Annotated in this window: 52 protein-coding genes, 1 tRNA gene and 1 pseudogene (1 of these 54 running past the window's edge); 23 read left to right on the top strand and 31 right to left on the bottom strand. The window is 72.3% G+C overall.

The window, feature by feature from the left end; all coding sequences use genetic code 11:
* Positions 1-165: the end of a carbohydrate-binding protein gene (locus ACZ6TD_RS44150; protein WP_471347345.1), read on the top strand. 2,517 nt of this gene lie to the left of the window's left edge; 165 of the gene's 2,682 nt are visible here — the last part of the coding sequence; its start codon lies beyond the left edge, outside the window; it ends in the stop codon at positions 163-165.
* Here the strand turns inward: ACZ6TD_RS44150 and ACZ6TD_RS44145 are convergent.
* From ACZ6TD_RS44145 to ACZ6TD_RS44120, 6 genes are read right to left on the bottom strand one after another with little or no spacing between them, the layout of a single operon-like run.
* The gene (locus ACZ6TD_RS44145; RefSeq protein WP_471347343.1) at positions 162-938 is read right to left on the bottom strand and encodes an ABC transporter ATP-binding protein; all 777 of its coding nucleotides are present in this window, start codon (positions 936-938) and stop codon (positions 162-164) included. The genes ACZ6TD_RS44150 and ACZ6TD_RS44145 overlap by 4 nt on opposite strands.
* A 7-nt stretch (positions 939-945) precedes the next feature.
* Complete coding sequence (mdlC, locus tag ACZ6TD_RS44140; RefSeq protein WP_471347341.1) at positions 946-2,580, bottom strand: benzoylformate decarboxylase; 1,635 nt, start codon at positions 2,578-2,580, stop codon at positions 946-948.
* A 49-nt stretch (positions 2,581-2,629) separates the two neighbouring features.
* On the bottom strand, positions 2,630-3,454 hold the full coding sequence (locus ACZ6TD_RS44135) for an ABC transporter permease (protein WP_471347339.1): 825 nt from the start codon (positions 3,452-3,454) through the stop codon (positions 2,630-2,632).
* Positions 3,451-4,260 (bottom strand): ABC transporter permease, encoded by an 810-nt coding sequence (locus ACZ6TD_RS44130; protein WP_471347337.1) that lies wholly within the window; start codon positions 4,258-4,260, stop codon positions 3,451-3,453. The genes ACZ6TD_RS44135 and ACZ6TD_RS44130 overlap by 4 nt, the downstream gene beginning before the upstream one ends.
* Positions 4,257-5,240: an ABC transporter substrate-binding protein gene (locus tag ACZ6TD_RS44125; RefSeq protein WP_471347335.1), complete on the bottom strand. Its 984-nt coding sequence runs from the start codon at positions 5,238-5,240 to the stop codon at positions 4,257-4,259. Before ACZ6TD_RS44125 ends, ACZ6TD_RS44130 begins: the two co-directional genes overlap by 4 nt.
* A gap of 29 nt (positions 5,241-5,269) precedes the next feature.
* Complete coding sequence (locus tag ACZ6TD_RS44120; RefSeq protein WP_471347333.1) at positions 5,270-6,001, bottom strand: dienelactone hydrolase family protein; 732 nt, start codon at positions 5,999-6,001, stop codon at positions 5,270-5,272.
* A 240-nt stretch (positions 6,002-6,241) separates the two neighbouring features.
* Here ACZ6TD_RS44120 and ACZ6TD_RS44115 point away from each other — a divergent pair, with 240 nt between their 5' ends.
* The 3 genes from ACZ6TD_RS44115 to ACZ6TD_RS44105 all read left to right on the top strand — a co-directional run bounded on the left by ACZ6TD_RS44115 (position 6,242) and on the right by ACZ6TD_RS44105 (position 8,505).
* A complete protein-coding gene (locus ACZ6TD_RS44115; RefSeq protein ID WP_471347331.1) occupies positions 6,242-7,063 on the top strand; it encodes a maleylpyruvate isomerase family mycothiol-dependent enzyme in 822 nt (273 codons plus the stop codon).
* A gap of 86 nt (positions 7,064-7,149) precedes the next feature.
* Positions 7,150-7,656: a mycothiol transferase gene (locus ACZ6TD_RS44110; RefSeq protein ID WP_471347330.1), complete on the top strand. Its 507-nt coding sequence runs from the start codon at positions 7,150-7,152 to the stop codon at positions 7,654-7,656.
* A gap of 87 nt (positions 7,657-7,743) precedes the next feature.
* Positions 7,744-8,505: an ArsR/SmtB family transcription factor gene (locus ACZ6TD_RS44105; RefSeq protein WP_471358599.1), complete on the top strand. Its 762-nt coding sequence runs from the start codon at positions 7,744-7,746 to the stop codon at positions 8,503-8,505.
* 28 nt (positions 8,506-8,533) lie between these two features.
* Here the strand turns inward: ACZ6TD_RS44105 and ACZ6TD_RS44100 are convergent, their stop codons facing one another.
* Positions 8,534-9,202, bottom strand: a complete 669-nt coding sequence (locus ACZ6TD_RS44100) for a pentapeptide repeat-containing protein (RefSeq protein ID WP_471347327.1) — start codon at positions 9,200-9,202, stop codon at positions 8,534-8,536.
* Positions 9,203-9,609: 407 nt separating this feature from the next.
* Here ACZ6TD_RS44100 and ACZ6TD_RS44095 point away from each other — a divergent pair, with 407 nt between their 5' ends.
* The 3 genes from ACZ6TD_RS44095 to ACZ6TD_RS44085 all read left to right on the top strand — a co-directional run bounded on the left by ACZ6TD_RS44095 (position 9,610) and on the right by ACZ6TD_RS44085 (position 11,423).
* The gene (locus ACZ6TD_RS44095) at positions 9,610-10,575 is read left to right on the top strand and encodes a hypothetical protein (RefSeq protein WP_471347326.1); all 966 of its coding nucleotides are present in this window, start codon (positions 9,610-9,612) and stop codon (positions 10,573-10,575) included.
* 125 nt (positions 10,576-10,700) lie between these two features.
* Positions 10,701-10,964: a hypothetical protein gene (locus ACZ6TD_RS44090; protein WP_471347324.1), complete on the top strand. Its 264-nt coding sequence runs from the start codon at positions 10,701-10,703 to the stop codon at positions 10,962-10,964.
* Positions 10,965-11,171: 207 nt separating this feature from the next.
* Positions 11,172-11,423 (top strand): hypothetical protein, encoded by a 252-nt coding sequence (locus ACZ6TD_RS44085; protein WP_471347322.1) that lies wholly within the window; start codon positions 11,172-11,174, stop codon positions 11,421-11,423.
* A 78-nt stretch (positions 11,424-11,501) separates the two neighbouring features.
* On the opposite strand, the gene ACZ6TD_RS44080 is transcribed toward ACZ6TD_RS44085, so the two are convergent.
* The 6 genes from ACZ6TD_RS44080 to ACZ6TD_RS44055 all read right to left on the bottom strand — a co-directional run bounded on the left by ACZ6TD_RS44080 (position 11,502) and on the right by ACZ6TD_RS44055 (position 16,913).
* Positions 11,502-12,677: a damage-control phosphatase ARMT1 family protein gene (locus ACZ6TD_RS44080; RefSeq protein WP_471347320.1), complete on the bottom strand. Its 1,176-nt coding sequence runs from the start codon at positions 12,675-12,677 to the stop codon at positions 11,502-11,504.
* 87 nt (positions 12,678-12,764) lie between these two features.
* Entirely contained in the window at positions 12,765-13,604 is an 840-nt protein-coding gene (locus ACZ6TD_RS44075; protein ID WP_471347318.1) for a pentapeptide repeat-containing protein, read from the bottom strand.
* A gap of 97 nt (positions 13,605-13,701) precedes the next feature.
* A complete protein-coding gene (locus ACZ6TD_RS44070; protein ID WP_471347316.1) occupies positions 13,702-13,941 on the bottom strand; it encodes a hypothetical protein in 240 nt (79 codons plus the stop codon).
* A 34-nt stretch (positions 13,942-13,975) separates the two neighbouring features.
* A complete protein-coding gene (locus tag ACZ6TD_RS44065) occupies positions 13,976-15,118 on the bottom strand; it encodes an inorganic phosphate transporter (protein WP_471347314.1) in 1,143 nt (380 codons plus the stop codon).
* 203 nt (positions 15,119-15,321) lie between these two features.
* On the bottom strand, positions 15,322-16,512 hold the full coding sequence (locus ACZ6TD_RS44060; RefSeq protein WP_471347312.1) for a flavin-dependent oxidoreductase: 1,191 nt from the start codon (positions 16,510-16,512) through the stop codon (positions 15,322-15,324).
* Entirely contained in the window at positions 16,512-16,913 is a 402-nt protein-coding gene (locus tag ACZ6TD_RS44055) for a YybH family protein (RefSeq protein ID WP_471347311.1), read from the bottom strand. The genes ACZ6TD_RS44060 and ACZ6TD_RS44055 overlap by 1 nt, the downstream gene beginning before the upstream one ends.
* A gap of 88 nt (positions 16,914-17,001) precedes the next feature.
* Here ACZ6TD_RS44055 and ACZ6TD_RS44050 point away from each other — a divergent pair, with 88 nt between their 5' ends.
* From ACZ6TD_RS44050 to ACZ6TD_RS44040, 3 genes are all read left to right on the top strand, one after another.
* Positions 17,002-17,910 (top strand): LysR family transcriptional regulator, encoded by a 909-nt coding sequence (locus ACZ6TD_RS44050; RefSeq protein WP_471347309.1) that lies wholly within the window; start codon positions 17,002-17,004, stop codon positions 17,908-17,910.
* 350 nt (positions 17,911-18,260) lie between these two features.
* Positions 18,261-19,196: a TauD/TfdA dioxygenase family protein gene (locus tag ACZ6TD_RS44045; RefSeq protein ID WP_471347308.1), complete on the top strand. Its 936-nt coding sequence runs from the start codon at positions 18,261-18,263 to the stop codon at positions 19,194-19,196.
* A 168-nt stretch (positions 19,197-19,364) separates the two neighbouring features.
* Positions 19,365-22,142, top strand: a complete 2,778-nt coding sequence (locus ACZ6TD_RS44040) for an AfsR/SARP family transcriptional regulator (protein WP_471347306.1) — start codon at positions 19,365-19,367, stop codon at positions 22,140-22,142.
* Between the two features lie 39 nt (positions 22,143-22,181).
* Here ACZ6TD_RS44040 and ACZ6TD_RS44035 read toward each other — a convergent pair whose 3' ends face one another.
* The 3 genes from ACZ6TD_RS44035 to ACZ6TD_RS44025 form a co-directional block, all read right to left on the bottom strand.
* Positions 22,182-23,015 (bottom strand): SAM-dependent methyltransferase, encoded by an 834-nt coding sequence (locus ACZ6TD_RS44035; RefSeq protein ID WP_471347304.1) that lies wholly within the window; start codon positions 23,013-23,015, stop codon positions 22,182-22,184.
* A gap of 53 nt (positions 23,016-23,068) precedes the next feature.
* The gene (locus tag ACZ6TD_RS44030) at positions 23,069-23,392 is read right to left on the bottom strand and encodes a hypothetical protein (RefSeq protein ID WP_086881829.1); all 324 of its coding nucleotides are present in this window, start codon (positions 23,390-23,392) and stop codon (positions 23,069-23,071) included.
* 221 nt (positions 23,393-23,613) lie between these two features.
* A complete protein-coding gene (locus ACZ6TD_RS44025) occupies positions 23,614-24,495 on the bottom strand; it encodes an alpha/beta fold hydrolase (protein WP_471347301.1) in 882 nt (293 codons plus the stop codon).
* A gap of 152 nt (positions 24,496-24,647) precedes the next feature.
* Here ACZ6TD_RS44025 and ACZ6TD_RS44020 point away from each other — a divergent pair, with 152 nt between their 5' ends.
* Complete coding sequence (locus ACZ6TD_RS44020) at positions 24,648-25,598, top strand: anti-sigma factor RsbA family regulatory protein (RefSeq protein WP_471347300.1); 951 nt, start codon at positions 24,648-24,650, stop codon at positions 25,596-25,598.
* Between the two features lie 95 nt (positions 25,599-25,693).
* Here the strand turns inward: ACZ6TD_RS44020 and ACZ6TD_RS44015 are convergent, their stop codons facing one another.
* Complete coding sequence (locus ACZ6TD_RS44015) at positions 25,694-26,428, bottom strand: SDR family NAD(P)-dependent oxidoreductase (RefSeq protein WP_471347298.1); 735 nt, start codon at positions 26,426-26,428, stop codon at positions 25,694-25,696.
* An 87-nt stretch (positions 26,429-26,515) separates the two neighbouring features.
* Here ACZ6TD_RS44015 and ACZ6TD_RS44010 point away from each other — a divergent pair, with 87 nt between their 5' ends.
* Together ACZ6TD_RS44010 and ACZ6TD_RS44005 are read left to right on the top strand one after the other, a co-directional pair.
* Complete coding sequence (locus ACZ6TD_RS44010; RefSeq protein WP_471347296.1) at positions 26,516-27,112, top strand: TetR/AcrR family transcriptional regulator; 597 nt, start codon at positions 26,516-26,518, stop codon at positions 27,110-27,112.
* 26 nt (positions 27,113-27,138) lie between these two features.
* Positions 27,139-27,438, top strand: a pseudogene (locus ACZ6TD_RS44005) (AAA family ATPase); the annotation flags it as partial.
* Between the two features lie 170 nt (positions 27,439-27,608).
* On the opposite strand, the gene ACZ6TD_RS44000 reads toward ACZ6TD_RS44005, so the two are convergent.
* Positions 27,609-27,692 (bottom strand) — tRNA-Ile (locus ACZ6TD_RS44000).
* 168 nt (positions 27,693-27,860) lie between these two features.
* Here ACZ6TD_RS44000 and ACZ6TD_RS43995 point away from each other — a divergent pair.
* Positions 27,861-29,330, top strand: coding sequence for a class II fumarate hydratase (locus tag ACZ6TD_RS43995; RefSeq protein WP_471347294.1), 1,470 nt, complete (start codon positions 27,861-27,863; stop codon positions 29,328-29,330).
* A gap of 2 nt (positions 29,331-29,332) precedes the next feature.
* On the opposite strand, the gene ACZ6TD_RS43990 is transcribed toward ACZ6TD_RS43995, so the two are convergent.
* The 3 genes from ACZ6TD_RS43990 to ACZ6TD_RS43980 are packed head-to-tail and all read right to left on the bottom strand — an operon-like array spanning position 29,333 to position 31,842.
* Positions 29,333-30,064, bottom strand: coding sequence for a polysaccharide deacetylase family protein (locus tag ACZ6TD_RS43990; protein WP_471347293.1), 732 nt, complete (start codon positions 30,062-30,064; stop codon positions 29,333-29,335).
* Positions 30,061-31,017: a DMT family transporter gene (locus tag ACZ6TD_RS43985; protein ID WP_471347292.1), complete on the bottom strand. Its 957-nt coding sequence runs from the start codon at positions 31,015-31,017 to the stop codon at positions 30,061-30,063. Before ACZ6TD_RS43985 ends, ACZ6TD_RS43990 begins: the two co-directional genes overlap by 4 nt.
* Positions 31,018-31,023: 6 nt before the next feature.
* Positions 31,024-31,842, bottom strand: coding sequence for an SDR family NAD(P)-dependent oxidoreductase (locus ACZ6TD_RS43980; protein ID WP_471347290.1), 819 nt, complete (start codon positions 31,840-31,842; stop codon positions 31,024-31,026).
* Between the two features lie 135 nt (positions 31,843-31,977).
* Here ACZ6TD_RS43980 and ACZ6TD_RS43975 point away from each other — a divergent pair, with 135 nt between their 5' ends.
* On the top strand, positions 31,978-33,087 hold the full coding sequence (locus ACZ6TD_RS43975; protein WP_471347288.1) for an MGDG synthase family glycosyltransferase: 1,110 nt from the start codon (positions 31,978-31,980) through the stop codon (positions 33,085-33,087).
* A gap of 424 nt (positions 33,088-33,511) precedes the next feature.
* Positions 33,512-34,465 (top strand): PucR family transcriptional regulator, encoded by a 954-nt coding sequence (locus tag ACZ6TD_RS43970; RefSeq protein WP_471347285.1) that lies wholly within the window; start codon positions 33,512-33,514, stop codon positions 34,463-34,465.
* A 73-nt stretch (positions 34,466-34,538) separates the two neighbouring features.
* Here ACZ6TD_RS43970 and ACZ6TD_RS43965 read toward each other — a convergent pair whose 3' ends face one another.
* The 4 genes from ACZ6TD_RS43965 to ACZ6TD_RS43950 all read right to left on the bottom strand — a co-directional run bounded on the left by ACZ6TD_RS43965 (position 34,539) and on the right by ACZ6TD_RS43950 (position 38,217).
* Positions 34,539-35,084, bottom strand: coding sequence for a hypothetical protein (locus ACZ6TD_RS43965; protein ID WP_471347284.1), 546 nt, complete (start codon positions 35,082-35,084; stop codon positions 34,539-34,541).
* Positions 35,085-35,422: 338 nt separating this feature from the next.
* Positions 35,423-36,454 carry an ABC transporter substrate-binding protein gene (locus ACZ6TD_RS43960; protein WP_471347282.1) on the bottom strand — a complete coding sequence of 344 codons (1,032 nt, stop codon included), beginning with the start codon at positions 36,452-36,454 and terminating at the stop codon, positions 35,423-35,425.
* A gap of 82 nt (positions 36,455-36,536) precedes the next feature.
* A complete protein-coding gene (locus ACZ6TD_RS43955; RefSeq protein WP_471347281.1) occupies positions 36,537-37,412 on the bottom strand; it encodes an ABC transporter permease in 876 nt (291 codons plus the stop codon).
* Complete coding sequence (locus ACZ6TD_RS43950; protein ID WP_471347279.1) at positions 37,405-38,217, bottom strand: ABC transporter ATP-binding protein; 813 nt, start codon at positions 38,215-38,217, stop codon at positions 37,405-37,407. The genes ACZ6TD_RS43955 and ACZ6TD_RS43950 overlap by 8 nt, the downstream gene beginning before the upstream one ends.
* Positions 38,218-38,457: 240 nt before the next feature.
* Here ACZ6TD_RS43950 and ACZ6TD_RS43945 point away from each other — a divergent pair, with 240 nt between their 5' ends.
* Complete coding sequence (locus tag ACZ6TD_RS43945; RefSeq protein ID WP_471347277.1) at positions 38,458-40,143, top strand: sensor histidine kinase; 1,686 nt, start codon at positions 38,458-38,460, stop codon at positions 40,141-40,143.
* A complete protein-coding gene (locus ACZ6TD_RS43940) occupies positions 40,140-40,832 on the top strand; it encodes a response regulator (RefSeq protein ID WP_471347276.1) in 693 nt (230 codons plus the stop codon). The genes ACZ6TD_RS43945 and ACZ6TD_RS43940 overlap by 4 nt, the downstream gene beginning before the upstream one ends.
* A gap of 8 nt (positions 40,833-40,840) precedes the next feature.
* Here the strand turns inward: ACZ6TD_RS43940 and ACZ6TD_RS43935 are convergent, their stop codons facing one another.
* On the bottom strand, positions 40,841-41,638 hold the full coding sequence (locus tag ACZ6TD_RS43935) for a prephenate dehydrogenase (protein WP_471347274.1): 798 nt from the start codon (positions 41,636-41,638) through the stop codon (positions 40,841-40,843).
* A 306-nt stretch (positions 41,639-41,944) separates the two neighbouring features.
* Here ACZ6TD_RS43935 and ACZ6TD_RS43930 point away from each other — a divergent pair, with 306 nt between their 5' ends.
* Positions 41,945-42,922 (top strand): D-2-hydroxyacid dehydrogenase family protein, encoded by a 978-nt coding sequence (locus tag ACZ6TD_RS43930; protein ID WP_471347272.1) that lies wholly within the window; start codon positions 41,945-41,947, stop codon positions 42,920-42,922.
* Between the two features lie 409 nt (positions 42,923-43,331).
* Entirely contained in the window at positions 43,332-44,288 is a 957-nt protein-coding gene (locus tag ACZ6TD_RS43925) for a hypothetical protein (RefSeq protein WP_471347270.1), read from the top strand.
* A 94-nt stretch (positions 44,289-44,382) separates the two neighbouring features.
* Here ACZ6TD_RS43925 and ACZ6TD_RS43920 read toward each other — a convergent pair whose 3' ends face one another.
* The gene (locus ACZ6TD_RS43920; RefSeq protein ID WP_471347269.1) at positions 44,383-46,401 is read right to left on the bottom strand and encodes a spermine/spermidine synthase domain-containing protein; all 2,019 of its coding nucleotides are present in this window, start codon (positions 46,399-46,401) and stop codon (positions 44,383-44,385) included.
* A 321-nt stretch (positions 46,402-46,722) separates the two neighbouring features.
* On the bottom strand, positions 46,723-48,273 hold the full coding sequence (locus tag ACZ6TD_RS43915) for a nitrilase-related carbon-nitrogen hydrolase (RefSeq protein WP_471347267.1): 1,551 nt from the start codon (positions 48,271-48,273) through the stop codon (positions 46,723-46,725).
* Positions 48,274-48,352: 79 nt separating this feature from the next.
* Between ACZ6TD_RS43915 and ACZ6TD_RS43910 the strand changes: the two genes are divergently transcribed.
* On the top strand, positions 48,353-48,970 hold the full coding sequence (locus ACZ6TD_RS43910; RefSeq protein WP_471347266.1) for a TetR/AcrR family transcriptional regulator: 618 nt from the start codon (positions 48,353-48,355) through the stop codon (positions 48,968-48,970).
* A gap of 32 nt (positions 48,971-49,002) precedes the next feature.
* Here the strand turns inward: ACZ6TD_RS43910 and ACZ6TD_RS43905 are convergent, their stop codons facing one another.
* The 3 genes from ACZ6TD_RS43905 to ACZ6TD_RS43895 form a co-directional block, all read right to left on the bottom strand.
* Positions 49,003-50,175 (bottom strand): sialidase family protein, encoded by a 1,173-nt coding sequence (locus tag ACZ6TD_RS43905; protein WP_471347264.1) that lies wholly within the window; start codon positions 50,173-50,175, stop codon positions 49,003-49,005.
* 254 nt (positions 50,176-50,429) lie between these two features.
* Positions 50,430-51,227 (bottom strand): SDR family oxidoreductase, encoded by a 798-nt coding sequence (locus ACZ6TD_RS43900; RefSeq protein ID WP_471358596.1) that lies wholly within the window; start codon positions 51,225-51,227, stop codon positions 50,430-50,432.
* Between the two features lie 172 nt (positions 51,228-51,399).
* Positions 51,400-52,407 carry a 1-aminocyclopropane-1-carboxylate deaminase gene (locus ACZ6TD_RS43895; RefSeq protein WP_471347262.1) on the bottom strand — a complete coding sequence of 336 codons (1,008 nt, stop codon included), beginning with the start codon at positions 52,405-52,407 and terminating at the stop codon, positions 51,400-51,402.
* Positions 52,408-52,732: 325 nt separating this feature from the next.
* Here ACZ6TD_RS43895 and ACZ6TD_RS43890 point away from each other — a divergent pair, with 325 nt between their 5' ends.
* Together ACZ6TD_RS43890 and ACZ6TD_RS43885 are read left to right on the top strand one after the other, a co-directional pair.
* Complete coding sequence (locus ACZ6TD_RS43890) at positions 52,733-53,731, top strand: dihydroxyacetone kinase subunit DhaK (protein ID WP_471347260.1); 999 nt, start codon at positions 52,733-52,735, stop codon at positions 53,729-53,731.
* 81 nt (positions 53,732-53,812) lie between these two features.
* Positions 53,813-54,514: a DAK2 domain-containing protein gene (locus tag ACZ6TD_RS43885; RefSeq protein WP_471347258.1), complete on the top strand. Its 702-nt coding sequence runs from the start codon at positions 53,813-53,815 to the stop codon at positions 54,512-54,514.
* Positions 54,515-54,709 lie beyond the last annotated feature (195 nt).

Below are 54,709 nucleotides of genomic sequence, written 5' to 3'. Positions count from 1 at the left end.
GGTCCGGTGGCGGCCACGCTTCCGGTGCGCGGGACCGGTGGCACGGACGAGTGGCGGGAGCGTTCGGTGCGTCTCCCCCGTACGGTGACCGGCTCCCATGACGTCTATCTCGTCGCCACGGGCGGCCATCGGGTGGCCGCCGTGGACTGGCTGACGCTGCGCTAGGGGCGAGGAGGTGGGGGCGCGGCCGCCCCCTGGCGTACCGCGCGCCCCACCTCCGTCCGCAGCGCGATGAACTCCGGCAGCCCCCGGGTGGTGATCTGGTCGCGTTCGGCGGGCAGCACCACCGGCAGGTCCGCCCGCACCCGGCCCGGCCCCGGAGCCAGCACCACCACCCGGTCCGCCACATAGACGCTCTCGTCGATGTCATGGGTGACCAGCAGAATCGTCATCCCCTCGGCCCGGTGCAGCCGCAGCAGCAGATCCTCCAGGTCCTCCCGGGTCTGGGCGTCCAGCGCGCCGAACGGCTCGTCCATCAGCAGCAGCGCGGGCCGGGCGGCCAGGGCGCGGGCGAGCGCGACGCGCTGCTGCATGCCACCCGACAGTTGCCAGGGGTGGCGGCGTGCGGCGTCGGCCAGGCCCACCTGCTCCAGCATGGCCACCGCCGCCGCATGGCGTTCCGCGCGGGGCAGTCCGCGCCGCCGCAGCGGAAGGGCGACGTTCTCCCGCACCGAGAGCCAGGGGAAGAGCGAGCGGCTGTAGTCCTGGAAGACCACTCCGAGCCGGTCCGGAACGCCGTCCACCACCTCCCCGTCCAGGGTGATCCGCCCGGCGGAGGGGCGGAGAAGGCCCGCGACACAGCGCAGCAGGGTGGACTTGCCACAGCCGGAGGGGCCGACGAGAGTGAGCAACTGACCGTCGGGGACGGTGAGTTCGATGTCCTGGAGCACATCGGGGCCGTCGCCGTAGCGATGGCTGAGACGGTCGATCCGCAGCATGTCCGCCTCACCGGGCCCAGGGCTCGTACGCCGGGGAGTCGTCGGCGGGGACCCGGACCTGGAGCAGCAGCGGGCCGTCGTCGCGACCGAGGGCGAGGGCCCGGTCGAGGGCCTTGGGGAGGTGGTCGGGGTGCTCCACCCGTTCGGCCGGGCAGCCGAAGGACCCGGCGAGCGCGGCGAAGTCGATGCCCCCGATGTCGGTGCCCGGCACGGGTGCGATGCCGATGCGGTGGCCCAGTGCCTTGACCGCGCCGTAGCCGCCGTTGTCGAGCAGGACGTAGCTCACCGGGGCACGGTGCCGGGCCGCGGTCCACAGGGCCTGCACCGAGTAGAGCGCCGAGCCGTCGCCGACGACGCACACCACCCGTTCGCCGTCCGCGAGGGCGCGGCCGACCGCGAGCGGCAGCCCCCAGCCCAGCGCGCCGCTGCCGGTGGTGAGGAAGCGGCCCTCGCCGCTGATGGGGAGGCGGGCGTGGAGGGCGTCGCGGTGGCTGGGGGTCTCCTCCACCAGCACGGTGTTCCGGGGCAGCCGCTCGCGCAGCAGGTCCATCACCAGCTCGGGGGAGATCTCCTCCGCCGAAGTGGCCGGCAGCGGCCCGGGGGCGGGCCGCGGCGGTGGCGCGGGCCGGTCGGCGGGCCGGACGAGATCGGTGAGGGTGCGCAGGGCGGTCCTGAGGGTGGTGACGATGCTGGTGCCCACCGGGAGCCACGCGGCCTGCGCGGGGTCGCAGTCGAGGTGGTACAGCTCGGTGCCGTCGGCGAGCGGTGGGGCCTCGGTGTGCACGTGATAGGTGAACAGCGGGGCACCGAGCGCGACCACCACGTCATGGGCGGCCAGCCGCTCCGCCAGCTGGTCGGCGACGGGCGGCAGAAAGCCCTGGAAGAACGGGTGGCGTTCGTCGAAGCCGGAGCGCCCGGAGAGCGGGCTGATCCACACCGCGGCCCGCAGCCGCTCGGCCAGTTCGGCCACTTCCCGTACGGCGCCCTCGTCGTCCACGCCCGGCCCGACGACCAGCGCGGGGCGCGCCGAGACCTCGAGTGCTCGGGCGAGGCCGGTGAGCGCGGCGGGGTCGGCGGTGTAGCCGCCGTGGACGGTGCGCGGGGCGACCGGCTCGGCGGGGCGGTCCCAGTCGTCCTCCGGTACGGAGAGGAAGACCGGGCCCCGGGGGTGGCTCATGGCCACGCGGTGGGCCTCGGCGAGCGCGGCGGGCACATCGGCGGCCCGCTCCGGCTGCCTGCTGAACTTCACGTACGGGCGCGGGAACCGGACCGGTTCGTCGGCGCCGAGGAAGGGCCGCAGCGGGAGCAGCGCACGGGACTGCTGCCCCGCGATGATCACCACCGGCACCCGGTCCCGGTAGGCGTTGAACACCGCCCCCAGGGAGTGGCCCACTCCCCCGGCGGAGTGCAGGCTGACCAGCGCCGCCCGCCCGGTGCCCAGGGCGTGGCCCGCGGCCATGGCGACGGCGGTGGACTCCTGCAGTCCGAGCACATAGCGGAAGTCCTCGGGCCAGTCGCGGAACATCCGCAGTTCGGTGGAGCCGGGGTTGCCGAAGACGGTCGTCATCCCGGTGGCGCGGCACAGTGCCAGCACCGCCTCGCGGACCGTGCCGGCCGGGGGGTGGGCGGTGGGCTCGGCCATGGGGCCACCTCCTGTGCTGGGTGTGGGGGCGTGTCCTGCGTACGGGTGGTCAGGTACGGTGCGCGGCGCGGTGTCTGCCGAGAGCCAGGCGCTCGACGGCGAGCAGCCCGCTGTTGAGCAGGTGCCCGAGCGCGCCGAGCAGCACCATCACCGACCACACCGTGAGCAGATCGGAGCGGGTCTGCGCGTCGGTGAGCGAGAAGCCTATGCCGTCGGCGGTGCCGGGCAGCAGCTCCGAGAACACCATCAGGATGAGCGAGAGCGACAGGCTCAGCCGCAGCCCGGCGAAGATACGCGGGAGCGCGGCGGGCAGATACAGCAGCACGATCCGCTCGGCCGGCCGCATCCGCACGGTGGCGGCGACGTCCAGCCGCAGCGGGTCGATACCGCGGACCCCCTCGGCCGTATTGATCAGTACGGGCCAGATGGCGCCGAAGACGATGGAGGCGAGCTGCATCGGCGTGCCGAGGTCGAAGACCACGACGAAGACGGGCACCAGCGCGGGCGGAGGCACGGCGCGGGCGAACTGCAGCACCGGATCGCACAGCGCGTACACGGTGCGCGAGCGGCCCAGGGCGAGCCCCAGCACGATGCCACCGGCCGCGGCGAGGGCGAATCCGGCGAGCACCCGGCCGAGGCTGGGCAGCAGATCGCGGACCGCCGCGTCGGTGAGGAACGCCCGTTCGGCGGGGCCGGAGAACCACAGGTGATAACCGTGGTCGACGATCCGGGCGGGGGTCGGGAAGAAGACGCTGCCGTGGGCCCGCGCGGCGAGCTGCCACAGCACCACCGCCACCACCGGGACGCCGAGCCGCAGCGCGAGGGTCCGGGGCAGCCGCCGCGCGGCTCCGAGCGGGGTGGCCGGCGCGGTCATGCACGGCTCCCGCGGTGCTCGGGCGCCCAGGGGAACAGCCGCCGTTCGACCGCGGTGAGCGCCAGATTGATGACGAGGCCGAGCGCTCCCGCCCACACCACTCCGGCCAGCACATCGCGGGTGCCGTCGGTGGCCATGCCCGCCTGGGCGATGAAGGTGCCAAGACCCTCGCCGAATCCGGCGAGGATCTCGCTGGCCACGGCGAGGATCAGGGCGGTGGCCGCCGCGATGCGCACCCCGGCGGCGATGAACGGGGCGGCCGAGGGCAGACCGGCCATCAAGAGGACGGCGAGCCGCCCGAAACCGAAGGCGCGCAGCGTGTCCTTGGCCAGCGGATCGGTCTCGCCGAGCCCGTAGACGGTGTTGAACAGAACGGGCCAGACACACGCGTAGGTGACGAGGGCGACCGTGGTCTCGCCGCCGGCCCCGAGCAGCAGCGACACCAGGGGGATGAGGGCCACCGACGGCACCGGGCGCAGGAATTCGATCAGTACCCGCGCGGCCTGCGCGGCCGTCGGCACACTGCCCAGCAGCAGCCCGAGGGGGATCGCGAGGGCGCAGGCGAGGGCGAGCCCGGTGGCCCATGCCTCGAGGGTGGCGCCGACGCCGTTCAGGAAGGCGGTGTCGCCGCCGAGTTCGACGGCCCGTACCAGCACCTCGGAGGCGGGTGGCAGAAAGGCGCGCCGCACCATCCCGGAGCGGCCCAGGGCCTCGCAGGCGGCGCAGGCCACGAGCACGCCGACGGCGCCGAGCAGCGCGCTCCTGGCCCGCCCGGTGCGCTTCCGCCTGGCCGTCGCCGGGCTCACCGGGCGGGCTGGTAGAGGACGGCGGCGGGGTCGAGGTCCTTGGTGAGCAGCTTCTGCGCCCGCATCAGCGAGATGAGCCGCTTGAGCTGGGCGGCGCTGGAGGTGGCCGGGTAGTCGGGCAGGCCGATGGCGGCGGCCTCCTCCGGCTTGATCTTCGTATAGCCGGGCAGCGCCTTCTCCACGGCGCCGCGGTCCTTGGCGGCCACGGCCTGGGCGGCGGAGATGGCGCGCTGGAAGGCGGCGGCCGTCTTGGGGTACTTGTCGATGAAGGTGTCGGTGGTGACATAGCCGCTGAGCGGCAGTCCGGCGACGGGCGCCACGTTACCGTCGACCACCGTACGGGCCTTCAGCTCGCGCTTGAGCGCGGTGACGAACGGCTCGGCGGCGTGCACGGCGTCCACCTGGCCCCGCTCCAGCACCGAGCCCATCTGCGGGAACGGCACCTGCCGGTACTCGGGCCGGCCGGCTCCGGCCTTGCCGAGGGTGGCGTTGAGGGTGAGCGACTGGATGTTGTTGAGGATGTTGACCGCGACCTTCTTGCCCTCGAGGTCCCGCGGCCCCTTGATCTTCGAGTCGGGGGGCACCAGCACATCCATCATGTGCGGGGCGTTGCGCGCGCCCTCGGCCAGCACCCGGGTGGCCAGGGTGCCCTTCTCACGGGCCTGGAGGAACGTCACGAAGTTGGCGCCGCCGATGACGTCCACCTGGCCGTGGGCGAGCGCGGGCAGCGCCTGGACGCTCTGCTGGACCGGCTGGACGCGGACGTTCAGCCCTTCCTTCTCGAAGAGCTCGCGGTCGATGGCGATGTGCAGGGCGGCCACATCGGCGAGCGGCAGCCCGGCCACCGTGATCGTCTTCTTCTCCGGCCCTCCCGGGGCGCCGGAGTCCTCGTCGGAGCCGCCGCATCCGGCGAGGAGCACGGCGGTGACCGTGGCGGCCGCGGCCAACTTTGCCGGGGGTAAGCGCAGTTGGTCTCTCATGGCATTTCACGATAGGGGCCGTGCGCTGTTCACACCATGGTCGGGAACACCTCGTCGAACAGGTCGAGCATGGCCCGCCAGGCGCGTTCGGCGGAGGGCCGGTGGTAGCCGATCCCCGGGCGGGCCGCGGGATCGGGTTCGAGGTCGGGATGGGTGAAGCTGTGCAGGGCGCCGCCGTGGAGGTGCATGCGCCAGTCCACCCCGGCGGCCCGCATCTCCTCCTCGAAGGCCAGACGCTGCTCGACCGGGATGAACGGGTCCTCGGACCCCACACAGACCAGGACCTTGCCGGTGATGTTGGCGGCGTCCTCGGGCCGGGTGCTCGTCAGACCGGGGTGGAAGCCGACCACGGCCTTGAGATCCGCGCCGCTCCGGGCGAGTTCGAGGGCCATGGTGCCGCCCAGGCAGTAGCCGATGGCGGCGAGCCGCGAGGTGTCGGCCCGGGGTTCCGCGGTCAGCACCGCGAGCCCGGCTCCGGTGAGGGCGCGCATGCGGTCGGGGTCGGCGAGCAGTTCGTCGACCCGGGCGAACATCTCCTCGCGGTCCTCGATGAACCGTCCGCCGCCGTGGTAGTCGAGGGCGAAGGCCACATAGCCGAGTTCGGCGAGCCGGTCGGCGCGCTCGCGCTGGTGGTCGGTGATGCCGGGGCCCTCGTGGGCGATCAGCACGGCAGGGCGCCGGTCCGTGCCCCCGGGCAGCGCCAGATGGCCCACCATGGTCGTGCCGTTCACGGGGTATTCGATGCGTCTGGTCGTCACCATCGCCGCGCCTCCTTGTCCTTGGTCTTGGTCTTGGGCTGGCTTGGGCTTGGGCTTGGGCGTCGAAGCGTGTGTTCTCGGGCGTTCCCGGGCTTCGAGCCGGATGAGGGGAAGCTAACAGCGGCGGTGCGCCGGGCCCGTGCTGCTTCGCCGGGGGCCGATTCGGTCTGCCGACAGCGAAGGCGTACCGAGTGGCCGGGCGGTGTATGGCAGCGGCGGTCGGCGCCTGGCAGAGTGCGGCCCATGGACTATTCAGCCCATTTCCATCGTGAGATCGTGGCGTTCGAGCAGACGGCTCGTGGCGCCGCCGACGGGGCGGACGCCCCGCTGATCCCCTCCTGCCCCGGCTGGACGATGTCGGATCTGGTGCTCCACCTGGGCGGGGTGCATCGCCTGGTCGCCCGCGTCATCCGGGAGCGGCTCGACAGGCAGCCGGACATCACGGACGCCACCCTCTTCGAGCTTCCCGAGGACCGCGAGGGCTGGCCGGCGCCCACGGGCGGGCCGCATCACGGCCCGGTGCCGGTGAGCCTCGTCGACTGGTTCGCCGAGGGGGCCGCCCGGCTCGAGGCGCTGTTCCGGAGCGAGGATCCGGGGCTGGCGGTGTGGACGTGGTCGGCGGAGCACACCGCGGGGTTCTGGCTGCGGATGCAGACCATCGAGGCGGCCCTGCACCGCTGGGACGCCGAGCAGGCGGCCGGTGGGCGGGCCCGGCCGGTGCAGCCCGACCTCGCGGTCGACGCCGTGGCCCAGACCTTCGAGGTGATGGCCCCGGCCCGGCGGGCGTGGCGGGAGGCCCCGCCCGGGGCGGGCGAGTCGTTCCGGTTCCGCCGGACCGACGGTCCGGAGGCGTGGACCGTCCGCTTCGACCGCGACGACGTACGGCTCACCACCGGCGCCGCGGACGAGGACACCGATGAGACGTCCCGCGATGTCGAGCTGGCCGGGACCGCGTCGGACCTGATGCTGTTCCTGTGGCAGCGGCTCCCCGCGGACCGACTCGACAAGGTGACCGGCGACCAGGCGGTGCTCGACCGCTACTTCACCCTCGTCCCGCCCGTGTGAACGGCGTCCGGCGAGTCGGCGCCCCGCGGCCCAGGCCGCGGGGTGCGACCATGGCCGGGAGCCGACCACGAACGAGGGAGCCGCGAATGAACAGCGCCGATCTGCTGGCCGACGCCTTCGAGCGGGTGCGCGAGGAGGTGCAGTCGGCCGTGGACGGGCTCTCGGAGGACGAGCTGGCCGTACGACTCGACAGCGGGGCCAATTCGATCGCCTGGCTGGTGTGGCATCTGACCCGGGTCCAGGACGACCACATCGCCGACGCCGCGGGCACCGAACAGCTGTGGACGTCCGAGGGCTGGGCCGAGCGGTTCGACCTGCCGTTCCCGCCCGAGGCCACCGGCTACGGCCACCGGAGCAAGGACGTGGCGGCGGTGCGGGCGGACGCCGAGCTGCTCGCCGGGTACTACGACGCCGTCCACGAGAACACCCTGGCGTTCGTGCGCGGCCTGCGCGACTCCGATCTCGACCGGATCGTGGACGAGCGGTGGACCCCGGCGGTGACCCTCGGTGTCCGGCTGGTCAGTGTGATCGCGGACGATCTGCAGCACGCCGGGCAGGCGGCGTTCATCCGCGGCGCCATCCGCAGGCGATAGCGCGAAAACACCGGGAACGGGGGCCGTCGCACCGCCCGCATTGACATGCAGGCAATCACCTGCCTAACGTTCGGTGTGAGCTCAGAGATGGACAAGGTCTTCAAGGCGCTGGCCGACCAGACCCGGCGGTATCTGCTGGACCGGCTGCATGAGCACAACGGCCAGACGCTGGGTGAGCTGTGCCGGAGGCTGGAGATGACCCGCCAGTCGGCGACCCAGCATCTGGCCGTTCTCGAGGCCGCCAATCTGGTCAGCACGGTGCGGCGGGGCCGCGAAAAGCTCCACTACCTCAACCCCGTCCCCCTCAATGAGATCCAGGAGCGCTGGATCGACAAGTTCGAGCGCCCGCGGCTGCGCGCGCTGAGCCTGGTGAAGCGACAAGCGGAGGAAACGATGGCCGACAAGCCGGCGTTCGTGTACGTCATCTATATCGAAAGCACACCGGAGAAGGTCTGGCACGCGCTGACCGACGCCGACCTCACGGCCGAGTACTGGGGCCACCGCAATGTGTCGGACTGGCAGGTCGGCTCCCCGTGGGAGCATCAGCGGACGGACGGCTCCGGCACCGCCGATGTCGTCGGCACGGTCGTGGAGAGCTCACCGCCCACCCGGCTGGTGACCACCTGGGCCGCGCCCGACGCCGATGTCACCGCCGAGCCCTCCCGCGTCACCTTCGACATCCAGCCGCACGACGACATCGTCCGGCTGACCGTGACCCATGAGAACCTGGCCGACGAGGCCGAGCGGACCGCGGCGGCCGGTGGCTGGGCCGCGGTGCTGTCCAACCTGAAGTCGCTGATCGAGACGGGGAGCCCGCTGCCGCAGCAGCCCTGGCTGATCCCTCAGTGAACCTCGGCCACCGTGGGACGGTGGGGGCTCACCGCGCGGCCCCACCGTCCCGTACCGCGATCCCCAGCGCGTCGGCGAGCATCGGCGCGAGCTCCATCAACTGCCCGCTGCCGATGGTGGCGCCGCCCAGCGCGTCATAACCGTCCGCGATCTCCAGCCGGGTGGCCCCCCGCAGATCGACCTTCGCCATCCGAGCCTTGTCGAACCGCACACCCTCCAGCGCCGTCCCCGGAAACGCGACCTCCGTCAGCCCGGCGCCGCCAAGGTCCACATCGCGCAGCAGACAGTCCACGAAGGTGACGTTCCGCAGCGTGGCGGTGCGGAGATTCACCGATTCCAGCTTGCATCGGTGAAAGGCCACCCGGTGCAGCCGCGCGGAGAACATCTCAAGCCCGGCCAGCACACAGCCGCCAAGCTCGCCGTCCAGCCAGTCGGTGTCCGCCAGGTCGGTGCCCACCCATCGCACCCCGTCCAGCCACACCTCATTGAACCGGGCCCCGCGGCCACGGCCCCCGGTGAAGGTCACCGAGGAGAACGCGGACTCGAGGAACCGGGCGTTGTCACACACGGCCCCGTCGAAGGAGTCGCCGTTCAGATGAACGGTGTCGTAGTCGCCTCCTTCCGCCAAGTCCCCGTCGAACGGCCGCAGATGGTCCGCGAAGGGCAGATCGGCGAGTTCACGGGGGGACGGCACCATGCGGGGGCTCACTTTCCTGGGGGGCGGACCGCGTACGAGGCCGATACTGCCATCCGCGACCGACATCCCCCGGTGGGCGTCGGGAGCGAGGACCCCGGACCGCCGTGAAGCCAAGATTGGCCGAGTGGCATGTCGTTCAACCGCACGAACAGGACAATCTGCCGCCCTCTCCGCCTTCACGACCTCGCCGGAAGCGATCTCGGGACCTGGGCCGACCGCCCCCGCCGGAGGGACTTCCTCCAGGTAGCGGCCGGGCCGGGAGCCGACCACGAATCTCTAGCTCACAACGCATTGCACTGTCCATCCGTCATTTCGGGGAATATCCCTGTGTTCGGCGACCTGGATAGCTTTCTGCGCACCCTGACGCCCGGTCAGGCGGTGGACGAACGGAAGGCGGGTCGACGCGGATGACGCGTAGCCGTAGGGACATGCTGAGGGCGGCGACAGCCGTGGCGGGCGCGGCGGCCGTGGGAGCGGTGGGCGGCGTCACGACCGCCGCCGCGGCCACGCCGACGGCACGGCGGCCAAGAGGGGTGCTGAGCTCGGTGGGAACGCGGCTCAACACCTTCAAGGACGCTTCGGGCCTGGTGACCGTCTCGGTCTTCTCGCACCGGGGCAATCCCCCTCAGCAGCACTGGGTCGATGAGACGGTCCTCGTCGGCGACGGCGACATGATCGCCATCGGCGGCGGGGCCACCGCGGCGGAATACCCCAACGGGGCGTTGCTGACCGCGTCGTATCCCACGGACGACCTGTCGGGCTGGACCGTCAGTTCGAAGGACCATATCGACGCGCAGGCACATGAGTTGGTCTCGTACGTCATCGGCCTGAAGATCGCCGGGATGAGCCGGGACCAACTGCTGCGGTCGGTGTACGTGGCACGCGCGGACAGCGGGGTGGCCCCGCATCCGGAGGCCGAGGCCGGCCTTCCGTCGTCGGACGAGTACGTCCTCGTCGGCGGCGGGTTCCGGGTGGACTGGCACGGCGGCGGCAATCTCGCCACCGCCTCCTTCCCCTCGACCGAGAGCTCCTGGAAGGCCCGGTCGAAGGACCATCTGGTCTCCGATCCCGCCAACATCCGGGTGTTCGCCATCGGGCTCCGGCGTTTTCTCCCGGTGGGGTTCGTGTCCAACAGCTTCACCCGGGCCGACTCCGGCCAGTCCCCGCACCCGGCCGCCGTGGCGTCCGTGGAGCCCGGTTTCGCGCTGACCGGCGGCGGCGCGGAGGTGCATTACCGGGGCGGTGGCAATCTGCTCTGGAAGCTCGAACCGGCCACCACCCAGACGCCGAGCTACAGCGCGGCCGCCAAGGACCACCATGTGTCCGACCCGAGCACGATCACGGCCTACTCCGTGGGCATCCGCCTCAACTGACACAGAAGAGCGATATCGTGCGCCGGATGGCCCACTCTCCGGTGTGCTGAGCGCAATTCCCCGGGACTCCTCCGTTAAATCGGGTCGTCAGATTATTCGCTCTGCGACCCGACACGGAGGAATCCATGCAGATCGCGAAGAAGGCCGCCCTGCTTGCCGCCACCGCCGGCACCCTGGTGCTCCTCGGCACCGGCACCGCGGCCGCCAACGGCTACGGTGGCAGCTCCGACAGAAGCACCGGTGTTCCCACCAGCTTCGACATCGACAGCTTCATCTTCCAGAGCAACGACTGCGACACCGCCACCGGCACCACCGTCTCCAGCGCCGTCGGCGCTCCGACGGGCGAGATCAACATCGGCAGCACCTGCGCCAACATCATCGGCGGCTGACGCCGCGACAGAGGCCGACGACCACGGTCACCGGCCCACCGCGCTCCTCCCGCCCCTCCGGGGCGGGAGGAGCGCACCCGTTTCGACTCGATGGTCTGGTACGCCGAACGGGCTACTCTCCGGTGTGCTTACCCGACTTCCCCCGGGCTTCCTTCGTTAAATCTGATCGTCAGATATCTCGCTCCGCGACCCGACACGGAGGAAACGATGCAGATCGCGAAGAAGGCCGCCCTGCTTGCCGCCACCGCCGGCACCCTGGTGCTCCTCGGCACCGGCACCGCAGCCGCCAACGGCTACGGTGGCAGCTCCGACATTCCCACCACCGTCAACCTGTCCAGCCTCATCTTCCAGACCAACGACTGCGACACCGCCACCGGTGTGACGACGTCCGTGGCCGGGACCGGCCCGACCGGTGACATCAACATCGGCAGCACCTGCATCAACGCCATCGGCGGCTGACGCAGGGGCAGGGGCCGACGACCACGGTCACCGGCCCACCGCGCTCCCCTCGCCCCTCCGGGTCGAGGGGAGCGCGCCTTACCGCCGTACCTGGATCAGCGCATGGGCGCCGCTGGTGCGCCAGTGGTCCTCGTGGGCGTCCAGCGCGGCCACGGTCCGCTCGTCGAGGCCGACGATGACATCCGACTTCAGGGTCCGCAGCGCGGCCACCGGACCGGGAAAGTACCCGGTGCGGTCGGCGAAGGAGGTGGTCGGGGGCCACAGCCGGTCGCCGACGAGGCGGCGGTAGTTCAGATCGCCCTTCATGACGGTGAGCGTGGCCCCGGCGAACTCGCTCCGCAGATCGCCGGGCATCTCCTCGTACGGCAGCGGGGCGCGGAAGAAGTCGTGCGCCCGCACCGTGAGCCGCCCGTCGCCCATGGCGGCCCACAGCCGTCCGCCGGCCCCGGCCGCGGCGCCCTCCGCCCGTACCAGACGGCGCAGACAGTCGACGACATCCTCGGTGGTGGCGTCGGAGACGTAGTACGGATACGGCTTCACCTGGAGCACCACCCGCTCGGCGCGCCCGTGGTGGAGCACATGGTCGATGAGGACGAGGTCGGGGAGCAGCTCCCGCCCGGCGTTGTCCGCCACCACGCACAGCGTGGCCGGGGAGCCGACGGGCAGCAGCGACCACAGCGCCTCCGAGTCGTCCGCGACCAGTGGCGGGGTCTCGGCGCCGTGCGGGTCCGCTGCCGATGAGGAGATGCGGAAGCCCAGGTCCGCGCGGTTGCCCCAGAGTGAGCCGTGCACCAGCGCGGCCGCCTGTTCCCCGGCGGGTTTGCGCAGGATGTCGTCGAGCGTGGCCAGTTCGGCCTCGGTCTCGGGGGTGTCCAGCTCGGCCTGTTTGAAGGGGCGGAACGGGTCGACGCCCCGCCAGGGGCCGTCCGCGAAGTAGCCCACCGCCTCCAGGAGCCGGCGGTAGAAGTAGCTCTCCGCCCACAGGAACGGGACGTCGAACCAGGACCGGCCGAAGTGCTCCCGGCCCCATGCCGCCCACCGGTCGTGGTCGTACGCGGTGGGCGGGAGCGGGGCGATGGTGCCCTCGGCGGCGTTGTCGCGCAGCGCGTCGAGGGCGCGGTGCTGTCCGGGGCCGTACGGGAAGGCGTAGCGCACCTTCTCGATCAGTGCGGGATGGCGCTCGGCCAGCACACTCCGGGCGAACGATCCGGGCTCATCGCTGCGGATCACGGGCGCGTCGACGGTGTCGGACATGGCAGCCAGGGTCGCACACCGCGCGGTGGCGCGGCGGGGTCACCACCAGTGCGCGCGGCGGGGTCACCACCAGTGCGCGCGGCGAGGTCACCAGTGCGCGGGGCGGGTGAGGGACGGGGGCAGCCGGGTGGCGGCGTCGCCCTTGGCCGCGTTCAGCTGGGCCTGGGTGAGGAAGACGGCTCCCCGCAGGTCGGCCCCGCTCAGGTCGGCGTCGCGGACGTCGGCCCCGATCAGATCGGCCGCCGTCAGATCGGCCCGGGTGAGGTTCGCCGCGATGAGACGGGCGCCGCGGAGGTTGGCGCCCCGCAGATCGGCTCCCCTCAGGTCGGCGCCGATGAGATCGGCTCCCCTGCGGTTCTTCTTGCCCGGGATCCGGGCCCGTACCAGCTCGCTCGTGCGCAGCAGCAGCTGATTGACCCGGTCGCGGTGGGCCGCCACATCGAGCTCCCTCAGCTCCGGGGCGCTGCCGAGGGTGAGGCGCTCGGTCTCCCGCAGCGCCTCGCGCAGTGCGCCGTGGACGGGCCGGGCGGCCGGCAGGGCCAGCGCCTCGGTGAGGTACCAGAGCAGCTCGTGCAGATGGCGCATGACGGGGAAGACGGCGAACATCTCGGAGGCCGTCCCGGGGTGCCGCCGCCAGTCGCGGCCCTCGAAGGTGAGCTGGGAGACCTTCTGCCCGGCGCCGAAGCAATCGTAGACCGTGCAGCCCGGGAAGCCCTCCTCGCGCAGCCGGGAGTGGATTCCGCAGCGGAAGTCGGACCGGAGGTTGCGACAGGGCTCCCCCGCGTCCTTGCCGATCGCGAAGTCCGTGGAGGCCGCGAAGGGCAGGGCGACACAGCACAGCCCGAAGCAGTCGGCGCAGTCGGCCCGCAGGGCGGGGCGGTCCGCGGCGGCCGGGCCGGCGGAGGGGGTTTCGGTCGTATCTGACACCGTGCGTGGTCTCCCGCGTGGACAAGAGCACCGCGGTACGGGCGATGCTCGACGACGTTGCATTGTCGCAAGCGGGCTCAGCCGGGCTCAGCCGGGCTCAGCCGGGAATGATCAGGTCGATTCCATAGGCGGCGATCGCCAGGCAGGCGGCGAAGCACACCACCGCCGTGGCCGCCGCCACCGTGTCGAGACGGCCGCGGCGCGCCCCGTGGCGCGGTGTGCCGCCACCGGCGCGGGCCCAGGCGGCGACGCCGAGGGAGAACATCACCACCACCAGGACGGTGACCCCGAGGCTGACCCCGAAGACCCCGCCGATCGTGCCCCAGGTGGTGCCCATCCGGATCAGCTCCTTGACGAGGGTCGTGGCCGGGTCAGACGGTCGTGTCCAGGGTGGGCTCGGCGGACTCGGGGACGCGCGGCTCGTTCACGTTGTCCGGGTTCACCGGGCGCCGGCGCGAGAGCACGTAGAAGCCGACCGCCGCCGCGACGGCGACGCCCGCCACCAGGGCCACCCCCGCGCTGCCCCGGCCCGCCACCCAGGCCGCGACCCCTCCCACGGCCGCCGCCGCGGGCAGGGTCAGCAGCCAGGACACCGCGATCCGCCCGGCGATCCCCCAGCGCACCTGGGCCAGTCTGCGGCCGAGCCCGGCGCCCAGGATGCCGCCCGTGCACACCTGGGTGGTGGACAGCGGGAAGCCCAGGTGGGAGGAGGCCAGGATCACCGAGGTGGCGCTCGTCTCGGCGGCGAAGCCCTGAGGGGGCTGGATGTCGGTCAGCCCCTTGCCCATGGTCCGGATGATCCGCCACCCGCCGACATAGGTGCCCAGCGAGATCGCCAGACCGGCGCTGAGCACCACCCACCACGGGGGTCCGGAGCCGTGGCCGAGCACGCCACCGGCGATGAGGGTGAGGGTGATGACCCCCATCGTCTTCTGCGCGTCGTTGGTGCCGTGGGCGAGGGCCACCAGGGACGCGGATCCCACCTGGCCCGCGCGGAAGCCCTTCCGCGCCACGGGGGCGGGCGCGCGGTGGGTGATCACATACGCGAGGTAGGTCGCCAGCACGGCCACCACACAGGCCACCACCGGTGAGGCGACCGCCGGAACCACGACCTTCTCGACGATCGCGGTGAAGCGCACCGCGGATTCCCCGGCGCCCACCCACACCGCGCCGATCAGCCCGCCGAACAGGGCGTGCGAGGAGCTCGACGGCAGCCCGGCGAGCCAAGTGATCATGTTCCAGAGGATGGCTCCGATCAGCCCCGCGAAGATCATGACCGGGGAGACCTTGGCGTCGTCGACGATGCCGCCTGAGATCGTCTTGGCCACTTCCGTGGAGAGGAAGGCCCCGGCCAGATTGAGCACCGCGGCGACGAGGACGGCGAACCGGGGTGACAGCGCCCCCGTGGCGATGGACGTGGCCATCGAATTGGCCGTGTCGTGGAAGCCGTTGGTGAAGTCGAAGGCCAGTGCCGTGAGGATGACGGCCACCAGAAGGAAGGAGACGGAATCCATTCCCGACCTCCCGCACCAGGAGTGGTCCGGCATATCGATCGCGTCGGACCGTCTCGTGACGACCGCTGTCTGATGTCCACGCTAAGCGCGGTGTCAGACGGGCGCCAACGCTGGCGCCCGTCCCAACGGCCGGGCCGGGTCGGCGCCGTGGGATACGGCCCCCGCCCGGCTCCGGTGCCGTACCGCCCCGCCGGTCGGACAGCTCACCGGCAGCTCAGGGAGGGGCGGGCGTTGAGCGTGCGCACATCGCCGCCCGTGGTGTCCCGGTAGGTGTCGGTGACGCGGGCGAGCTCCTCGGGGGTCCGCGCACCGGCCCGGTTCATGGCCCGATTCGCCCGTACGACGGCCGCCGTCGCCTCGCGGCGCTCGGTCTCGTAGCGGGCCAGCGCGGTGGGCACATCGTCCGCCCGCGCGAGTTCGCGGGCCAGGACGCGGGCGTCCACGACGGCCTGGGACGCGCCGTTGGCCCCCACCGGATACATCGGATGCGCGGCGTCGCCGAGCAGGGTCACCCGGCCGCTCCCCCACCACGGCAGCGGCTCCCGGTCGACCATCGGGTATTCCAGGATCTCGTCCCCGCCGGTCAGCAGACCGGGCACATCGAGCCAGCCCAGCCGCCAGTCCTCGAAGTACGGCAGCACATCGGCGAGCCGCCCGGCCTGGTTCCAGGCCGCCTCCCCGGTGAGCGGCCCGGGCTCGGACATCCGCACCTGGCAGACCCAATTGACCCGGCCGCCGCCGATCGGATACGCGACCAGTTCGGCATCCCCGTCGCGCACGATCACCATCGAGCGCCCGGTCAGAAACGGCTCGGCCGGTGTCGTGCCCCGCCACATCCGGATACCCGACCACAGCAGCGGACCGTCCTGCGGGTGCAGCGCGGCGCGGACCGCCGAGTGCAGCCCGTCGGCGCCGATCAGCGCCCGCGCGGCCGTCTCCTCGACCGTCCCCGTCGCCCGGTCGAGGACGCGCACGCGTACGCCCTCCCGCTGCCCCGAGTCGTCGAATCCCACCACCCGCGCCCCGGTGCGGACGGCGTCCGCGCCCAGGCGCTCGCGGACCGCCGCGAGGAGCAGCCGCTGGAGCTCCCCGCGGTGGACCGAGTACTGCGGCCAGCGGTAGCCCTGGGCCAGGCCCCGCGGCTCGGTGAAGATCCGCGTGCCGAACCGGTCGCAGTACACGTTCTCGGCGGTGGCCACGCCGATGGCGGCGAGCTCGTCGCCGAGGCCGAGTTCGATGAGCTCGCGCACGGCGTGCGGCAGCAGATTGATCCCGACGCCGAGCGGCCGGATCTCACGGGCGCTCTCGACGACCACCGTCTCGACCCCGGCCGCGTGGAGGCTCAGGGCGGTGGCCAGCCCGCCGATCCCGCCCCCGGCGATGAGCACACGCATCACTCGGCTCCGGCCTCGGAGCGGACCTCGGGGCAGTCCTCGGGGCGGATCTCTGGGCGGTCGATGATGCGCAGCCAGGTGCCGTCCGGCTGGCGGCGGGCCACCTGCACCCGGCCGCCGGTGTTGTCGGCGGGGCGGGTCGAGGTGAGGGCCAGATCGCCGTAGCGGACGGTCGGCAGCGCCTCCTCCACCCGGAAGGGGCGCGGGGCGTGCGCCAGCATCCGCTCGCAGACGGCGCGGATCGCCTCGCGGCCAACGGTCGTGGCACCCGGCGGGTAGGCGAGCACCGCGTCGGGCTCGTACAGCTCGGCCAGCCCCTCGGCGTCCCCGGCGTTGGCGCGCTCCACGAACAGCCGGGCCAGATCCTCAGGGGTGGTGGCGCGGGCACGGGTCTCGGTCATGATCGACTCCTTTCGTCCACCTCCACCCTCCGGCAGGCGCGACCAGAAGTCCAAGAGATGGTTGGTCTGGTTGCTAGAATCATTGGTTATGGAGCTGCGGCAGCTTGAGTACTTCGTGGCGGTGGCCGAGGAGCGGAACTTCACCCGGGCCGCGGAGAAGGTGCGTGTGGCCCAGCCGGGGGTCAGCGCACAGATCCGCCGGCTGGAGCGCGAGCTGGGCGAGCAGCTACTGGACCGCTCGGGCCGCTCGGTGCGGCTGACCGAGGCGGGCGCGGCGGTGCTCCCGTACGCGCGGGCCGCGCTCGCGGCGGTGGCGGGCGCCCGGCTCGCGGTGGACGAGCTGACCGGGCTGCTGCGCGGGCATGTGGCGGTCGGGACGGTCACCTCGCACAGCCTGGATCTGCCGGGGCTGCTGGCGGAGTTCCACGACGCCCATCCGGCGGTGGAGATCACCCTCACCGAGGCCACATCGGATGAGCTGCTGGAGGGTCTGCGCACGGGACGGCTCGACGCGGCGATCGTCAGCGTGGGCGCCACGACCCCGGCCGGTGTCGAGCTGGAGGTGATCACGGATCAGCCGATCGTGGCCGCGGTCGGCCCCGACCATGAGCTCGCCGTGCACTCGGCCATCTCGCTGGACACCCTGCGGGGCCGTGCGCTGATCAGCCTGCCGCGCGGCACGGGGCTGCGCACCCGGATCGACGAGGCGTGCGCGGCCGCCGGTTTCACCCCGCACATCGCCTTCGAGGCCAGCGATCCGGAGGTGCTGGCGCAGCTCGCCGAGCGAGGGCTGGGCGCGGCGATCCTGCCCGGAGCGTTCGCCGAGGCGCGGTCGGACCGGCTGCGGTCGGTCCGCATCGACCGGCCGGCCCTGCGGGGGCGGCTGGCCTTCGCCTGGCGGGCGGACGGCCCGAGCGGCCCGGCCGGCCGGGCCCTGGTCGAGCGCGCCCGCACCGCCTTGGCATCCACCTCGGCCGCTGAGCGCGCCGCCGGGTGAGCACTCGCCTTCCGTGCGCACACCGCACTCCCCGTTGACAGCTCACCAGTGCGGATTCCACAATTGCGCCCATGATCAGGCACCGGTTCGACGCGACGGGACTTCTACGCGCCCCGGACCGGACCGGGTGTGAGCGCTCGGGCCTCTAACCGGGACTCTCCGCATCCCGCGGCCACCGCCCCCGCGCCCCCGAAGCCACGCCGGTCATTCCTCTCGCGATCGCCGGTCGTCCCCTGACGATCCGGACATCGCGACGCTCCGGAGGACAATCCCGTGGTCTCCCCCGCGGCACGAGGGCACCTCCCCACCCCGCCTGCCCCCCTGTCCGCTGTCACGCACGAGGAGACGCCATGACCGTCGTCGACACTCCACCCACGACTCTGCGCGAAGCCACCATCCCGCCGGACGGCATGTACGAGGGCCCGCGCATCCTGCGGCGGCTGCCCGAGGGATGGGAGGAGCGTCCGTACGAACGGTTCGAGATCGTGCCCCTCGGACGCGTCATCGGCGCCGAGATCCGCGGCCTCGACCTCTCCCGGCCGCTGGAGCCCGCGCTGCGCGAGGAGCTGAACCGCGCCCTGCTGGAGTGGAAGGTGCTCTTCTTCCGCGGCCAGCACCTCACCTCCGAGCAGCAGCGCGGATTCGCCCGCCACTGGGGCGAGTTGGAGACCAATCCACTGCTCGCCGCCGGTTCCAGCGAGGACGTGGTCCGCTTCGACAAGGCGTCCGGCACCACGCCGACCTTCGAGAACATCTGGCACACCGACGTCACCTTCCGCACCCGGCCCGCGCTCGGCGCCGTGCTCCAGTTGCGCGAGGTGCCGCCGGTGGGCGGGGACACCATGTGGGCCGACATGGCGGCGGCGTACGACAACCTCCCGGCGGAGGTGAAGGAGCGCGTCGACGGCGCCACCGCCGTTCACGACGTCATCCCCGGCTTCATCCGCTTCTACGGACCGGAGCGGCTGGCCCCGTTCCAGGAGATGTTCCCGCCGGTGGAACACCCGGTGGTGCGCACCCACCCGGAGACCGGCCGGCGGATGCTGTTCGTCAACACCTCCTTCACCACCCGGATCACCGGGATGGAGCGGGAGGAGAGCGACCGGCTGCTGAGCTTCCTGTGCCGGCAGGCGCATGTCCCGGAGTACCAGGTGCGCTTCCACTGGCAGCCGGGCGACATCGCGTTCTGGGACAACCGCGCCACACAGCACTACGCGGTCAACGACTACGCCCCGCACCGCAGGGTCGCCGAACGCGTCGCCATCGAGGGCGACCGGCCGTTCTGACCTCGGCCGCTCCGCCACGGCCCCTGATCCGGCGATTTTCGGCCATCCGCGCGAGCCCGTACCCGGCGCGGGCTTGTTCCCGGCGGATGAAACGATGCACGGCAGCGGCCACATCGGAGGTATAACCATTGCGGAGTGGTCAGTTGACGAGCCGATGGAAGGGGACGGGTGCGATACCGGGTCCTGGGGGCGCTTGAGCTGCGCGACGGCGAGGGGTGGGCATCCCTGGGGCCGGCCAAGTGGCGGACGCTGCTCGCGGTGCTGCTGTGCCACGCCAACCAGACCGTCTCCACCGAACGGCTCCTGGACGAGCTCTGGGGCGAGGACCGGGCGCCCCAGAGCGCCACCAAGCTGCTGCAGACCTATGTCTCCCGGCTCCGCCAGACCCTGGGCGACGAGGCCGGGAAGACCCTGATCACCGAGAAGCAGGGCTACAAGGCGCAGGGCTACCGACTGGCGGTGGAGGCCGCCGAGTTCGACGCCCACCGCTTCGAGCAGCTCGTCGAGGAGGGGCGGCGGGCCCTCGACCGGGAGGCGCCCGAGACCGCGGCGGAGCGGCTGCGCGAGGCGCTGGCGATGTGGCGCGGCACCCCGTTCGCCGATGTGCCCCCGGCCCCGGCGGTGACGGCGGAGGCCACCCGGCTCGAGGAGTGCCGGCTGCAGGCCGTGGACGCCCGGATCGACGCGGACCTGCGGTGCGGGCGCCATACGGCCGTCCTGGGCGAGCTGGAGGCGCTCACCGCCGAGCATCCCTTCCGCGAGGAGCTGCGCGGCCGGCTGATGCTGGCGCTGTACCGGTCCGGGCGGCAGGCCGACGCCCTGGCCGCCTACCGCGATCTGCACCGGCTGCTGAGCGAGGAGCTGGGGGTCGAGCCGACCCCGCCGCTGCGCGACCTCCACGAGCGGATCCTGAACGCCGACGCCTCCCTAATGGCCGCGCCCGCCCCGGATGCGGACCGGCCCGACCCCGCCGCCGCTGCCCGCAAGGCCCACCGGGGCCCACGCCAACTGCCGCCCGCCAGCCCCGCGTTCACCGGCCGCCACGGCGAGGTCGCGGTGATCCGGGCGCTGATGGACGCGGCCGGGGACCCGGAGGCGGGCGAGGGCGGACGGTCCATGGTGCTCGCGGCCATCGACGGCACCGGCGGGGTCGGCAAGTCGACCCTGGCCATTCACGCCGCGCACCAGCTCGCCGACCGCTTCCCCGACGGCCAGCTCTATGTGGATCTGTACGGGGCGACCGCCGGACAGTCGGCCCTGGACCCCGGCGAGGTGCTCGGCCGGTTCCTGCGCGCCCTCGGCGTGGACGGCTCCAGCGTGCCGACCGACACCGACGAGGCGTCCGCGCAGTTCCGTTCGCTGGCGGCGGGCCGGAGGCTGCTGGTGATCCTCGACAACGCCGCGAGTGTGGACCAGGTGCGGCCGCTGATCCCCGCCGGGCCGGGCTGCGCCGCGCTGGTCACCAGCCGCGAGATGCTGACCACCCTGGAGGGCGCCACCCATCTGCACCTGGATGTGCTCCCGCAGGACCAGGCGGTGGCGCTGCTGGAGCGGGTCGTGGGGGCGGAGCGGGTGCGGGCCGAGCCCGCCGAGGCGGCGGAGATCACCCGGCTGTGCGGCTGGCTGCCGCTGGCGCTGCGGATCGCCGGTGCCCGGCTGGCCGCCCGTCCCGCGTGGCCGCTGCGCACCCTCGTGACCAAGCTGACCGACGCCCGCGGCCGGCTGGACGAGCTGCGCTTCGGCGATCTGGCCGTCCGCGTCAGCTTCCAGGTGAGCTACGAGGGCTTCCGGCTCGGCCGGCGCTCCGACGACCTGGACGCGTTCCGCGCCTTCCGGCTGCTCAGCCTGGTGCACGGGCACGATGTGAGCCTGCCGGTGGCCGCCGCGCTGCTGGACCTGCCCGCCGACCGCACCGAGAACGCGCTGGAGCGGCTGGTCGACGCCCAGCTCCTGGAGAGCCGGGACTCCGTCCGCTACCACATGCACGATCTGCTGCGGCTGTTCGCGTCGGAGCAGGCGGAGCAGGAGGAGCCCGCGGCGGAGCGCTCGGCGGCGCTGGAGCGGGCGCTGTCCTGCTACGCGGCCACCGCCCAGCAGGCGGTCACCCTGCTCGACCCGCTCCGCCCCTGGCCCCGGCACCCGGTCGAGGGCCCGGCGGTGCCGCTGACCGGCCAGGACGAGGCGGAGAGCTGGCTGAAGGACGAGCTGCCCAATCTGCTGGCCGCCGTCGCGCACGCGGCCGAGCCCGCCCAGCCCGAGCCGATCGCGCGCCTGGGGCTGCGGCTGGCGCGGGCGCTCCAGTGGTTCCTCTTCCCCCGGGCCCACGCCCAGGATCTCCAGACGGTCAACGAGCTGGCCCTCGAGACCGCCCGCCGCCTGGGCGACCCGGAGAGCGAGGCATGGGCGCTGGACGGCCTCTCCGCCGCGTACTGGCTGCAGCACAGCTATGACGAGGTACGCACCGCCCTGGAGTCGGCGCTGGAGATCTGGCGCGAACTGGGCCACCGGGAGGGCGAGTTGCGCACCGCGTGCAATCTCGCGGACGCGCTGTGCGAACTGGGCCTGTACGAGGAGGCCATCACGGTGCAGGAGCGGCAGTTGGCCCTCGCCCGGGAGGCCGGGGATCTACCGGCCGAGGTGATCGGCCTGGGCAACCTCGGCCGGGCCCACCGGGGCCTGGGCCGTCCCGAGGACGCCCTGACCTGTTTCAAGGAGAGCCTGGAGTACGCCCGCCGCACGGGCAACATCCACCATGAGGGCTTCGCCCTCTACGAGATCGGGATCACCTACATGGAACAGGGCAGGTTCCCCGAGGGCCGGGCCCATATGGACCAGGCCCTGCCCGTGTGGAAGCGCCCCGGTACGTACGAGAGTTGGCGCGGGCACACCTGGAGCGGGCTCTTCCCCGCCTGTATGACCCTGCAGATCGGCCCCGGCCCGCGCTGAGGCGGGATCCGGGGCGGACGTCGGGCGAAGCGGCCGGGGCTACGGCTTGCGGGCCACCCCGCCGTAGGCCCAGACCCGGCTCGGGTCGGACTCGGCGCCGATGCCGGGGCGCCAGGAGGGCAGTTGCACCAGCCCCGGGGCGAGCAGGTCGAGCCCGGTGAAGAACTCCATGATCCCGGCCCGGTCGCGGGCGACCAGGGACACCGGGCCCTCGAAGCTGATGACCTCCCAGTCCCGGTCGGTGTCGAGGGTGAAGTCACCGGTGGCGTGGGAGAGGACCAGACAGCTGCCGGGCGCGGCCCAGTCCATGAGCCGGCGGACGATGCCGACGGGGTTCGCCAGGTCCTCGATGTAGTCGAGGACGAGCGTCAGCAGGATCGCGACCGGCTGTGCGGGGTCGAGCAGCCGGCGCAGCTCCTCATGGCCCAGGAGGTCCTCGGGCGAGCGGATGTCGGCCTTGACCATCGTGGTGCCGGAGACGGAGAGCCGGGCCTGGCCGTGGCTCGCCACGATGGGGTCGTTGTCGGCGTAGACCACCCGGGCCCGGGGATTCACGGCCTGGGCGATTTCATGCACATTAGGGGTCGCCGGCAATCCCGCGCCGATATCCAGGAATTGGCTGATCCCATTGGCGGCGAGATGACGGACGGCACGGTGCAGAAATCTCCGATTGGAGAGCGCGGTGTCGCGGACTTCCGGTGCGACACCGAGAAATCGCTGAGCCTGCTCGTAATCGGCGAGGTAATTGTCCTTGCCGCCGACGAGATAGTTGTAGACCCTGGCCGGGTTCGCCTCGCTGACCGCAAGACGTCCGTGGTCGGCCGGCCGCCACTCCCTCGTCCTGAGCCCGATGCCGGGTCCGCTGCTCTTCATCGTGATTCCCTTACCACTAGCACTGCCTCGCCTCACCGCCGACGGCTTGCGGATCACTGCGGGTGCGGAGCCGCGCCCGGACGCCACGTGACCGTCTTCCTCGGCCCCGGTTCGGCCCAGGCGACCGGATCCCGCGCCCACAGATGGAAGGGCAGGTCGACATCCGCGGACACCCGGCTGAGCTGGCCCCAGGAGTACGCGCCGGAGTGGGCCGCGGTGGCCTGGAGTGCCGCTTCGAGACAGGCACGGGCGGTGCGTTCGGCCCGGCAGGTGCCGCTCGGGCCGGACCCCTCCACCCCGCCGCAGAGCTGGAAGGTGCTCCAGGCGTAGAGGGGTTCGTCCTCGACATGAGGCTGATGCTGCTGGTCGACGTTCACAGGTCCTCTCCAGACGCGTCCCTACCGGGCGGCTGTAGCGATGCGTCCAGCATGGAAGAGGGCGGATCAGCGGCGGTATACCGGCGGTAAAGCGGCGGCCGCGGCGGCTCGACCGGGTCCGCCCCGGTCGGGGTACCGCCGCGGCCGCATCGCGTTCCGCGTGAGAAAAGGCCCTGGTCACACACCATATGGCGGCATGGCGTGGGCCCGGGGCCGCCCGGTCACTCGGCGAGCCAGGCCAGGACCTCGCGGTTGATCCGCTCGGGCCGCTCCAGGTGGAGGAAGTGCCCGGTGCCGTCGACCAGTTCCATCCGCGAGCCCGCGGGCAGGTGGTCCCCGGCCCCCTGGACCACATCGGCGCCGATGCAGCCGTCGTCGGTGCCGTGCAGATAGAGGATGGGGACCTCTCCGGTCCGGGTGACGGCCTCCTGCTCGGCCGCGTACGCCGCCACATGGCGCGACGGGTCGAACAGCGCCCGGTAGTAGCCGATCGCGGCGGCGAGGTGGGCCGGGTCCCGCAGGCTCTCCTTGACGTGCGCGATGTCCTCGGCGGCGTCCTTGTACCCGGGCGACCAGTCGCGCCACAGGCCGTCGATCAGGGCCATGTCGTGCGCCGCCGCGCCGGCCTCGGCCAGCGGCGTCTGGAACAGGAAGATGTAGAAGGAGCGCTTGAACTGGCCGTAGTCATAGTTGAAGAAGTCGGCCAGCACCCCGCCCAGCGGGGGCACCGACATCGTGACCGCGCGCCGCCAGCGCTCGGGGGCGCTGCCGGTGGCGCCGTACGCGGCGATGGCGCCCCAGTCGTGGCCGATGAGCACGGCGTCGCCGTCGCCGCCGAACGCCTCGTGGAGCGCGTTGGCGTCCGCGGCGATCGCCCCCGCCTGGTAGGCGCCGTCGGCGGGGATGCCGCTGGGCGCGTAGCCCCTCATGAAGGGCGCTACGGCGTGGTAGCCCGCGTCCGCCAGCTCGGGAAGCAGATGACGCCAGGAGTGCGCGGAGTCCGGGAAGCCGTGCAAGCAGAGCGCCAATGGGGCGTCGGCCGGGCCCGCTTCGAAATACCCGAAATCAAGTCCATTTGCGTTGATGTTCTTCAGCTCTGTCACGCCCGAGGATGCTAATGCACCGTCAGGACGCCGTCCATGTATGGCCGGAACGGGCTGCGCGCCGGGCCCGGGAAGTGGCAGACTGCGCGATACCGTCCGGAAATTCGATGACGCACCGCGTGTTTTCGCCGGCCGAGCCCCAGGGAGGCCCGATGACCAGCCCGAGCAGCCCCGTCGCGGACCACCGCGATGCGATGATGCACCGCGGATTCCTCTACCGCGACGAGGAGGAAGTGGTCGACGTCTGCGTCCCGTTCCTCCGCGAGGGCCTGGAGGCGGACGACGCCGTGGCCGTCGTCGCGGCCACCTCCAACATCGACGCGCTGCGGGACGCGCTCGGGCAGGACGCCAAGGCGGTGCAGTTCGAGGAGGCGCTCAGCTGGTACCAGCACCCGGTCAAGACCATCGCCGCCTATGACTCCTTCGTGAAGGCCGAGAAGCCGCGCCGGGTCCGGGTGATCGCCGAACCGGTGTGGCAGGGCCGCACCCCGCTCGAGGTGGTGGAGTGGGCGCGCTACGAGTCGATCGTCAACGCGGCCTTCGCCCACTCCGGCGCCCGCGCCATCTGCTGCTACGACCGGCGTCTGCTGCACCCCGAGATCCTCGCCTACGCGCGCCAGACCCACCCCGAGATCATCGACGGCCACGGGCCGGAGAAGAGCGACGCCTACACCGACCCCGGCCCGTTCAGCGCCACCTGCGACCGGCGCCCCCTGCCGTCCGCCCCGCGGACGGCCGAGTCCGTGTCGATCGTCTCGACCGATCTGGACGCCGTGCGCACCTTCGTGGCCGAGCGGGCGAGCCGGCACGGCATGGGGCATGACGCGCTGCGCAACATGATCGCGGCCGTGAGCGAGGTGTCCATCACCGCGATCCGGCACGGCGATGCCCCGGCGCGACTGAGCACCTGGGTCCACGACGGCGATCTGGTCTGCGAGATCTCCGGGCCCGGCCACTGGTACCCGGACGCGCTGTGGGGCTTCACCCCGCCGGCCGACTCCGAGCCCGGGTTCGGACTGTGGGGTGTCCGCATGCTGTGCGACGTGGTGCAGATGCAGGCCGACGCGGACGGCACCCTGATCCGGCTGCGCACCCGGATCTGACGCCGCGTCGGCCCGCCCGCACACGCACGACCCGGGTGGAAGATCCGCCAGGACTTGAGGCGGGCGACGCCACGCCCGGCCGGGGAGGGGCGCGGTCAGACCTGCGCCTGGCCTCCGTCGACGAACCATTCGGCGCCGTTGACGAAGCTGGAAGCGTCCGAGGCCAGGAACGTCGCCACGGCGGCGATCTCATCCGGGCGGCCGATCCTGCCGAGCGGCACCTCCGAGGCGAACTGGTGGAGGTCCGGGCCTACGGCGCCGACCAGGCCCGGGGTCTCGGTCGGGCCGGGGCTCAGCACGTTCACCCGGAACTTCCGTTCCTGCGCGCTGAGCGCCCAGCTGCGCACCAGGTTGCGCACCGCTGCCTTCGATGCGCCGTAGATCTCCAGGCTCGGTCCGGGGCGGAGGACGGTGGTCGATCCTGTCACGACGATCGAGGCGCCGTCCGACAGCAGGGGCAGCGCCTTCTGCACGGTGAAGATCGTGCCCTTCACGTTCGTACCGAAGGTGGCGTCGATGGCTTCCTCTGTGATCTCACCGAGACGCTGAGGGACAGCGCTGCCGGCGTTGGCGACAAGCACGTCGATGCGGCCCGCCTCCTCGCGCACGACCGAGTAAAGGTCATCGAGGTCCGTCTGTACCGAAACGTCGGTCCGCACACCGGTGGCCGCCGGCCCGATCTCAGCGACGGCCGCGTCGAGCGGCTCCTGACGGCGACCGGCCAGGAACACCCGTGCCCCCTCCGCGGCGAACCGCCTGGCGATGGCAAGCCCAATGCCGCTGTTGGCTCCGGTGACCACCGCCACCTTGCCTGCGAGTACTTCCGTCATAACGCGCCCACTCCTCAATTCTTGACTGGTTCGTCCATAACGCTAACCGTTATGGACGAACCAGTCAAGAATGGCTAAGCTGTCCCCATGGCACGACCTAGGAAGTTCGACGAGCAGCAGGTACTGGACACTGCCCGGGAGCGGTTCTGGTCGGGTGGGTACGCCGCCACGCGTATGGAAGACATCGCCGAGGCAACCGGGCTCGGCAAAGGCAGCCTGTACGGCGCCTTCGGCGGAAAGCAGGAACTGTTCCACCGCGTGTTCGACGATTACTGCGGCTCCGTCGTCGATGCTGTGAGCCGGCAGCTGCGCGGCAACGACGCGGACGCCTACGCGCGGCTGTCCGCCCACGTGTACGCGGTGGCGGCGGCGACTGCCGCGGACACCGCCCGCCGCGGATGTCTGTTGGCCAAGGGCGCCGCCGAGCTGGCCGAACACGACGAGACGGTGGCCAAGCGGGCGCGCGCGGCCATCGAGGCGCTGCGGGCGCTACTGGAGGACGACATCGCAGCCTGTCAGCGCAATGGCGATCTTGCCGCGGACGCGGATCCGGGAAAGCTGGCCGCGCTGGTGCTCGCCGTACTGCGCGGCATTGAAGCGCTGGGCAAGGCCGGAGCGAGCGAGGAGACGCTGACCGATATAGCCCGGACAGCCCTTGCCGTACTGCCCCGCCCCGCTCACTGAGCTTCTTCACACCCACCGGATCATCCGTATCCGCGAACGCCCGGCAGCGCGCCCTCATCGCCCAAGGGCTCGCCCAGGAGTCGGACCTCCTGTTGCTGGACGAGCCCACCACGGGACTCGACCCCGAGGCACGAGAGCGGATCGCGACGCTGCTGACGGAGCTGGTCACCGACGGAGTGACCGTCGTCCAGGCCACCCACGACCTGGAAGCCGCACGCTCGGCCGACGCCTGCCTCCTGCTCCACGACGGTCACCTGGTCGGACAGGGGGACCCCGAGCAGCTTCTCACCGCCTCGACGCTCGCCCGGATCTGGCAACCGGCGTGAGACGGCGGTGACCACGCCTACCGTGACCATCACCGCCACACCTGTCGTGGCCACTTCACCAGCCCTGGAGACCGGCCTGCTGGCCGCCGTGGACCGGAGCTGCGACGTGACGCGATGACGACGGTCGCTCGTAGCGGACCACGGGCTTGCCATAGCGCGTAGTGGGGCGGTGAGGCGGGTGGGACTCGAACCCACGGCCGACGGATTATGAGTCCGCCGTGTCCGGCTTCCCGCTCGCTGCCCGATGCCGCCTCCGCGCCGGGGTGGGGCCCGGGCCGTGCCGGTCATGGCTGCCGGCCTGGCGGGCAGCGTCGGTGCCGGATGCGGCCGGGCCGGTGCGGAGCGACACTGGCGGGGAGGGCAACAGCCGTGATGCGGAGTGTGCGTATGGATGGGCTGCCATCCGTCTGGGAGAGCGCGCGATGAACACGCCCCACCGGCGCCGGGACGCCCAGGGCACCCCGAGGGTGCGGGACCTGCCCACCCGCATCGACGCCACCGGCACCCGACGGGAGACGGACGCGCTGGGGAGCGTCGAGGTCCCGGCCGACCGGTACTGGGGCGCCCAGACCCAGCGGGCCCTGGTCCACTTCGCGATCGGTGACGACCGCGTGCCCAAGGCGGTCTACCACGCGTACGGCTATGTGAAGAAGGCCGCCGCGCTGGTCAACGGCCGGGAGGGGCGGCTGGCCGGGTGGCAGGCGGATCTGATCGCGCATGTGGCCGACGAGGTGGTCTCCGGCGCGCTGGACGACCACTTCCCGCTGTATGTGTGGCAGGCCGGCTCCGGCACCCAGACCCATATGAACGTCAACGAGGTCATCAGCAATCGGGCGATCCAGCTGGTCGGCGGCGTCCTGGGCAGCAAGGAGCCGGTGCACCCCAACGACCACGTCAATCTGGGCCAGTCCTCCAACGACACCTTCCCCACGGCCATGCACATCGCCGCGGTGCGCGTCCTGCACGACCCGCTGCTGCCACAGGTCAGCCTGCTCCAGGAGGCCATCGCCGCCAAGTCCCGCGCCTGGTACGACATCGTCAAGACCGGCCGCACCCATCTGCGGGACGCGGTCCCCCTCTCCGTGGGGCAGGAGTGGTCCGGCTACGCCGCCCAGCTCTCCGACGCCCTGGAGCGGCTGCGGGCCACCCTGCCGGATCTGTACCAGCTCGCCATCGGTGGCACGGCGGTCGGCACCGGTCTGGGCGCCCCCGAGGGCTTCGGCCCGGCGGTGGCGCGGGAGATCGCCGGGGCCACCGGCCATCCGTTCAAGGTGGCGTCCAACTCCTTCGCGGCGCAGAGCGGTGTGGACACCATGGTGGCCGCCTCCGCGGGGTTGCGGGGCCTCGCCGTCCCCTTGATGAAGATCGCCGACGATATCCGCTGGCTCGCCTCCGGCCCGCACGGCGGGATCGGGGAGCTGACGCTGCCCGCGAACGAGCCCGGCAGCTCCAGCATGCCCGGCAAGGTCAATCCGACCCAGTGCGAGGCCATGATGATGGTGTGCACCCAGGTGCTCTCCGACGACGGCGCCGTGGCACACGCGGGCACCCGGGGGAACTTCCAGCTCAACGCGGCACGGCCGCTGGTCATCAGCGACTTCCTGCACTCCGCGCGCATCCTCGCCGACGCCTGCGAGAAGCTGCGCGCGTACTGCGTCGAGGGCATCGAGCTGAACCGCGAGCGGATCGACGAGTATCTGGCCCGCTCGCTAATGCTGGTCACCGCGCTGTCCCCGCGGATCGGCCACGACAGGGCCGCCGAGATCGCCCGTAAGGCCGCGGCCGAGGGAACGACCCTGCGCGAGGCGGCCATCGCCAGCGGCCACATCGGCGCCGAGGACTTCGACCGGATCGTGGACCCCCGGAAGATGGCCCGCCTGCGCGACGGCTGAGCTCATCGGCGTATCCCGTGCTCGGCCAGCGGCCCCACCTCCAGACCCGCGGCCCGGCACTCCGCCACCACCGCGGGCAGCGCGGCCAGCGTGGCGCGCCAGCAGCCCGTGGCCGCGGCGCGGTCGGTGTCGTGCAGCAGAACGGTGGCCCCGCCGCGCAGATCGCGCCGTACGGCGGCGGCCACCGACCCCGCAGTGGCGTCCTCGGTCCAGTCGCGCCCCCAGGCCGACCAGAGGACGGGGGTGAGCCCGGCCCGTGCCGCCGCCAGCCACCGGCCGCCGGTGAGGATGCCGTACGGCGGCCGGTACCACCGCGGCACCGCGCCGGTGGCCAGCCGGATCGCACGGGCGGCCCCGGCCACCTCGTGGGCGTCCCTGGACACCGTGGGCAGCCAGGGGCGGCTGTGGGTCCAGCCGTGGACGGCGAGTTCATGGCCACGGCGGACGATCTCCAGCGTGGTGCGCGGGAAGCGCGTCACGCCGTCCCCCAGGACGAAGAAGGTGGCACGGACACCGAGCTCGTCGAGCACCTGGAGGAAGCGCGGGGTGGTGCGCGGATCGGGTCCGTCGTCGAAGGTGAGGGCCACGTGGTCGCGCCGTCCGCGGCCCGCCAGGGCGGGAAAGAGGGCGCGCCGGGGCCCGGGCAGCCAGGTACCGGCGGGGGCGATATGCGCGGCCGCCGCGAGCAGCGCGGCGTTGCGCACCAGGACACCGGAGCGGTGGCGCACGCTCATGGTGTTCCCTCGCCGCCGCCGGGGCTGCTCCGCCCGCCGGGCAGCGGTGTCCCGGTGTTCCGCGGCGGTCCGGGGACGGCCTGGTCCCAGCCGCCGCACATGGCGGGCGAGCGGGTCAGGCCCACGATGCCGGCCGCCATCAGCAGGATTCCGGCCACTTCGGGCACGATGCGCAGCCCCAGCTCGGTGCGCTCGCCGAACAGCACCCAGCCCAGCGCGATGCTGACCAGGGCGTCGCCGAGGGTGAGCGCGGGCTGTGAGGCGGCCAGGGTGCCCGCGCGCAGGGTGCTCTGCAGCAGCAGGAAGCTCAACAGTCCCACGGCGCACACCGCGTACAGCGGCCAGTCGGTGAGGACCGCGACCACCCCACCGGCGAACCGCCCGGTCAGCTCCTTGATCAGCGCCGCCGTGCAGGCGAAGCAGGCGGCAGTGGCGCTGCCGAGGGCGGCGGCGCGTGCGGCCCCGCGCAGCACCCGGGCCACCGCGATCAGGGCGCCCGCGGCGATGGCCACCACCACGCCCACGGGCATCCAGCGGCCGCCCAGCGCCGTGGGCGAGCCGCTGGAGGGGGCGGCCGCCACCAGGAAGAGCGCGAGCCCGGCGGCGAGCATCACGAACGACAGCCAGGTCCGGCCGTCCGGGCGGTGGCGGAACACCAGACTGCCGACCACCAGGGTGAACAGCAGCTCGCTGACCAGCAGCGGCTGGACCACCGAGAGCCGCCCGACCGCCAGCGCGCCCACCTGCGCCACCGCCGATGCCACCATCGCGGCGAGGCCGGCCAGCCAGAACGGGCGGCGCAGCAGCCGCGCCAGCCGCAGCAGGTTCCGCATCGGCCCGCCGTCGCCCCGCTCCTCCCGGGCCTGGTCCATCGCGGCCCGCCGCTGCAGTACCGAGGCCGCGCCGTTGCCCAGGGCGGACAGCAGGGCCAGCACGACGGTCAGGGCGCTCACCGGGGGTCACCCGAAGCGGGTGGCCAACCGGTGGTACAGCCGGGGGGCCAGGGCCCGGACCACCGCGGGCAGCCGCAACCAGGCCGGTACGTACACCTCGTCCCGCCCGCGCTCGACGGCGTCCCAGACCGCGTCGGCGATCCGCTCGGGCGGCAGCGGGCGGGGCAGTCGGCGGGTGTACGGGGCGCCGCGCCGGGCGAAGAACGGAGTGTCCACCACGCCGGGGACCACATGGGTGACACGCACACCGGCCCGGCTCAGCTCGTGGCGCAGGGCGTCGGCGAAGACGCCGAGCGCCGCCTTGGCCGCGGAGTACACCGCCTCGCCCCGCACCCCGACGGTCCCGGCCACCGAGCCGATCAGCACGATGTGTCCGCGCCGCTCGGCCTCCATCCGGGGGACGACCATGCGCACCAGGCGCATCGCGGCGAGCAGATCCACGCGGACCACCTGGTCGATGGCGGCGGGCGGCATGGTGGCGAAGGGGCCCGCCCAGCCCACACCCGCCCCCGCGACCAGCAGATCCACCCGTCCGGCGGCACGGAGGGCGTCCTGGACAAGCGCCTCCGGGCCCTCCGGCGCGGCCAGGTCGACGGGGAGGGCGAGGGCCGATGTCCTGGCGGCCACTCGGTCGAGCCGTTCCCGGTGGCGGCCGCTGACCAGCAGCCGCCACCCGCCCTCGGCCGCGATCCGGTCGGCGATGGCGGCCCCGATGCCCGAGGAGGCCCCGGTCACCAGCGCGACCCTCGTCCCGGTGGCTGCCGGATGCCCGGTGTCCCGCACATGGCCGCGATCCAGGGGGGTGTCCGGGAGGGGGCGGATCATGGCATCTCCCTGTCTCGCCGCCGACCGGCCGCTGGTCCTGGGTCACCGGCCGTCGAGCGCGCGGTTTGACGGCATGCGGAGCGGATACCTCCAGTGAGCCATGAGGAGCCGCCCCTCGCACCATCGGAGGTGGTCATGCACCCGCCGTCGGCACGCTTTCTCGTTGTCAGCGCCGGGATGGGAGCCGGACATGACGCGGTCGCCGCCGAGCTGGTCCGCAGGCTGGAGGACCGGGGTCAGGGGGCAGGCCGGGTGGATGTGCTGGAGTTGCTGCCGCACCGGATCGGGGCGGGGCTGCGTTCCTTCTATCGGACGACCATCCGCCGCGCCCCGGTGGTGTACGAGGGCATCTACCGGGCGTTCTTCCGCCCCGGCAGGGGCCCCCGGCCGGGCAGCGCCCCGCTGGCCGCGCTCGCCGAGGACCGGCTGCTGGCCCTGGTGGAGCGGGAGCGGCCGGATGTCGTCGTCCCGGTGTTCCATCTGGCCGCTCAGCTCACCGGCAGGCTGCGGGCGCGCGGGGCCCTGGGGGTGCCCAGCGCGGTCGTGGTGACGGATTTCGCGGTGCACCGCCAGTGGCTGCACCCGGGCAACGATCTGCATCTGTGTGTCACCCCGGACGCCGCGGACACGGTACGCCGGGCGCTGGGCCGCCCGTCGGTGGTCACCGGACCGGTGGTGGCGTCGCGCTTCTTCGGCCCGGCACGGGGGGCGGCGCGGTGGCGGCGGCACCTGGGCGCGCTCGGGCCCAGGAGGCCGCCGGTGCTGCTGTCCGTGGGCGCGTGGGGCGCGGGCACACGCGTGGCGGACACCGCGCGGCTGGTGTCCGGGGCGGGGTATCTGCCGGTGGTGCTGTGCGGCCGGGACGAGCGGCTGCGGGCCGAGCTGTCGCGCCGCCCGGGAGTGGCGGCCCTCGGCTGGGAGCCGGACATGCCGGGTCTGCTGGCCGCCGTACGGGCCGTGGTGGACAACGCGGCCGGTCAGACCGCGCTGGAGGCGCTGGCCACCGGGGTGCCCGTGATCGGCTACCGCCCCATTCCGGGCCATGGTCGCGAGGGCGTCCGGCGGATGGCGGCGCTGGGGCTCTCGGACCACGCGCGGGACTCGTGGGAGCTGGTGCGGCTGCTCGATGGGCTCACCGAGCCCTCCGCGTGGCGGGATCGCCGTGTCGCGGCGGGCCACCGGCTGTTCGCCGACGACGCCGCCGTCCGGCTGACCGACGCGGTCGCCCGAACGGCCGCGAGGTGAATTTCCGCGCACGCGATGCCGTCCGTGCCGACCGGCCGACGGCGAGTGGTGGCATGATCGGCCCCGACCCATCCGACTTCGGGAACGCCGCGTGGAGCACCGAACCCCATGCGCGAGTTGTCCCCGTGCGGTCCCGCGGGAGTTCCCGAACGACTGACGGAGGCACCGCCCGATGGGAAGTCATCTCTTCGCCGAGCTGGCCCGGCGCACCCTGGCCGACGCGCGCCACGAAGTGGAGGTCTACGGACAGGAGATCCCCGAGTACCGGTTCGTGGAGCACGACGGCCGGCGACGAGCCGAGGCGCTGGACTACGCGGTCTGGCTCAGACGCCGCACCCTGGAATTAGCCCCCGAGGGAACCCCCCTCACCCAGGAGGACCTCGAACGCATCGCGTCGATGGGCGCCTCGCGGGCCAGGACGGGGATGTCCGCCGCGTCCCGGCGGCGGGTCCTCGGTCTGCACACCAACCTCATGCTCCGGGAGATCCAGGAGGCGTCCGGCCCGGAGAACACCGATGAGCTGATGCGGGTCATGGTCTGGTTCACCACGCAGGGCACCCGCGGCATCGACGCCTACACCCGCGGCCATGCGGCGGAGCAGAAGCGCCGCCTGCCCTTCGTCGCCCGGGTGGGCGCCCTCACCACGGCCCTCCTCGCCGACGACACCCTGGCCCCGGGAGCCGCTGGCGCCGTCGGCATGAGCCTGGCCCCGTCGTACGAGGTGGTGGTCGTCCGCGTACCCGGCCGTCCCGCCCCGGCCGCCGCAGGGCGGGAGGGGGTCGTCGAAGCCCTCCTGACCCATCACCGAATGCCGATCGCCTGGCCCCGGGCGGAGGAGCTGGTGGCCCTGGTGCCCGCCGACCAGGACCACGCTCCTGATACGGCCCGGCCAGGCCGCGACCGGTCGGCGCTGGACCGGGCGCTCGCCTTCGTCCGCGACGCGGGCGAGGCGGTGGCGCGGCCCTGCGCGGTCGGCACCGGTACGGGCCGCGTGCGTGCGCTGGCCGATGCGTACGCCCGCGCCCGGCGCATCAGCCTGGCGGCTCCGCTCCAGCCCGTGCCCCGCCGCCTGCACACCCTGGCCGATGTCTTCGTCGAACTGGCCGTCGCCGAGGACCGCGACATCGACACCTGGCTGTCCGGCGTGGCCCGGACCCTCGCCCGGGGACCCGAGCTGCTCGCCACCCTGGAGACGTACTACGCCCACGACATGCACCGCAGGAACACCGCCGCCGCACTGAACATCCATCCGCGGACCCTGGACTACCGTCTCCAGCGGGTGCGCCGGCTCACCGAGCTCGACCCCGGATCCACGCGTGGCGTACGCATCCTGAGCACCGTGGTCGCCAGGGCCGCTTCCGGCGCCTGGACGGCATGAGCCCGGCGCGCTGAGGGGAGGTAGGCCGCCCGGGACTCCCCCGGCGGCCTACGAGGCGCCCCGACGCGCGTCCTCAGAGCTCGCAGTTGATCTCGACTTCGGCGTCACACCGGTCGATCCCCGGGCCGCCGTTGGCCACGTCGTAGCCGGGGCCGCCGATCAGCGTGTCGTTGCCGGAGTGGGACGCGTTGTCGGGGCTGTCGCCGAAGAGGTAGTCGTTGCCGGTGCCCCCCGTGATGTTGTCGTTGCCGTTCTGGCCGCTCACGCCGAAGTACGTCCCCACCGACACATTGGTCGGGTCGCTGGGGTTGAAGTTGTCCGAGCCGTCGCCGAGGCAGACCACGGCGGAGGTGCTGATCAGGTCGGAGAAGACCCAGTCGTCCCCCGAGAAGGCGTTGACGACGCTGCCCGGTGTGCCCCAGATGGCATTGGCGTTCTTGTCCCCCTCGATCGTGGCGGTGAGCGGGACGCCGGTCTTGGGGTCGGTGCAGGTGGTCGCCGTCGGCGCCTTCGCCGGGGTCGCCGCCTGAGCGGCCCCACCGGTGCTGAGGGCGGCACCGGTGAGGGCCGCGGTACAGGCCAGCAGCGCGGTGACGCGTCTGCTTCCGTGTCGGGTCATGCGGTGTTCCTCCTCGGAAGGGATGCGGAGTTGAGTGACGCCGCACAGCCTTCCGCCCGGCCACCCGGCACGTCTTCGTGAACCAGGGAGAAAACACCCGCCCGCCACGGGCGCGGGACTGTCAATCCGCGCAATCGGCCACGGGACCCACGAGGTGTCCGGCGGACCACGCGGCGGCGCCGCATGTCGATGCTCTCCCCTCCCCGCTATCAGGGGCTCCGCCCCTGGACCCGGGGTCAGGGGCGGATGCCCCCCCCACGCGGCGGAGCCGCATATCGACGCTGCGGGAACGGGCGGGGAGGGGAGCGGCGCGGGCGTCACGATCCGCCGGCCACCTCCTAGCCGGCCTTCTTGACGAACTCGGTGGTGTAGGTCTTCTTCAGATCCACCGTGGCGTTCTTCAGATTGGGGTTGAACGCCTTGAGGACGCGCTCGACGGTCGCCGGGCCGTCCGCCGGCATCACCCCGTCCTTGGTGAACATCGGCAGGGTGCTCTTGATGGCCTCCGCGTAGAGCTTGGCGCCGCCCTGCGCGTAGTCGCTCGGCATCTTGGCGGCGATGTCCTCGGCCGAGTGGGTGGACATCCACTTCAGGGTCTTCACGAAGGCGTTGGCCAGCTTCTGCACCGTGTCCTTGTGGCCGTTCACCCAGTCGGTGTTCATGTACAGCGAGGAGGAGGGGTACAGACCGCCGAGCGCCTGCTTGGAGCCCTCGGGTGTGCGCATGTCGATCAGGACCTTGCCGATCTTCTGCTCCACGATCTGGGCGACCGTCGGATCGGTGGTCATACCGCCCTGGATGGAGCCCTGCTTGAGGGCCGAGATGAAGGTCTGGCCGGCGCCGACCGCCACCGGGGTGAACTCGCTGGTCTTCACGCCGCTGTCGACCGCGAGGTACTTGGTCAGGAAGTCCGTGGAGGAGCCCAGACCGGTGACGCCGAGCTTCTTGCCCTTGAAGTCCTTGGGCGACTTCAGCTCGCCCGCCGCCTTGTTGGAGACCACCTCGACCTCACCGGGGGCCTGGGCGAGCTGGACGACGGACTCCACCTGCTTGCCCTTGACCTGGAGATCGAGGGTGTGGTCGTAGAAGCCGACGACACCCTGGACATCGCCCGCCACCAGCGAGGTGGTGGCCTGCACCCCGGCGGGCTCGGTGAGGAGTTGGACCTTGAGGCCCTCCGCCTTGAAGTAGCCGAGCCGCTGGGTGAGCATCGCGGGCATGTAGATGACCTTGTCCAGGCCACCCACCATGATCTTGACCTTGCCGTCCTCGCCACCGGAGGCGCTGGAGTCGCCGCCGCAGGCGGTGAGGGTGGTCAGAGCGAGCGCCGCGGCGACCGCGGCCGCGGAGAACTTGGCACTGCTGCGCATGAGGTCACGTCCTTGTGAGCGGTGATGTGCGGGGAGAAGGGAGGCGGGGGCTCAGTGGGAGCCGGGAAGAAGGAGACGGGGCTCAGCGGTCCTCGCCGGGCTGGGCGGGCTTCCAGCGGAAGAGCCGCTTCTCCAGGAAGGTCAGCAGCCCCTCGGCGAGCAGGGCCACCACGGCGAGGATCACCATGGCGGCGTACACACCGGCGGCGTTGAAGGTGCCCTGCGAGGAGGACACCAGCAGGCCGAGCCCCTTGGTGGCGCCGATGTACTCGCCGACGATGGCGCCGATGAGGGCGAAGCCGAAGCTGACATGGAGGCTGGTGAAGATCCATGAGGTGGCGGAGGGGATCACCACCTGGAGGGTGACCTGGCGGTTGCTCGCGCCGAGGATCCGGGAGTTGGCCACCAGGTTGCGGTCGACCTCCCGGGCGCCCTGGAAGGCGTTGAAGAAGACGGGGAAGAAGACCAGGACGACGGCCGAGGCGACCTTCGAGGCCGGACCGAGGCCGAACCAGATGAGGAAGATGGGCGCGAGGACGATCCGCGGCAGCGCGTTGAGCACCTTGATGTACGGGCCGAGCACATCGGCGAGGAAGGCGATCCGGCCGAACGCGATCCCCAGGACCACACCGGCCACGACGCCGATGCCCCAGCCCAGGAGCGCCTCGTAGAGCGTGTACCAGATCTGTTCCCACAGCGAGCCCTGCGCGGTGCCGTGCAGCGCCCACTGCTTGAGCTGCTCCCAGATCTTCGAGGGCATCGAGAAGTTGAAGGGGTCGATGACGGAGGCGCGGGCCAGCCACTCCCACAGCCCGATGACACCGAGGAGCACCAGGGCGCGGGTGCTCTGGACGAGGATGGCGCGGTTGCGGGCGGCGCGCGCCCGGGCCCTGGAGCGGTCCGTACCGGGTGTCTTGCCGACGGCGGGGGCGGCCGTGGCGGAGATGGTCTCAGGCATCGACGGCACCCCTCTCACGGGTGATGCGGACCTCTTCGCCGAGCGAGGACCAGATCTCCCGGTAGATCTCCACGAACCGCGGCTCCAGCCGCACCGACTCCACCTTGCGGGGCCGGGGCAGGTCGATCTCGAAGACCTCCTTGACGGTGGCCGGTCCGGCCGTCATCACCACGACCTTGTCGGCCAGGGCGATGGACTCCTCCAGGTCGTGGGTGACGAAGACGACGCACGCGCCCGTCCCCGCCCACAGCTCCAGGAGTTCGTCCGACATCAGCGCGCGGGTCTGTACGTCGAGCGCCGAGAACGGCTCGTCCATGAGCAGGATCTCGGGGTCGTTGACGAAGGTCGACGCGAGCGCCACGCGCTTGCGCTGCCCGCCCGAGAGCTGGTGCGGATAGCGGTCCTCGAAGGAGGAGAGACCGACCCGGGCCAGCCACTCACGGGCCCGCTCCTTCGCCTCCGCCTTGGGCACACCGCGGAAGCGCGGGCCGGCCATCACGTTCGACAGCACGCTGCGCCAGGGGAACACCGCGTCCTGCTGGAAGACGAAGCCGACGTTGGAGGCGATGCCGGAGACCGGTTCACCGGCCACCAGCACATCGCCCTCGGTGGGCTCCTCCAACCCGCTGACCAGCGTCAGTGTCGTGGACTTGCCGCAGCCGGTGGGCCCGACGACGGCGACGAACTCACCGTGCCCGACGGTCAGGTCCAGGTCCCTGACCGCGGTGTGGAGGGCCCCGGACGGAGTCCGGAACGCCTTGCTCGTTCCCCGCAGCTCGATGGCGGGGCTGGTGTGGCTGCTCATGGCCGGGAGGGTAGGAGTGACCCGCGCCACAGCGGCAGTCTTGTGAGCACAACGCGCCCTTGCGCTCACAAACCGCGTTCTGCTCGTTTTGCTCGCGCCCGCGCAACGAAAACGCTACGGAGACTGGGCATACGCCCCGGGCGCCTTTACCGTGCCTTCACAGCACCATAAACGGACGAAGTACTACCGCTCGCGTACGGGACCACACGGGACCTCGAGACGGGAGACAGGGGGCCCATCATGCGTATCCGAGGGCCCCGGCGTGTCTCCGGTCAGGTGCTCGCCGCGCAGCTGTCCATCACCGCCGGGGTGATGGTGCTGGCGACCGCGCTGTTCCTGGCCCCGCTGAGCTCCGAGATCGACAACCAGGCGATGCACCAGGCGCTCGCCATCGCCCAGACCACCGCCGCCGATCCGGACATCGCCCGGGACCTCGCCGCCACGAAGCCCACCCCGTCGGGTCCGGTGCAGCGGGCGGCCGAGCGGATCCGCCGGTCCACCGGGGCGCTGTACATCGTGGTGATGGACTCCCGTGGGGTGCGCTGGTCGCACACCACCACCGCCCGGATCGGCGAGCACGTCTCCACCGATCCGCGCGAGGCGCTCTCCGGCCGGGAGGTCCTGCAGATCGACGTGGGGACGCTCGGCCGCTCGGCCCGCGCCAAGGTGCCGCTGCGGGCCAGGGACGGACGGATCATCGGGGCGGTGTCGGTGGGCATCGGCTACGGCAGCGTGCGCGACCAGCTTCTGGCGGCGGTGCCCCGGCTCTTGCTGTACGCGGGGGCGGCGCTCGCGGTGGGTGTCCTCGCGGCGATCGCCGTCTCACGCCAACTGCGCCGCCGCACCCACGGTGTGGCGTTCGCGGACATCTCGGCGCTGCTCGACGAGCGGGAGGCGATGCTGCACGGCATCCGCGAAGGGGTGGTGGCCTTCGACCGGCAGGGCCGGATCCGCCTGGTCAACGACGAGGCGGGACGGCTGCTGGGGATCCACCCGGACGCCACCGGACGCACTCTGGAGGAGTCACTGCCGCCGGGCCGTACCACCGATGTGCTGGCGGGGCGGGTGGACGGGGCGGATCTGCTGACCGTCAGCGGCGGCCGGGTGCTGGTGGCCAACCGCATGCCGACCAAGGACGGCGGGGCGGTGGCGACGCTGCGCGACCGCACCGAGCTGGAGTTGCTGGGCCGCGAGCTGGACAGCACCCGCGGGCTGCTGGACGCGCTGCGCGCCCAGGACCACGAACACGCCAACCGGCTGCACACCCTGCTGGGGCTGCTGGAGCTCGGACTGCACGAGCGGGCGGCACAGTTCGTGGCCGAGCTGACCAACGCCCGGCGCGCCTCGGCCGAGCAGATCTCCGAACGGGTGCACGATCCGATGCTGTCGGCGCTGCTGGTCGGCAAGTCGGCCATCGTGGCCGAGCGCGGGGTCGCCCTGCGCATCTCCCCCGCGACGCTGCTGCCGGGTCGGGTGGTCGATCCGCGCGATCTGGTGACCGTGCTCGGCAACCTCATCGACAACGCGCTGGACGCGGTGGCCGGACACCCCTCGCCCACCCCGTCCATCGAGGTCGAGCTGAGGGCCGAGGGCACGACCGCCGTGCTGCGGGTGAGCGACACCGGTCCGGGGGTGCCGCCGGGGATGCGCGAACAGATCTTCACCGAGGGCTGGTCCACCAAACGGCCCGCCCATCCAGGCTCCCCGGACGGCCCCGATGCCCACGACGGGTCCGCCGCGGTGTCGCCGCGCGGCCGGGGCATCGGACTGGCCCTGGTACGGCGGCTGGCCGAGCGGTACGGAGGAATGGCCCGGGTCACCGCCCGGGCGGGTGGCGGGGCGGTGTTCACCGTCGTCCTGCCCGAGGCCCTCACCGGGGACGACACACCCACTCATGAGTTCACCGCAGCAGGAGAGTCACGATGATCGACGTTCTTGTCGTGGACGACGACTTCCACGTCGCCGAGATCAACGCTGCGTATGTGGCCCAGGTGCCCGGCTACCGGGTCACCGCCCGCGCCCATACCGCCGCCCAGGCCCTCGCGACCCTCGAACGCACTCAGGTCGACCTCGTCCTGCTCGACCACTACCTGCCGGACGAGACCGGGCTGACACTGGTGCGGCGGATGCGCCAGCTCGGCCACCACGCCGACGTCATCATGGTGACGGCGGCGTGTGATGTGGCCACCGTGCAGGCCGCCATGCGCCATGGCGCACTCCAGTACCTGGTCAAGCCGTTCAGCTTCGCCGGACTGCGGGCCAAGCTGGACGGCTACGCGGCGCTGCGCCGCACCCTCGAGGGCGTCGGCGGGCGCGGCGAGACCGGCCAGGAGAGGGTGGACCGGATCTTCGGCGCCTTCGCGGCCGCCGACACCTCCGGCCCGGCCCTCCCCAAGGGCCACTCCGCGCCCACCGTCGACCTCATACGCCGGGTCCTGGACCAGGCCGACCACCCGCTCTCCGCCCATGAAGTGGCGGAGCGCACCGGCATCAGCCGCTCCACGGCCCAGCGCTATCTGAAGTACCTCGAGCATGCGGGCCGTATCAGCCTCACGCTCAAGTACGGGGACACCGGACGTCCCGAACACCGCTACGCATGGGTGGCGGTGAACTGACGGCACCCTCAGCTGGTGGCCGTGGCCTCGTACAGGCCACGGCCGGAGCGCTGGGCCCGGTCCGAGGAGCGCAGCCGCTCGAGCGTGTTGCGCACCGAGTTCACATTGGTGCGGGACTCCTCGCGGCCCAGGGCCTCGTTGACCTCGGAGGCCCGCATGGGGCGGCCGGCCTTGCGCAGCGCGGTCAGCACGCTGTCGGCGAGCCCGGTGGAGCGCTCGGAGGTGGTGGCCGTCTCCTTGGTGGCCTTCTCCGCCGGCTTCTCCGCGGCCTTGGCAGACTTGGCGGTCTTGGCCGTGGCCTTGGTGGCCTTCACCGTGGCCTTGGCGGACTTGGGGGCCTTCGCCGCGGCCTTCGTGGCGGTCTTCTTGGCGGCGGTCTTCTTGGCCGTCGCCTTGGTGGCCCGTCCGGTGGCCGGCGCCTTGCCCGCCTTGCCGCCACTGCGCTGACGGCCGATGGCTGCCTTGCGGGTGGCGGCGGAGGTACGGCCGGTGGCGGCCGTGTCCTCGGCGGACTCCGGCTCGGCGGCCTCGGCCGTGGCCTCGGTGGCCGACTCCGCGGCCGGCTGGGCCTCGGTGGCCTGGGCCGCGGGCTCCGCCACCGTGGCTCCGTTGCCGCCCTGCTCGGGCACCGCGGAGGTGGAGAGCGCCTGAAGGCTGCTCAGGGCGGTGCTGACCGCCTCCAGCCGCTTGGTGACGGCCTCCAAATCACCCTTGAGTGTCTCCTGTTGCTTCTGCAGCTGAGGGAGTTCGGCCTCCAGTACCTCGATGGTGGAACCGACACTGCTGTCCGCGCTCAACGCGTTCACTTCACTTCGTCCCCTTTCTGGGCGTCTGCGCCCATCGCAGCAGCGATTATGCCTGCTGTCAGTGGTGTGCGGTGCCCTGTGTGCCACTACGCAAAACAACCACACATGTCTCAGCACCCCATGAGAGGCCAACTTTCGGTGAAAACACACGCCTGTGACAACACGCCCGCACAGCCGATGTCATCCGGAAGGGTGGCGCCGCAAACGCGGTGACGACGTGTCAGGCCCCCGTTTCCGGGGTGCCATCACACGAGTGGTAGAAACACCGTACCTGTCCGAGGAAACCGAGGTAGTCGAGGTAGTCCCATGAAGTTGCGCTGCGCCGTGCTCGACGACTATCAGGACGTGGCGCTGTCGGCGGCCGACTGGTCGGGGGTGCTCGACGCGGTGGACGTGGTGCCGGTCCACGAGCACATCGCCGGTGAGGACGCGGTGGCCGAGGCGATCGGGGACTGCGAGATCGTGGTCATCATGCGGGAGCGCACTCCCTTTCCCGCATCGCTGTATCCCCGGCTGCCACGGCTGAAGCTGCTGGTCACCACGGGGATGCGCAATGCGTCGGTGGACCTGGAGGCCGCCACCCACCACGGCGTCACCGTGTGCGGCACGGGCAGCAGCTCGCAACCACCCGCCGAGCTCACCTGGGCGCTGATCCTGGGGCTCGCCCGCCATGTGGTGCCGGAGAGCACGGCGCTGCGGGACGGCGGGCCGTGGCAGAGCACCGTCGGCACCGATCTGCACGGCCGCCGTCTGGGGTTGCTGGGCCTTGGCCGGATCGGCGTCCAGGTGGCGCGGGTCGGCCGGGCCTTCGGCATGGAGGTGGCCGCCTGGAGCGAGAACCTGACGGCCGAGCGCGCCGAGGCGGAAGGGGTCCGGGCGGCCGGCTCCAAGGAGGAACTGCTGGAGACCAGCGACATCGTCTCGGTGCATCTGGTGCTCGGCGACCGCACCCGGGGGCTGCTGGGCGCGCGGGAGCTGAGGCGGATGCGTCCCACGGCGCTCCTGGTGAACACCTCCCGCGCCGCGATCGTGGACCAGGCTGCACTCGCGCAGGCGCTGCGGGAGGGCTGGATCGCGGGCGCGGGGGTCGATGTGTTCGAGCGGGAGCCGCTGCCGCCGGACGATCCGTTCCGTACGCTGCCCAATCTGCTGGCCACCCCGCATCTCGGCTATGTCACCCGGGGCAACTACGAGCGGTTCTACCGGGATGTGGTGGAGGACATCCGCGGCTATCTGGCCGGCGAGCCGATCCGCCGGCTGAACCCGCCCGCACCGGCCGGCTGACCGCCCCGGAGCCGCGTCACCGGGCGGGACCGATCGCGAGGAGCGTCAAGGGGCATCGCGCCAGGGCGAGTTGAAAGGCGATCAGTGGCCGTCCGGCCTGGTTCGCACGTCCCGCACCGGGCCACCGGTCGGCGGCGGCCGGGGCTGAAAGCGATGCATGCCCTCCCCCCGGTGGACACTATTCCGTTTCGCCTCCGTCATACCGGACAGGCTGCCTGGCACGGACAACCCATCGGCCCGCACAACAGACCGGTGCCCGGTCCACCGACCCGGCACCGCGGACGGAGGGAACGTGGCTCACAGCACATCCGGAAAGCCGACGACCGACGGGGCATCGGCCGGGCAGGACGCCCTACGGCACGGCGACGGCGGCGGAGGATCGGGGACCCCGCCACCGAGCCGGCGCGGCATGCTCTCGGTGGCCGCGGCGGCCGGGCTCGGCCTGCTCGCCGGCTGCGGCGAGGAGTCGGCCGGCTCCGCCTCCGGAGCGGGCCCGCAGGGGTCCACGAAGGCGGAGCGCTCCCCGTCCGCCAGCCCGTCCAAGCACTCCCCCTCCCCCACCCCGAAACCGCGGCCCGAGCTGCCGCGGGGCGGCCGGGAGCTGTCCCGCTACCGGCTGGTGGGCTACTGCGGGCTGCCCGGGGCCGCCGCGCTCGGCCGGCTCGGGGTCGGGGACCTCGACGACCAGGTGCGCCAGATCGAGAAGACCGCCCGCGCCTACGCCGCGGACCGTGAACCGCAGCCGGTGCTCGAACTCCTCGCGACCGTCGCCAACAGCACCGCGGGCCCCGACGGCACCTACCGCTCACGCACCTCCCCCGACACGATCCGCCGCTTCCACGACGCGGCCAAGCGCCACCGTGCCCTGCTGCTGCTGAACATCCAGCCGGGCCGGGCCCCGGTCCTCGGCGAGGTCAAGGCGCTGCGCGAATGGCTGGTCCATCCCGATGTCGGCATAGCCCTGGACCCGGAGTGGGAGATGGGTCCGGGCGAGGTGCCGGGGGACACCTACGGCCACACCAGCGGTCAGGAGCTCACCGATGTGGCCCGCTATCTCTCCGGGATCGTGGACGAACACGATCTGCCGCAGAAGCCGCTCGTCTTCCACCAGGTGGCCGTGTCCGTCGTCCGCGACCAGTCCGGCCTGCGCCCGCAGCCCGGTGTGCTGCTCATCAAGAGCGCGGACGGCATAGGATCGCCGGGGATGAAGCGGGACACCTGGCGGCGGCTGGTCAAGAACCGGCCCGAGGGCCTGCGCACCGGCTTCAAGCTCTTCTACGAGGAGGACACCGAGGGGAGCCGGCTGATGACCCCGGAGGAGGTGCTGGCCCTGCGGCCACGCCCGGACTACGTCATGTTCGAGTGACCGCGACGGCCCGCGCCACGCATTCGGCGGCCCGCGTCACGCACGCGGCCGCCCCCGGGCGGAAGGCGGCCGGGGGCGGCTGAGGAAGGAGCGCTCAGGGGCGTGGCGCCGTCTGCACGGCGAGGGGTTCCTGGGTGGCGACGTCGCCGGGGCCACGGCGGGTGAAGCGCATGGCCACACAGGCCCCCGCGTACAGCACGGCCACCACCAGCAGCAGCGCCTGATAGCCCGTGAGCAGGGCCAGGTACTCCAGGGTGCCGCCGAACAGGGAGCCCAGCAGGTTGGCGCCGAACGCCGCCGTGGGGTCGGCGGCCGCCGCCAGCCGGTCGGAGAAGATGAGGTTGGCGCAGAAGATGGGGGCGAAGGCCAGCGCGATGGCGGCGGCCAGCCGGGGGGCGAAGGGCAGCCCCAGCACCGCATGGGACGGGATCAGCCAGGCGATCGCGAGGCTGGAGAACAGCATCAGTTGCAGCACCAGCTGATTGACCCGGCGCAGCCTGCGCCGGACCTCCACCGCGCACAGCACGGCGAGCAGCACCCCCGCGAAGACCATCGCGTTGACCAGCCAGGTGGTGCCGAAGTAGAGGGCGAACCCGATCACGTTCTTGGTCTCCAGCAGCATGAACGCCGCGCCGAGCAGGAACATGTCCACATAGCGGGCGGTGCGCCTCAGCCGGACCCCGGTCAGCCGTACCGACACCAGCGTCACCAGCAGGATCGCGCCCAGGACTCCGATGTAGAGGGTGGGAATGGTGCGGTGCAGCAGATACGGGAAGGGGTGGTCGTCACTGGCGGCCGAGGGCACCGGGCCGGAGGGGCGCCATGCGGAGGCGGTGCAGGACTGGTCGCCGGAGGTGACACCGGCCACCAGGACGGCCGCCTTCTTGCCCCCGTAGTGGGTGATGCAGGGGGCGTGTCCGAAGACGGAGGTGAGCGTGGAGCCGAACCGGTCGATCAGCCAGTTCTGCCGGTAGTAGTTGTACATGGCGAACGCGCCGCCGGGGGCGAGGTGGCGGTGTGCCGCCTCGAACGCCTGTCGGGTGAACAGATAGCTCTCCAGGCGCAGGTTGCTGGCGCCCGACACCAGGGTCAGGGAGTCCGGCAGGGCGAGGACGACCAGGTCGTAGCGGGTCTTGGTGCGCTCGAGGAAGGCCCGGCCGTCGTTGATGTGCACGTGCACCCGGGGGTTGTCGTAGGGCCGGGCCGGGTGCAGTGACGCGCCGATCTCCTGCAGCCGGGGGTCGATCTCCACGGCGTCCACCCGCTGGGCACCGTGGGCGAGCGCCATCGCCACGTCGTTGCCGTTGCCCGCCCCGATGACCAGCACCCGGCGGTGGGAGTTCCGCGGGGTCTCGCGGTAGGGCCGCTCGTACGGGGAGTCGGGACGTCTGAGCACCTTCAGCGGGGCGATGGACTGGTGCGGCACGCCATTGGCGGAGATCTTGTAGTCCCGGCTGCCGGAGGTCGGCCTGGTGACCTCGATCTTGTAGTACGGGGACCAGGAGATGCCGCTGGCCGCCGTCTCCAGCGCCAGGATGGCCACCATCAGCACGAGCGGCACCGAGTACCGGATGGTGTTGCGGCGGCCGCCGAGGGTCAGCAGCGCCGCCGCGGCGATCACACCCCACACCACCGACGGTGCGCGCAGCCACGACAGCAGCGCGAAGGACACCGAGCCGGTGAGGGAGCCCAGCAGGTCGAAGCGGTACGCCTCCAGCGAGGGCAGCCGACGGAACTGATCGGCCGTCATCTTTCCGATGGCCATCATGATCAGCGCGGTCAGCCCGAAGAGCACCGGCAGGGTCACCCACTGGGGCAGACCGGTGGTCTTCACGGCGGTGAAGTAGATGATCTCGCCGCTGGTCTGCCGCACCTGCACGGGGAACTCGCGCACCAGGACGACGAGGACGGCGAGCGGGACGGGCGTCCAGCGGGTCAGCCACTGCCCACGGCCGGCGGGCAGCAGGAATCCCAGGCCGATCCCGAGGAACGAGCCCAAGAGGATGAAGTTCGAGAAATAGCTCAGATGGACGATATTGGCGCCGGTCCACCGGATCAGCGCCAGCTCGACGAAGAGCATGGTGGCGCTGGCCAGCAGCAGCCTCGCGCGCACGTTTTGCGGTCCTGGGCTGTGCTCCATGTCGGCCACGCTGTCATCCGGGGCGGGGCAGGTCGAGCACCCGCACGGCCCGTGCCGTCGGCCGGATGGCGGGAGCCCGGCGCATCGGAAAGTGGCTCCGGCCGCTCGCCTTCCGTCCGTGCGATGCTCCGCCACCGCACCCCTGCCGTCGCCGTCGGTGCAGGTCAGCGGCGTGGCTCGGGGTGCGGTGCAACGGCCGTGCGGGGTGGGGTGGTCACACCGCGGCACGTGCCCCGGGCCCGCTCCCCCGGCCACCGCCGTACGGCGTTCGGGTCATGGCCCGGCCGGTGTCCGTCACCTGCCCGGGCCAACGGCGGACGGCCGCGCGGAGGAGGCGGACGCGGATGGCGGAGCGGGGTGGCGCCGTGTGCGCCTGGCGAGAACCACCGCAGCGGCCACGGTGCCGGCGAGCACGCCCCAGGAGACGATGTCGCCCGTGCGGGAGTACGGGGTGCGCGAGCCGTCGATGGGAACGTCGGCGTACCAGATCCCCGCGTCGGTGGTGGTGTCCTGCGTGGACAGCAGCCGTCCGGTGGCGTCGTAGGCGCTGGACTGGCCGTTGAAGTCCTGCCGGACCAGCGCGTAGCCGTTCTCGATCGCGCGCAGCCCGGCCATGGCGGTGTGGGTACGCCCCATCTCGGGCCAGTCCCCGCCGGGGACGAAGACGATGTCGGCGTCGATGTGATTGCCCGCCGGGAAGTCGGCGTCGTAGCAAATGACGTTCGCCAGCCGTCCGTACGGGGTGTCGACGACGGGCACCTGGCCGTCGCCGGGTGTGTAGATCTCGAGCCCGGGGATGGGACGGGCCTTTTCGTAGTCCCACAGCTTCCTGCCGTCGGGGCCGAAGAGATGGGTCTCGTCCCTGCCGTGGGGCGCGTCCGGCAGATAGGTCAGGTCGGCCACCAGGAGATAGACGTTGTTGGCGTCCGCTGTCGCCGATGCCCGCCGCAGGAACGCGCGGTGGTCCTCGTCGGCCACCCGCGCGGCGTTCTCCGACCAGACGACGATCCGCGCACCGGCCGCGGCCGCCCGGGCGGTCTGGCGGAAGAGGTCGTCCAGGAGCGGTCGCATGGCCCGGCGCACATCGGCCCGGTCGACGCGGCGCGGGTCGGTGACGGCGAGCCGGGAGGCGCCGTGCACCGCCGTCTCGGCGTCGATGGCCGCGGGGCTCGGATTGATGCCGGCCACTTTGACGGTGTCGCCGCCCGTGTTCGTCGACATCGTGCGGAGCTGTCCGCCGACGACGATCAGCGCGACGGCCGTGGCGTAGGCGGCGGCCCAGCGCGGCGCGGGCCGGTGCGGCCCGCGCTCCCAGACCAGATTGCCGACCGTCGCCCCCGCCCCGATGACGAACGCGATGACGTACGGCCCGGTCAGCGCGGTGATCTGCAGGAGCGCGGTGCTCGGGTGCTGGGACGCGGCCCGCATGCCGTAGGCGGTGCCGAACGGGCCGTACGTGCCGAGGAGGAATTCCACGGACATGGCTGCGGCGGGGAACAGCAGCACCCTGCCGAGGGCGCCGGCGCGCGGGCCGAGCAGCCGGTCGACCACATACGGCAGACCGTAGGCCACTCCGAAGGCCACATCGCCCAGGAAGGTGAGCCAGGTGATGGGCACGGCGAGTTCGGCCATCCACACCGCGGCCGACGCCACCGTCACGGCGAACACCGCGGGCAGGGCCACGAGCGGGCGGGTGTGGCGCAGGAAGCGGAGGAGGAGCAGCGGCGCCACCCATGCGGCCAGGGGCACGTCGAACCGGCCGCCGACGGACAGCAAGGACGCCGCGGCGCCGCCCCACAGGCACAGCCAGGCGCGTTGAGCGGGCGGGACGAGTCGTTCGGTCATCGGGCGCTCCTGTGGGCAGGCCGCGTCCCCATGGACCGGCCCGCATCGATGTGTACGATGTCCACATTGAAGGATGGAGGTGTGGACACTGTCAACATCCACTGGCTCTGGATACCACCACGGGGATCTGCGAGCGGCCCTGCTCGACTCCGCTCTGGCGCTCCTCGACACCGAGGGCCCGGGGGAGCTGTCGCTGCGCGCGGTCGCCCGGCACGCCGGGGTCTCCCCGAACGCCCCCTACCGCCACTACCGCGACAAGGAGGCGCTGCTCGCCGCCCTCGCCACCCGGGGCTTCACGGAACTGGGCGAACGCCTCGCCGCGGTCGCCCCCGGGGAGCACCCCGACGCGGAGGTCGTCGCCATGGCGTGCGCGGCGGTCGACTACGCGCTGGACCACCCCGGGGTGTACCGCCTGATGTTCGGGCAGGCGTGCAGCAGCCACCCCGACACCATCGCCGCCTCCGACGCCGCGATCGCCATCGTGGCGGAGCGCATCGCGGCCATCGCGGAACCGGAGCGGCGCGAGCCACTGCGGATCGGGATCTGGGCCCTCGCCCACGGGCTGAGCACACTGCTGCTCGACGAACGGCTCGGCACACCGACGCGCGCCGAGGCCGACGCCCTGGTGGAGACGGTGGTACGCACCATGCTGGGCGCCGGCCCCGAACGGCCGGACGGGGGATCCGCGGCCCGGTGAACACCGCACCGCTCAGCGGGCCTTCCGCCCGGTCAGCTCCCCCCGGTGGCGTAGAACGGCTTGCACACGGTGCCCACGTAGTCCGTGGCGATCTCCAGCACTCGGCTGCCGTCCGCCGAGGGCAGCAGCGCCGAACTGTAGTTGGGGCACCAGTCGACCACCTTGGAATCCACCCGCACCGGTGCGGAGATCGAACGCCAGGCTCCGGTGCCGCCCTTGCTGTTGGTCCAGACGGTGGCACCGCTGCCGGTGGCGGTGGTGCCGTCGGCGTTGTTCAGGACCTGGCCGATGAGGAACAGCTTGCCCCGGGGATTTCCGGGCTCAGGGGCCCAGGCGAGGTTCGGCGTGTGGGTGAAGTACTTCCCGTCGGCGGTCTCGGGACGGTAACCGAGGTGAGCGGGGTCGCCCCAGTTCCAGCCGTCCCACGAGGTCCGGTAGTGGACCACGCATGAGTACTGCCCCTGGGCGGCGCAGATCTCGTATGCCATGAAGTACTGGCCGTCGGGCAGTTTGCGGACGATGGGCATACCGGGCCGGTCGGAGGCGAGGTTGCTGGCGACGGTGGCGTGGTGGCCCGTCCAGGTGATCCCGTCCGCGCTGCGGGCGGCGACCAGCTTCTGGCTGTGCGCGGGGTCGGTCTCATCCGAGTAGTGGGCCACCAACCGTCCGCTGGAGTCGATGGAGAACTCCGGCTCCCACAGCCCCTTGGTGTTCGGGGCGGTGGCCACGGTGGACAGATAGGACCAGGTGCGGCCCTGGTCGTTGCTGCGGAAGACCCGGATGGCCATCCGGCGATCCGGCTCGTCCTGGCCGATGGAGGCCGCCCACAGCAGGGTCCCCGCGGGCATGGCGCCGACGGCCCGCGGCAGTTCGTACAGGGTGGCGCAGCATTCGCCCTGTCCACCGGACGCCTCGGGGTCGGCCACCTCGCCCACCTGCCGGAAGGTGGCGCCGTCGTCGGTGCTCTCGTAGATGGCACCGAGCCCGTCCGAGCCGCGGAAGGTGACCACCGAGGCGAGGATGCGGCCGTTGGCGGCGCCGCTGTGCTGGAGGCGCAGGGCGCGGGGGTAGAGGCCGGTGCCGTCGCGCAGCAGGGTCCCGGAGGCGGCCGCGGCCGGGGGCGCCTGGACGGCCAGGAGCGAGCCCAGGACGGCCAGGAGGGTCAGCAGAGTGGGCAGGAGGTGTCTTCGGTACGGCGTGGTCATGCACGCTCCCTCGGGAGGAGTGGTGAAGGGGGAGAGGGGCCCGGGCCATGCGTGGCGCAACGCTAGAGAGAATTTCCAACGTTGTAAATCCCTCGCGCAGGCATCCGCGAGGGCCGAGGCAGGGTCGGGACGGGCCGCGCTTCCGCGAAGTGCTCGGGACCAGTACCGCCCTCGGCCGGGGCACCGGGCCGCGGGCGGCGTGCGCCTCCGCCCCGTCACGCCACGGCGTAACGGGGCGGTCGGGGGCGGTACGGTCAGTGCTCCTGGGCGGTGGGGCGCACCATGATCTCGTTGACGGCGGCGTGCGAGGGCTGAGTGACCATGAAGGCGATCGCGCGGGCGATGTCCTCGGGGTGCAGCCAGGACTCGCGCGGCATGCCGCGCGCGGCGGTGGCGACCTCGCTGTCGGCCGTCAGCTCCGTGGCGACCACGCCCGGCTCGACCAGCCCCACCCGGACACCGCGGGCGGTCACCTCCTGGCGCATGGCCTCGCTCATGGCACCCACCGCGTGTTTGGTGGCCGAGTAGACGCCGTTGCCGGGCCGTACCAGCCGGCCGGCCACCGAGCTGACGTTCACCAGGTCCGCCACCCCGCGCGGGCCGTCGGACGCCGTCCGCAGCAGATGCGGCAGCGCCTGCTGGGAGGTGTGCAGCACGGCCCTGACGTTGAGGTCGAGCATCCGCTCCCAGCCCTCGGGGTCGCCCTCCTCGACCCTGCCGGGCACCACGGAGCCGGCGTTGTTCACCAGCACATCGAGGCGTCCGCACTGCTCGACGGCGTCCTCGACGCACCGGCGGGCCTGCGCCGTGTCCCGCAGATCGGCGGTGAGGACGGCGCTGGAGCGGCCCTCCTTTCGCACGGTGGCGGCCAGGTCCTCCAGCCGTTCGGTACGGCGGGCCACCAGTGCGAGATCGGCTCCCTGCCAGGCCAGCGCCACCGCGGTGGCCGCTCCGATGCCGCTGGACGCGCCGGTCACCAGCGCCACGCAGCCCGACAGCGGACCGTAGGAGGGCGTGGCGTCTCCGGCGCGCCGGTCGTTCCCGGTGTTCATATCCGTCACCCTGGCTCCCTGGTCTTACGGGGTTGGAGGGGACCACGGGGTTCGCGTGGCCCGGGGCGTGGACGGGTACCCCGGCGCAGGCCCCCCATCGCCCCCGTTCCTCCTTCTCAGCGGACTTCTCGGCGGAAATCTCGGCGGACCTCGGCGGACCTCGGCGGACTTCTCAGTGGAAGGCGCCGCTGTAGGCGTTGAGCGCGGGCTGGCCGCCGAGGTGGGCGTAGAGCACGTTGGAGTCCTTGGGTATGTCGCCGTCGCGGACGAGGTCGATGAGCCCGGCCATGGACTTGCCCTCGTAGACCGGGTCGAGGATCACCCCTTCGAGGCTTCCGGTGAGCCGGATCGCCTCGAGGGTGGAGTCGACCGGGACGCCGTAGAAATCCCCGGCCCAGCCCTCCAGCACGGTGATCTCCTCGTCGCGCAGCTCCCGGCCGAGGCCGATCAGCCCGGCGGTCTCGCGTGCGATCTTCTCCACCTGGGCACGGGTCTCGGCCAGTTTGGCGGAGGCGTCGATGCCCAGGACCCGGCGGGGGCGGTCCTGGCCCGCGAAGCCCGCGATCATGCCCGCCTGGGTGGAGCCGGTGACGCTGCACACCACGATGGTGTCGAAGAAGACCCCCAGCTCCCGCTCCTGCGCCTGGACCTCCCGCGCCCAGTTGGCGAAGCCCAGACCGCCCAGCGGATGGTCGGAGGCCCCGGCGGGGATCGGATACGGCGTGCCGCCCGCGGCGCGGACGTCCTCCAGGGCCTGGGTCCAGCTGTCCTTGAAGCCGATGCCGAATCCGGCGTCGACCAGCTTCACCCGCGCGCCCATGATCCGGGAGAGCAGGATGTTGCCCACCTTGTCGTTGACGGAGTCGGGCCAGTCCACCCAGCTCTCCTGCACCAGGACGGCCTTCAGCCCCAGCTTCGCCGCCACCGCGGCGACCTGGCGGGTGTGGTTGGACTGCACACCGCCGATGCTCACCAGGGTGTCCGCGCCCTTCCGGAGCGCGTCGGGGACGAGGTACTCCAGCTTGCGGGTCTTGTTGCCGCCGAAGGCCAGTCCGCTGTTGCAGTCCTCGCGCTTGGCCCAGACGCGCGCCCCGCCGAGACGCTCGCTCAGCCGGTCCAGGGGGTGGATCGGGCTGGGGCCGAACAGCAGGGGGTGGCGCTCGAAGTCATCGAGGGACATGGGGTGACTCCTTGTGGGTGGTGCCGGACGTCCGCCGATCCCTACCCCTCCCCTCCCCCTCGGCACACGATTCCCCCTCCACCGTCCCGTCGGCACACGATTCCCCGAGCCGTCCCCCGGCACACGAGCCGAGCCCTCCCCGGCCACCCCCGTCAGTACCCGACCGGCGTATGCCAGTAGGCCGTTGGGGTCCCGCTGCTGTCCAGCCTGAGCATCCTGCCGCCGGGTCGCGGCGACGATCTGTGCCTGAGCCCTCACACCGCCGAGACGGCGCTCGACCGCCGAGTCCACCCCGTCCGCCCCACTCGCCCAGGGAGCCGAGACCATGCCCCAGTACTTCCGCGACTCGCCCGAGTCTCTCGTTCCCGACGCGCTCGCGGGCTTCGCCGCCGCCCACGCCGATCTCGTCGCCTACCACCCCGACCACGGATACTTCCGCACCCGCCACACCGCACCCACCCGCCGCGTCGGGCTGGTCTCGGGCGGCGGCTCCGGCCATGAACCGCTGCACTCCGGCTTCCTCGGGACGGGGATGCTGGACGCCGCCTGCCCCGGCCGGATCTTCGCCTCGCCCCACAACCGGCAGATCTTCGAGGCCAGCCGGACCGTCGCCCGGGCCGACGGGGTGCTGCACATCGTCAAGAACTACACCGGCGACCGCATCAACTTCGGCATCGCCGCCGAGCGCCTCGCCCACGAGGGCATCCGCTGCGCCCGTGTCCTCATCGACGACGACCTCGCCACCGACTCCGACGACATCGCGGTCGGCCGCCGCGGCACCGGCGCCACCCTGATCGTCGAGAAGATCCTCGGCGCCGCCGCCGACGAGGGACGCGGCCTGGAGGACCTGGTCGCGCTCGGCACCGATGTGACCCGGCGGGCCCGCAGCCTCGCCGTCGCCGCGGCCGCCCACACCACGCCCCAGTCCGGGACACCGGCCTTCACCCTGCCCGACAACGTCCTGGAGTTCGGGGTCGGCATCCACGGCGAGCGGGCCGAGGGGACCACCCCGCACGCACCGCTCGGCAAGCTGGTCGAGACCATGACCGACCAGCTGCTGGCCGCGCTGCCCGACAGCGCCGGGACACGGGTGCTCGCCCTGGTAAACGGGCTGGGCTCGATCACCTCGCTGGAGCTGTACGGCATCCGCCACGCGGTCGCCAAGGCCCTGGACGACCGCGGTGTCGGCCTCGACCGGTCCCTGACCGGCACCTTCGTGAGCGCCCTGGACATGCGGGGTTTCTCGCTGACCCTGTTCGCCACCGACGCGGAGGCGCTGCGGCTGTGGGACGCCCCCGCCCGCACCCCCGCCTGGCCCCTGTGATCCGCCTGGCCCCGTGCCCCTGGCCCCTTCGATCCACCTGGCCCCGTGACCCCGCCACCGCCCCGAGGAGTTGCCCCGCTCATGCCCGACCAGCCCGGCCCCAAGGGCCTCACCCACGCCGCCGTCATGGACTGGATGACGCGGTTCGCCGCCACCGTACGTTCCGTGGAGCCCGAGCTCACCGCACTCGACCAGAAGGCGGGCGACGGGGACTTCGGCGCCAATCTGGTGACCGGGATGGACGGTGTGCGCCGCGCACTGGACGCCCTGGCGGCGGGCGCGGGGAACGGCGAGCGGGACCGGCGGGGCCCGGACGCACCGCTGGACGCCGCCGCGCGGGTCTTCCTCGACGACGTGGGCGGCACCAGCGGCCCCCTGTTCGGGCTGCTCTTCCAGGAGCTCGCCGACGCGCTGGGGATGGCCGCCGACCCGCCCGGGACCGCGGCGCTGGCCCTCGGCACCGCCGCGGGCGCGGCCGCGATCCAGCGGGTCGGCGAGGCCGAGGTGGGCGACAAGACGATGGTGGACGCCCTCGTCCCCGCCGCGCGCGCCCTGGCCTCCTGCGAACCCACCGCCGACCCCGCGCACGCGCTCCACGTGGCCGCGGTGGCGGCCCACCGGGGCGCCCGCTCCACGACCGATCTGCGCGCCCGCCGCGGGCGCGCCAGCTACACCGGCGACCACTCGCGCGGCGTCCCCGACCCGGGCGCCCTGGCCGTCGCCCTGCTGTTCGCCTCCGCACACGCCGAGCTCACCTCGCTCAGCCGGCTCCCCGTGTCCTGAGGAGGAAGGCCGAGGCCATGAGGGCATCCCCGGGACGTGCCGCCCGCCGGTGAACGCCGCGGCCGGGCCGCACGTACTGGGATCCGAGTCCTGGGCCGCATGAGAGGAGCAGAGCGGGGCAGACGACCAGGATTCCACTGTCGGCTCGATCGAAGGTGTCCGGGAGAATCTGTGCAGCAGGAGACCTCCACCCGT

It is taken from the genome of Streptomyces yongxingensis (assembly GCF_055597465.1).
The sequence above is the reverse complement of the archived record's forward strand: the minus strand, read 5'-3'. Positions and strand labels throughout refer to the sequence as shown.

Excerpts from the sequence above, each read along its gene's own strand:
- ACZ6TD_RS44145 (WP_471347343.1), bottom strand. The coding sequence starts at position 938 with ATGCTGCGGATCGACCGTCTCAGCCATCGCTACGGCGACGGCCCCGAT.
- mdlC (WP_471347341.1), bottom strand. The coding sequence starts at position 2,580 with ATGGCCGAGCCCACCGCCCACCCCCCGGCCGGCACGGTCCGCGAGGCG.
- ACZ6TD_RS44135 (WP_471347339.1), bottom strand. The coding sequence starts at position 3,454 with ATGACCGCGCCGGCCACCCCGCTCGGAGCCGCGCGGCGGCTGCCCCGG.
- ACZ6TD_RS44125 (WP_471347335.1), bottom strand. The coding sequence starts at position 5,240 with ATGAGAGACCAACTGCGCTTACCCCCGGCAAAGTTGGCCGCGGCCGCC.
- ACZ6TD_RS44120 (WP_471347333.1), bottom strand. The coding sequence starts at position 6,001 with ATGGTGACGACCAGACGCATCGAATACCCCGTGAACGGCACGACCATG.
- ACZ6TD_RS44115 (WP_471347331.1), top strand. The coding sequence starts at position 6,242 with ATGGACTATTCAGCCCATTTCCATCGTGAGATCGTGGCGTTCGAGCAG.
- ACZ6TD_RS44110 (WP_471347330.1), top strand. The coding sequence starts at position 7,150 with ATGAACAGCGCCGATCTGCTGGCCGACGCCTTCGAGCGGGTGCGCGAG.
- ACZ6TD_RS44105 (WP_471358599.1), top strand. The coding sequence starts at position 7,744 with ATGGACAAGGTCTTCAAGGCGCTGGCCGACCAGACCCGGCGGTATCTG.
- ACZ6TD_RS44100 (WP_471347327.1), bottom strand. The coding sequence starts at position 9,202 with ATGGTGCCGTCCCCCCGTGAACTCGCCGATCTGCCCTTCGCGGACCAT.
- ACZ6TD_RS44095 (WP_471347326.1), top strand. The coding sequence starts at position 9,610 with ATGACGCGTAGCCGTAGGGACATGCTGAGGGCGGCGACAGCCGTGGCG.
- ACZ6TD_RS44090 (WP_471347324.1), top strand. The coding sequence starts at position 10,701 with ATGCAGATCGCGAAGAAGGCCGCCCTGCTTGCCGCCACCGCCGGCACC.
- ACZ6TD_RS44085 (WP_471347322.1), top strand. The coding sequence starts at position 11,172 with ATGCAGATCGCGAAGAAGGCCGCCCTGCTTGCCGCCACCGCCGGCACC.
- ACZ6TD_RS44080 (WP_471347320.1), bottom strand. The coding sequence starts at position 12,677 with ATGTCCGACACCGTCGACGCGCCCGTGATCCGCAGCGATGAGCCCGGA.
- ACZ6TD_RS44070 (WP_471347316.1), bottom strand. The coding sequence starts at position 13,941 with ATGGGCACCACCTGGGGCACGATCGGCGGGGTCTTCGGGGTCAGCCTC.
- ACZ6TD_RS44065 (WP_471347314.1), bottom strand. The coding sequence starts at position 15,118 with ATGGATTCCGTCTCCTTCCTTCTGGTGGCCGTCATCCTCACGGCACTG.
- ACZ6TD_RS44060 (WP_471347312.1), bottom strand. The coding sequence starts at position 16,512 with ATGCGTGTGCTCATCGCCGGGGGCGGGATCGGCGGGCTGGCCACCGCC.
- ACZ6TD_RS44055 (WP_471347311.1), bottom strand. The coding sequence starts at position 16,913 with ATGACCGAGACCCGTGCCCGCGCCACCACCCCTGAGGATCTGGCCCGG.
- ACZ6TD_RS44050 (WP_471347309.1), top strand. The coding sequence starts at position 17,002 with ATGGAGCTGCGGCAGCTTGAGTACTTCGTGGCGGTGGCCGAGGAGCGG.
- ACZ6TD_RS44045 (WP_471347308.1), top strand. The coding sequence starts at position 18,261 with ATGACCGTCGTCGACACTCCACCCACGACTCTGCGCGAAGCCACCATC.
- ACZ6TD_RS44035 (WP_471347304.1), bottom strand. The coding sequence starts at position 23,015 with ATGAAGAGCAGCGGACCCGGCATCGGGCTCAGGACGAGGGAGTGGCGG.
- ACZ6TD_RS44020 (WP_471347300.1), top strand. The coding sequence starts at position 24,648 with ATGACCAGCCCGAGCAGCCCCGTCGCGGACCACCGCGATGCGATGATG.
- ACZ6TD_RS44015 (WP_471347298.1), bottom strand. The coding sequence starts at position 26,428 with ATGACGGAAGTACTCGCAGGCAAGGTGGCGGTGGTCACCGGAGCCAAC.
- ACZ6TD_RS44010 (WP_471347296.1), top strand. The coding sequence starts at position 26,516 with ATGGCACGACCTAGGAAGTTCGACGAGCAGCAGGTACTGGACACTGCC.
- ACZ6TD_RS43995 (WP_471347294.1), top strand. The coding sequence starts at position 27,861 with ATGAACACGCCCCACCGGCGCCGGGACGCCCAGGGCACCCCGAGGGTG.
- ACZ6TD_RS43990 (WP_471347293.1), bottom strand. The coding sequence starts at position 30,064 with ATGAGCGTGCGCCACCGCTCCGGTGTCCTGGTGCGCAACGCCGCGCTG.
- ACZ6TD_RS43980 (WP_471347290.1), bottom strand. The coding sequence starts at position 31,842 with ATGATCCGCCCCCTCCCGGACACCCCCCTGGATCGCGGCCATGTGCGG.
- ACZ6TD_RS43975 (WP_471347288.1), top strand. The coding sequence starts at position 31,978 with ATGCACCCGCCGTCGGCACGCTTTCTCGTTGTCAGCGCCGGGATGGGA.
- ACZ6TD_RS43970 (WP_471347285.1), top strand. The coding sequence starts at position 33,512 with ATGTCCGCCGCGTCCCGGCGGCGGGTCCTCGGTCTGCACACCAACCTC.
- ACZ6TD_RS43965 (WP_471347284.1), bottom strand. The coding sequence starts at position 35,084 with ATGACCCGACACGGAAGCAGACGCGTCACCGCGCTGCTGGCCTGTACC.
- ACZ6TD_RS43960 (WP_471347282.1), bottom strand. The coding sequence starts at position 36,454 with ATGCGCAGCAGTGCCAAGTTCTCCGCGGCCGCGGTCGCCGCGGCGCTC.
- ACZ6TD_RS43955 (WP_471347281.1), bottom strand. The coding sequence starts at position 37,412 with ATGCCTGAGACCATCTCCGCCACGGCCGCCCCCGCCGTCGGCAAGACA.
- ACZ6TD_RS43950 (WP_471347279.1), bottom strand. The coding sequence starts at position 38,217 with ATGAGCAGCCACACCAGCCCCGCCATCGAGCTGCGGGGAACGAGCAAG.
- ACZ6TD_RS43945 (WP_471347277.1), top strand. The coding sequence starts at position 38,458 with ATGCGTATCCGAGGGCCCCGGCGTGTCTCCGGTCAGGTGCTCGCCGCG.
- ACZ6TD_RS43940 (WP_471347276.1), top strand. The coding sequence starts at position 40,140 with ATGATCGACGTTCTTGTCGTGGACGACGACTTCCACGTCGCCGAGATC.
- ACZ6TD_RS43930 (WP_471347272.1), top strand. The coding sequence starts at position 41,945 with ATGAAGTTGCGCTGCGCCGTGCTCGACGACTATCAGGACGTGGCGCTG.
- ACZ6TD_RS43925 (WP_471347270.1), top strand. The coding sequence starts at position 43,332 with ATGCTCTCGGTGGCCGCGGCGGCCGGGCTCGGCCTGCTCGCCGGCTGC.
- ACZ6TD_RS43915 (WP_471347267.1), bottom strand. The coding sequence starts at position 48,273 with ATGACCGAACGACTCGTCCCGCCCGCTCAACGCGCCTGGCTGTGCCTG.
- ACZ6TD_RS43905 (WP_471347264.1), bottom strand. The coding sequence starts at position 50,175 with ATGACCACGCCGTACCGAAGACACCTCCTGCCCACTCTGCTGACCCTC.
- ACZ6TD_RS43900 (WP_471358596.1), bottom strand. The coding sequence starts at position 51,227 with ATGAACACCGGGAACGACCGGCGCGCCGGAGACGCCACGCCCTCCTAC.
- ACZ6TD_RS43895 (WP_471347262.1), bottom strand. The coding sequence starts at position 52,407 with ATGTCCCTCGATGACTTCGAGCGCCACCCCCTGCTGTTCGGCCCCAGC.
- ACZ6TD_RS43890 (WP_471347260.1), top strand. The coding sequence starts at position 52,733 with ATGCCCCAGTACTTCCGCGACTCGCCCGAGTCTCTCGTTCCCGACGCG.
- ACZ6TD_RS43885 (WP_471347258.1), top strand. The coding sequence starts at position 53,813 with ATGCCCGACCAGCCCGGCCCCAAGGGCCTCACCCACGCCGCCGTCATG.